A 57,671-nucleotide genomic window follows, 5' to 3' on the forward strand; every position below is an offset into this window, starting at 1 on the left:
TATGGCGAGGTATTTTTCGGGATAACGCTGCATCTGGGTTGGTTGCTTTGGTGCAGTACGGTACTGGTGTGTAAAAATTGTGCTGCTGCTGCAGAATCGGTTACTTTGGTGGCACTTCGTAGGGTCATTTCGGATTCAAATGGAGTTAAAATACTCTCGCGAATTCCTTGTTTTTTCCAAGAGGAAAAGCAATTAGATTCTTTGGCTATAGTACGCGCCAGCAGTAAAGCATCTAAGAGTGCTTGGTTTGCTCCTTGGCCTTTAAAAGGACTCATTGGGTGTGCTGCATCTCCAAGTAAGGTTATTGCACCAGCTGTATTCCATGCTTTAGGATCCAATGTTTCTCGATCATAAACAGGATAACCAGAAATACGCGAGGCTAAGGTTGCTGTTACAATCTGTGGGATGGGATCGTGCCATTGTGTTCGAACACGAGCTGCTTCTTGGAGTGCTTTAGGTCCTTGAGCGCTTAGGGCTTTGGCTTCTTTTTCGGAAATAGGAAAGCTAAGTTGCCACATCACAGAGTCTGCTGTGTAAGGCATAACATAGATTCTTTCTTTGCCATTGGCAGTTTGGAATACCGTAGCAGCATCCAGTAAAGGATTGGTTAGCGCTCCTAGAGCAGACAAAGGACAAATACCCAATACCACCATACAACCTAAATAACGCAAGGGAGTATCTTTGGCCCCAAATACAAAGTTACGCACGGTGCTGCGGATGCCATCTGCTCCTACTACAAGATCTGCTTGGGCATGCTTTGTTTTTCCGTCTACATCAAAAGACAGGTTCATAGTCCCAAATTTGTTGGGTTGGAGATCGGTTAATTGGTGTCCCCATTGCACAGTATCCAGGCTAGGTAGTTGTTCTAAAAGTGCGAATCGTAACGATTGTCTTGCAATATGGATGTTGGATCTTTTGGGAGCTGTTTTGGTTTTGTTAGGAATCCATTTTCTCATTCCCCATTCGCCAATGATTTTGCCAGAAGTGGTATGAATGACGTGTCTTGTGGAGATAATTCCTTGATCTAACGAAAAAATACCGAGCTCCTGTATTGCTTTGCTGGCTTGTTGCAGGGTTAGACCGTAGCCTTGAGATCTTGCGTCAAAGTTGCGATCACGCTCATAGAGTGTAAATGGGATTCCGCGGTGTAAACAAGCCACCGCAAGAGCCACCCCACCAATACCACCGCCTATAATTGCTAGTTTTGGATAGGTTGTAGTGTCTGCCATTATAGGCAACGCAGCGGCAACTAAACCCGAATTAGCGCAATTTAAACATGGGTACAAGTGGCCTTTAGGGTAAATTGGTGCAATGCCTTTTGGCTCTGTTTTTTCAAATTGCTCCAGTGCTATTTGGTAGTTTTTTTTTGCTTTGGCACTAATGCCTCGGCTTTTTTTGCCATTTCCTTGGCATTCTGGGCATATACGCCAGTTTGTAGCGGGTTTTTTAAAATGGTTCACGGATTGCTTTGGTTTTGGCTCTTTACTTTTTAAATTATATGAGGGAGTATCCAACTACAGACTGTAACGATATTTTTTGCAGTGGTTTTTTATCTCCAAGTGGTGTTAAAGGGCATAAAGAGACGTGTTTTAGGTTAAAAGTTGTTCAAAAAAACCACCAATTTGATTTTTGGTGTCTATAAAATGAATTTCTAAAATCCACTCTCTTTTATTTCCGTTTGCGTCTGCCAAAAATAGATCGTTTGGATTTTCGGGATGGATATAAAGGGTGTAATTTTCGGGATCGATGTTTTCGTGCGGAAAATGCCCGATGAGGTGGCCGCCGATAGAGCCGCCATAAACATAGCCGTATTTTTTGGCTAATTCTGTCAGGTAATGCCAATAGGCTGCACCAGTTAGTTCTTGGTGTTTGTCAAACCAATCTTTTGCTTCTTGCCAAGCTAAGGCAACGGCTGTTTTTAATTTATGTTTGTCTGGATTGTTTCCAATAACGTAGGTTCTTCCAAAATCTGCTTCCCAGCCTTCGAGAATGGGGCCAAAATCTACAAATAGAATATCGTCTTGTTGTAAAATTAGGTTAGGTGGGTTTTCGTCATAAGGAAGTAAGGTGTTCGCACCGCTTCGAACAATGCGTTTGTGCCAAAATTTTTTTATTCCGAAAAGCTGGTCTGCTAATTTAAAAATTTCGTCATTGAGTTCTTTTTCGGATTTTCCGGGTTGAATTAATTGCTCTTGCTCTATAGCAACAAAGAGTTGTTGTGCAATTTTTTCGGCATGAATCAATTGGGCTTTAGTATCCAACATTTTTTTGGGCTTTAGGTTGTGTGTAAAGAGAGAGGCAATATAGGCTTTTAATTTTGGGTATAATCGCCCATTAAACTCCCTCCACCACAGCAATACCAGTTTAAGGCATAGCGGTCATCGGCTTCTTTTTCGATGGCATCTATGGTGATGGTGCGGTTTTTTTTGGTAATGATTACTGTTACTGGTTTTTTCCAATCGGTGGTTTTTATAAATAGAGTATCGTTTTTTAAGGTTCCGGTTTTATTAAAGCGGCAACATGATTTTCCTTTTATCTCTTTGGATTGAACCGTAACGTTGTAGTGTTGTTGGTTTTTTAGATCTGTAATTTTAACTTCGATCCAATAAGCACCACCTTGTTTTTTGCCATATAAATATTTGCCTTCAAAATGGGTTGTTTTGGCAGTGGTTGTATTTGAGGTGTCTTTTTTAGGGACGGCTACAACATCTGTAGCTGGTATTTTGTGGTTGTTTGGGGTATTTTTCTGGCAAGAAAACACACAGAATGTGGCTAAAATAAAAATTAGAATTGATTTTGTCATTTTTATTTGGTGTTACAGTTTTTATTTGGGTAAATAGTGTCCATTTTTATAATGCGTATTGTTTGGATATAGCCGTCATAGTCTGCAGCAAAACCTTCTTGTAGTTTAGGGAGCTGGATGCCTTTTAGGCTACAATATACTTCTTTGTAGCTTGCTTGGTTTTTAGGACCTACTAATTTGGTATATTGAAGGTCCATTTTGCCAGAATTGTCTTCTATCCAATAATCTAAGGTGTCATTGCATGGCCTGAAAGAAGATACTTCAAAACCTATGGAAAGTTTGCCCTCTAGTAGGATGGCATTGGTGGTGTCTTGTGTTTTGCTGGTTTGGTCTTTTGGAGGTGTTTCTGGGCTGTTCTTTTTTTGGCAAGATAGGGTGCAAATTAACAGCAGTAATAGGGCTTTGTTTTTCATTGTTTTGGGGTGTTGGTTCTTGTTTTTGTAAAGGGGTTTAGCCGTAATTTATGGGTTCGAATGGGTTTTAATCCAATGGTGACAGCGAAATAAGGGTGTTTTTTTTGGACTGTCAAATATAGGAATAATATGGTGGTTTTGACGGATTTTAAAACAGAGGTTTTGTTTGCCATTAAAAAGATATTGTATAGTTAACTAGCCCCGATAGTAGTGAAAATCCTTTTGTTTTTTTGTTTTTAAAAAAACAAAAGATTGTAGCGGATAGCGGGAGGGGATACAATGGTGGAAATTGGTGTTTGTGCTCCAAAAAAAAAGACCTGCAAGTTGGCACTCGCAGGTCTTTAGGATTCTTTGTTTGTTTTGTAGTGGGGTTATTTTATCATTTCAAAACTACGTTTTACAAAAGCGGTTAGTGCTTCTCCTTTAAGTAGGTTTTGAGACAATTTGGCTAAGTCTAAGGCTTGTTTTACAAGGTGTTCTTGTGCTGCTTTATCTTCGGTTCCAAGGATGGTTGTTGCTAATGGCGAATTGGTATTTACCACTAGGTTGTACATCTCTGGCATGTTGCCCATCCCGAACATACCGCCACCGCCACCGGATTGGCTCATTTCTTTCATTCTACGCATAAATTCTGGTTGCGTGAGGATAAATGGTGCTGCTTGGCTGTCCATGGCTTCGAGTTGTACTGTATAGGTTTGTTTTGGAACAATGGTTTCTAAAACTGTTTTTAGTCCGGTTTGTTCTTCTTCGGATAATTTTGAAAGTGTAGTTTCGTCTTTCTTGATTAGGTTATCAATATGGTCTGAATCTACTCGTACAAAGGTGATGTCGCTGTTGTCTCCTTCAATTTTTTGAATCAAATGAGAGATAATTGGGGAGTCTAGCAACAATACTTTGTATCCTTTGGCTTGGGCGGTCTCAATGTATGCGTGTTGTGCTTCTTTGTTTCCGGCGTATAAAATAACCAGTTTGCCGTCTTTGTCGGTTTGGGTATCTTTTAGGTTTTCTTTTAATTCTTCGAGGGTGAAGTAGTTGTTGTCTACCGTTGGGTATAAAACAAAGGCGCCTGCTTTTTCGTAGAATTTATCCTCGGATAGCATGCCGTATTCTAGAACAATTTTGATATCGTTCCATTTTGCTTCAAAGTCGGCACGGTTTTCTGTAAATAACGATTTTAATTTATCTGCAACTTTACGGGTGATATAGTTCGAAATTTTCTTCACAGCACCATCTGCTTGCAATCCAGAACGAGAAACGTTCAAAGGAATGTCTGGAGAGTCTACTACTCCGCGTAGCATCATCAAGAATTCGGGCACAATTCCTTCGACGTTATCGGTAACGTAAACTTGGTTTTGGTACAACTGAATTTTGTCTTTTTGAATTTGTAAATCGCCGCTTAATTTAGGGAAATACAAAATACCAGTAAGGTTAAATGGGTAGTCCACATTTAAATGAATATGGAATAATGGTTCTTCAAATTGCATTGGATACAATTCGTGGTAGAAGGTTTTATAGTCTTCTTCTTTTAAATCCGTAGGTTGTTTGGTCCAAGCTGGATTAGGGTTGTTGATAAAGTTGTCTTTTTCAACAGTTTGGTTTACATAGTCTTCGGGAGCATCTTCTGGTTTAGGAAGTGTTTCTGTTTTGGTTCCAAATTTAATTGGAATAGGCATGAATTTGTTGTACTTATTTAAGAGTCCTGAAATTTTAGATTCTTCCAAAAATTCTAAGGAGTCTTCTGCAATGTGCAAGATGATTTCGGTACCGCGAGTTGTTTTGTCTGCTGGTTCCAAAGAAAATTCTGGGCTACCATCACAAATCCAGTGTGCTGCAGGCTCGTCTTTGTAGGATTTGGTAATAATTTCGACCTTAGAGGCCACCATAAATGCCGAGTAAAAACCAAGACCAAAGTGGCCTATAATTCCAGAGTCTTTGGCAGAGTCTTTGTATTTTTCTAAAAACTCTTCGGCTCCAGAGAATGCCAGTTGGTTGATGTACTTTTCGACCTCATCGGATGTCATTCCAATTCCTTGGTCAATTAGGTGCAGCTTTTTGCCCTCTTTATCTATTTTTACCTCAATAATTGGGTTACCATATTCTACGGTGGCTTCGCCAATATTGGTAAGGTGTTTTAATTTTAATGTTGCATCTGTCCCGTTAGAAATTAATTCACGTAAAAAAATCTCGTGATCACTGTATAAGAACTTTTTGATTAAAGGGAAGATGTTTTCTACTGAAACATTAATTTTTCCTGTTGTCATATTTAAAGTATTAGGGTTTTACAATCTGAAATCTCTACTTTCAAATAAGATACCATTTGTGTGCAAAGTGACAAATTGGCGCAATGTTAATTTTGTAACAAAAATATAGAATAGCGATAGGATATTAAGAAACGGCTATTGTATATTTGTGGTAGTTTAACACAAAAAAACGAAATCAAAATGAAAAAAATATTTTTTTTAAGCGTTATTGCCTTAGCACTTTTTTCTTGTAAACCAGCCTCTGTTGCCAACACGCAATTAAACAAAGGGTCTCAAGTGGGCTTAAAAGGTAGTTGGAGTATTGCAGCAGTAGAATACCCAGGGTCGGAGTATATTAAAGTAAATTCGTTTCAGATTGCAGACTCAAAGTGCTTTGTAGGAAGCACTTGGAAATTTATCTCGAACAACAATAAAGGCGAAATGGCTTTGAGTAGTTACGATTGTCCTGCATTTAGTTCTCCAATTACTTGGTATATTAACAAAGAGGGACAAATGATTTTAAAAATTTTGAACGCCGATGAAAAAGCCAAAAAAGTAAGAGATGGTTATATTTTGACTGTAGCAAACCAAACCGAAAATTCTTTTGAATTGGTAGACAAAATTAATGTTGGTGGAAAAATGACAGAAGTTATTTACAAATTTAGAAGATAAAAATTCAGAATACCGATTACATAAAACAATACAAAACAATAAAACAAAAATCATGAAAAAAATTTCTACACTTTCTTTAGCTTTAATAATGGCAATGGGTACGTTTTTTACAAGTTGCGATACGTTAAAGAATACCAATAACACACAAAGAGGTGCTGGTATAGGTGTTGCCGGAGGTGCTGTTTTAGGGGCAATTTTGGGTAACAATATTGGAAACGGTAATAACAGTGCTTTAGGAGCCGTTCTGGGCGGTGTTGTAGGTGGTGTTGCTGGAGGTGTTATTGGAAACAAAATGGACAAACAAGCCAGACAAATTGACCAAGCCATACCGGGTGCTGAGGTAGAAAGAGTTGGAGAAGGGATCAAATTAGTTTTGAACGAAAATGCGGTACGTTTTGATACGAGCAAATCTACTTTGACGCCAGCTGCAAAAGCAAATTTAGATAAATTAGTGCCTGTATTCAAAGAATATGCAGACACCAACATTACTATTTTTGGATATACAGACAGTTCTGGTCCGGCAGAGTATAATTTAAAACTATCTGGTGAAAGAGCTGCTTCGGTAAGAAATTACCTAGTTGCAAAAGGATTGGTTTTAGGAAGATTTACTGTAACAGGATTAGGAATTGCAGATCCAATTGCATCTAACGAAACTGCAGAAGGAAAAGCAAAAAACCGTCGTGTTGAATTTGCGATCACTGCCAACGAAAAAATGTTGCAAGATGCGCAGCAAGAATCTAGTAACTAATATATTAGTCTAGTTTTTAGACGCTTTAAAAGCTGTTTTATTTTAGTATAAAACAGCTTTTTTTTGTTTTAATTGTGATGCTTATTCTGGTAATTCCGACAAAGAAATCTATCTTTGTACCCTCAAATTTATATTATAAAAATGCTTCAAGTTAAAGATATCTCTTTTGGTTATAACGAAAAACCAGTGATAAAAAACATCCATTTTACGGTTGAAAAAGGACAGAATATTGCTGTGATAGGAGAGAGTGGTTGCGGAAAAAGTACGCTGCTAAAACTCATTTATGGCTTATACGATCTTGATGAAGGAGCCATTAGTTGGGGCGACAAAAAAGTAACTGGGCCTAAGTTTAATTTGGTGCCAGGCATGCCCTTTATAAAATATCTTGCCCAAGATTTTGACTTGATGCCTTATACTACTGTTGCAGAAAATGTAGGTAAATTTTTGTCCAATGGATTTAATGCTCTAAAAAAACTGCGCATTGAACAATTGTTAGAAATGGTGGAGATGACGGAGTTTGCTAATGTGCAGGCTAAAAATTTGAGCGGCGGGCAGCAACAGCGTGTGGCACTTGCTAGAGTGTTGGCCAATGAGCCCGAAGTTTTATTGCTGGATGAACCCTTTAGTCATATTGATAATTTTAGAAAAAATGCGTTGCGACGTAATTTGTTTGCATACCTAAAGACCAAAGGTATTACTTGTATTGTAGCCACGCACGATAGTACGGATGCGCTATCGTATGCCGATGAGACTATTGTGTTGCAAAATGGGGTATTGGTAGACAAGGCAAATTCGTTTAGTTTGTACAACAATCCTATAAATAAATATGTGGCTTCGTTGTTTGGAGAGGTCAATGAGCTTAAATTGTCTCAGTTAATGCCTATAGAGGGTCCGGACGAAACGGTTTTACTTTATCCTAACCAATTAAAGGTGGTCGATAATGGCTTGCTTAATGCGGTGGTCAAACAATCGTATTTTAAGGGAGGTTATTATTTGATTAAGGCGGTGTTTGATCGGAAGGTTATTTTTTTTGAGCACGATAGCCCTTTGCAGAATAATACGGTGGTGTCTTTGATGATTTCTTGATATTTGTGCGGTGTTCTAGCCCCGATAGTAGCGGCATCCTTTTTGGGGTAGTTGTTTTGTGAATAACAAAAACAACTACCCCAAAAAGATATAGCGGATAGCGGGAAACAGCTTCAAGAAGGGATTGTGGGTGCTGTTGCCAAAAAAAAACACCGTTTGTAAGGGATTGTTTTTAAAGTATGTTTAAATTTGGGATCTTATTTTAACTAAAAAAAATATAATGTATCATTCTAAAATAGCTGGATTGGGGTATTACGTACCCTCGAATGTGGTGACTAATGAGGATTTGTCCAAAATTATGGACACTAATGATGAGTGGATTCAGGAACGAACCGGAATTCAGGAACGAAGACATATTATAAGAGGGCAGGACACGACGACTTCGATGGGGGTCAAAGCAGCCAAAATTGCTATGGAACGCGCCGGAGTTGCTAAGGAGGCTATAGATTTTGTGGTTTTTGCTACGCTAAGCCCAGATTATTATTTTCCGGGACCTGGAGTTTTGGTACAACGGGATTTGGGTTTAAGAACGGTAGGGGCGCTGGATGTTAGAAACCAATGTTCGGGGTTTTTGTATGCCTTGTCTGTGGCGGACCAATATATTAAAACGGGTATGTACAAAAACATATTGGTGATTGGCTCGGAGGTGCATTCTACAGGTTTGGATATGACCTCTAGAGGCCGTGGGGTATCGGTGATTTTTGGAGATGGTGCAGGTGCAGCGGTGGTGAGTAGAGAAGAGGATTTGTCTAAAGGGATTCTTTCTACCCATTTACACGCTGAGGGACAACATGCCGAAGAATTGGCACTTATAGCCCCAGGAATGGGTGCAAGATGGGTGACGGATATTCTTGCGGACAACGATCCCAATGACGAGAGTTATTTTCCGTACATGAATGGGCAATTTGTGTTCAAAAATGCAGTAGCTCGTTTTGCGGAGGTGATTCACGAAGGCTTGGAAGCCAATGGTTTGCAGGTCTCGGATATTGATATGTTGGTTCCGCATCAAGCAAATTTGAGAATTTCGCAGTTTATCCAAAAGAAATTTGGTTTGCAGGATACCCAAGTGTTTAATAATATTCAAAAATACGGAAATACTACCGCAGCGTCCATCCCAATTGCGTTAACAGAAGCTTGGGAACAAGGCAAAATTAAATCTGGAGATACGGTGGTTTTGGCTGCCTTTGGAAGTGGATTTACGTGGGCTAGTGCTATTATTAAATGGTAGCATGGTTGCTAAACTAAACTAGTTGCTCTAAGTATATAAAAACCCGAAGTCTGTAAATTAAAGACTTCGGGTTTTGTTTTGGTGCCCCCAAAAGATGCTTTCGGGGCTATAATAATGGTGTAGATAGGCTGTTTGTAAATTTTTTAAAAGCTAAAAATATTTTTTAAGGTCAAATGGGTTAATTAGAATATCTTTGCATTTCTAAAATTATACTCATGACATTACCAGAAATTCTTACCCCTTCTATTAAAAAAGCAGTACATGCTTTATTTGACGTAGCTATTGACAAAGTTGAATTTCAAACTACCCGGAAAGAATTTGAAGGCGATATAACGATGGTTATTTTTCCTTTATTGAAACGCATTAAAGGCAACCCAGTAGAATTAGGAACCAAAATAGGAAATTATTTGGTCGAAAACCTTGATGCAGTGCATGGATTTAATGTTGTATCTGGATTCTTAAATATCGGGATCTCGGATGCGTACTATCTGGATTTCTTTAACCAAATTAGAACCGATGCCCACTATGGTTTTGTAACTCCCAATCCTGAGGACAAAGCAATAATGGTAGAATATTCTTCTCCCAATACCAACAAACCACTGCATTTAGGACATGTGCGCAACAACCTTTTGGGGTATTCTGTTGCTGAAATTCTGAAAGCATCCGGAAAAAAGGTGTACAAAACGCAAATTATCAACGATAGAGGTATTCATATTTGTAAATCCATGCTGGCTTGGCAAAAGTTTGGCCATGGCGCAACACCAGAAAGTACGGGTTTAAAAGGAGATAAACTAGTTGGGGATTATTATGTAGCTTTTGATAAAACCTATAAAGAAGAAATTGCGCAGTTACTGACCGAAGGCAAAACTGAAGAAGAGGCCAAAAAACATGCGTCAATCATTTTAGAAGCACAAGAAATGCTCCTGCAATGGGAAGCTGGCGATACTACCGTTAAAGCACTTTGGGAAAAAATGAACCAATGGGTGTATGACGGTTTTGCGATTACATACAAAAATTTAGGCGTTGACTTTGATAAATACTACTACGAAAGCAATACGTATTTGCTTGGAAAAGATGTGGTTAGTGTTGGTCTCGAAAAAGGAATCTTTGAAAAAGATCCAGACGGTTCTGTTTGGATTGATTTGACCGACGAAGGTTTGGATCGTAAGATTGTTTTGCGTTCAGACGGAACTGCAGTGTACATGACCCAAGATATTGGTACGGCAATCCAGCGTGTAAAAGACATGCCAGATGTAGGCGGAATGGTCTACACCGTGGGGAACGAACAAGATTACCATTTTAAAGTATTGTTTTTGATACTCAAAAAATTAGGTTTTGACTGGGCTGCAAATTTAGCCCACTTGTCTTATGGTATGGTAGATTTGCCTTCCGGCAAAATGAAAAGCCGCGAAGGAACCGTAGTAGATGCCGATGATTTGATGCACGAAATGACCACTACTGCCCAAAAAATAGCCGAAGATTTAGGCAAACTAGAGGGGTATTCAGACCCAGAAAAAGCCAAATTATATAACACCATTGGTTTGGGAGCTTTGAAGTATTATATCTTAAAGGTAGATCCCAAAAAACGTATTCTCTTTAATCCAGAAGAGTCCGTAGATTTTGCAGGAAATACTGGCCCATTTATTCAGTACACCTACGCAAGAATCCAATCGATTATACGCAAAGCCAATTTTGATTTTTCGGATACTTCGGCATTGGTTGCATTACACCCAAAAGAAAAAGAACTAGTAAAACAAATTGCATTATTCCCGGAGGCAATTCAAAACGCGGCCCAAAATCATAGTCCAGCTCTTTTGGCTAATTATACCTATGATTTGGTGAAAGAGTACAATTCATTTTACCAAGGGGTTTCTATTTTGGGAGAAGAAGAAAACAACAAAAAAGTATTTAGAGTACAGCTTTCCAAAAAAGTAGCCGATACCATTGCAGCCTCTTTTGGACTCTTAGGGATTCAGGTTCCGGAGCGAATGTAAAATCAGAACGGGCTGCTCCTTTGTGACTCAGAACCTTTGTGGCTTTCTAACTTTATATTATATTTGCAATTCCTAAAACAACAATTACATGTTTGATAATTTAAGCGATAAACTAGACAAAGCCTTTCATATACTTAAAGGGCACGGAAAAATAACCGAAGTAAACGTAGCCGAAACTTTAAAAGAGGTTAGACGCGCTTTGCTGGATGCCGATGTGAATTTTAAAATTGCCAAAGATTTTACCACTAGGGTAAAAGAAAAAGCAATTGGGCAAGACGTATTGACTACTTTGCAACCAGGGCAGTTATTGGTAAAACTTGTAAAAGACGAGCTTACAGAATTAATGGGAGGCGATGTTGCAGGGATTACTCTTTCCGGAACACCCACCGTTATATTAATGTCTGGTTTGCAAGGATCCGGAAAAACTACTTTTTCAGGAAAGTTAGCAAATTATCTTCAAACCAAAAAAAGTAAAAAACCCTTGTTGGTTGCCTGTGACATTTACCGGCCAGCGGCCATCCAACAATTGTATGTTGTAGGAGACGCAATAGGTGTAGAGGTGTACTCTGAACCAGAAAACAAAAATCCAGTAGAAATTGCTCAAAATGCCATCAAGCATGCCAAAGCAAACGGATTTAATGTAGTTATTGTGGATACTGCAGGACGTCTTGCAGTAGATCAAGAAATGATGGACGAAATTGCTCGTGTTCATAAAGCAATACAACCGCAAGAAACCTTATTTGTGGTGGATGCCATGACGGGTCAAGATGCCGTGAATACCGCAAAAGCCTTTAATGATATTTTAAATTTTGACGGAGTTGTTCTAACAAAATTAGATGGAGATACCCGTGGAGGAGCTGCGCTATCGATCAAATCGGTAGTCAATAAACCAATTAAGTTTGTTGGAACCGGCGAAAAAATGGACGCCCTAGACGTGTTCTATCCTGTACGTATGGCAGAGCGTATCTTGGGTATGGGAGATGTGGTGTCTTTGGTAGAAAGAGCTCAAGAACAATTTGATGAAGATGAGGCTAGAAAAATCCAAAAGAAAATTGCTAAAAATGAATTTGGATTTGATGATTTCTTATCTCAAATACAGCAAGTAAAAAAGATGGGAAACATGAAAGACTTGGTTGGGATGATTCCAGGCGCTTCTAAAGCCATGAAAGACGTAGAGATCGAAGACGATGCTTTTAAACACATAGAGGCAATAATTCATTCGATGACGCCATTAGAACGAACCAAGCCATCGGTGATTGATGTAAAAAGAAAAGCTAGGATTGCAAAAGGCTCTGGTGTAAAAGTAGAGCAAGTTAACCAACTCATGAAGCAATTTGATCAAATGAGTAAGATGATGAAAATGATGCAAGGACCAGGAGGCAAAAACTTAATGAAAATGATGGGAGGCATGAAAGGAATGCCCGGAGGGATGCCAAGATAAAAAATGTAAGGTTTAAGATTTCTAAAGAAATTTTGAACCTTAAATTTTTACAACAAATTATACTAACGTATTGTTTTGGTTTTAAAAGGGCCACTATTCTAGACCTTTTAAATACCTTAAAGCATTAAATTATACTACTATGCAACTACTAGACGGAAAAAAAACAGCAGAAGACATTAAGGCTGAAATTGCAATCGAAGTGCAAAAAATGATTACAAACGCAGAGAAGGTACCGCATCTTGCAGCAGTTATTGTAGGTAATGATGGAGCAAGCCTTACTTATGTAGGTAGCAAGGTAAAAGCATGCCAAAGAGTAGGTTTTGAATCTACTTTAGTCAAAATGCCTAGTACCACCTCAGAAACAGAGTTGCTAAAAAAAATAAAAGAACTAAACGAAGACAATGCCATTGATGGGTTTATTGTCCAGCTGCCCTTGCCAGTGCAAATTGATGAGCAAAAAGTACTGATGGCTATTGATCCAAGTAAGGATGTAGATGGGTTCCATCCGGAGAATTTTGGAAAAATGGCACTAGATATGACAACTTTTATCCCAGCAACCCCTTTTGGAATATTAGAATTATTAGAACGCTATGGTGTAGAGACACAAGGAAAGCATACCGTAGTGATTGGGCGGAGCCATATTGTGGGCCGTCCGATGAGTATTTTGATGGGTAGAAAAGGATTTCCTGGAAATTCTACCGTTACTTTGACTCATAGTTATACCAAAAACATTGCACAAATTACTACGCAAGCAGATATTATTATTACCGCACTTGGAGTGCCTAATTATCTTAAAGCAGAGATGGTCAAAGATGGCGCAGTGGTTATTGATGTAGGGATTACTAGGGTGAGTGATGATACCAAAGAAAAAGGATATAGAATTACCGGAGATGTAGATTTTGATAATGTGAGCAAAAAAGCCAGTTTTATAACACCAGTTCCAGGAGGAGTAGGGCCAATGACTATTGCCATGCTAATGAAAAACACCCTTTTGGCTCGAGAAATGAAACGAGATAAAAATTAAGGAAGAGGCTACTGCAATACTCCCAAATGTATTTTGAAATACTAATAAAACACCCCAAAAAGCAACGGTTATTTTGGGGTGTCTTTATTAAAAGCGAATAGGATGTATTGTAGCCAATACCAATAACTAGTTGCTGTGTAAAATATAAGGGATAGATTTAGGAAACAAATTCACTTTCAAAAAGTGCTGCAAAATGTTTCAAGATGCTAGCTTTTACTTTGGCTTCATCTACTTTTTCGACACCTAGTTCTACATGTAAAGAAGTAACTGCTTTACCTCTAATTCCGCAAGGGATAATATGGTCAAAATAGCCCAAATCGGTGTTTACATTTAAGGCAAATCCGTGCATGGTGACCCAACGGGAGGCGCGTACGCCCATGGCGCATATTTTGCGGGCAAAGGGGGTGCCAACTCCTAACCATACGCCTGTTTCTCCTGGACTACGGCCACATTCTAAACCGTACTCTTGTAGGGTCAAAATAATAGATTCTTCCAGAAAACGCAGGTATTTATGGATGTCTGTAAAAAAATTTTCAAGATCCAATATGGGATATCCCACAATTTGACCTGGACCATGGTAGGTGATGTCTCCACCGCGATTTATTTTATAAAAAGTAGCGCCTTTATCTGCCAATTGTTTTTCAGACAAAAGTAGGTTGCTAAAATCCCCACTCTTGCCCAGCGTGTAAACATGCGGATGGCTTACAAAAAGAAAGTAATTTGGGGTGGCTAACTCCAATTCTTCTCGTCGGTTTTGCATCTTTAAGGCTACAATGGCTTTGAACAATTCTTCTTGGTATTCCCAGGTTGTTTTGTAGTCTTTGGTTCCTAAATCTTGGAGTTGTATTTTGTTGTTCATGTGGTTCAAATTCTGCTTTAAAGCTTTAATGCCTATTCTCGGAAAGATTTTCTAGAGGAATGCTTTTCACAAAACGCTTTCGGTCTTGGGCTATTCCTCTGGCATCGATACGGTTTTTGTTTTTTTGTAAAAGGATAGGCAATAGAATAGGTGGATTTGTTTGAAAAATCACCTAACTTTTTTAAAAATTCATCTTCGGGATCTTCTTGTTTTTTTGGGCAAAGATACAAACTCTATACGGAATTGCTAAACTCTTGGGGATACTTAATTCTAGATACGAGGTATTGTAAACTAGCCCCGATTGGAAGCGGTATCCCACGCCTTTTTTTGGGCGTGGATAAAGCGGAAAGCGGGACAGAATTGGATAAGGTGTGCGGACTTAATGCTCCAGAATCTGCGCTGGCTTGGGTTGCTATTTTAGCAGAGGCTGTTTTTTTGTTATTTTAACACATAAAGACTATCTTTGTGCTCTTAAAAATCAGAGTAAAATGGCATTATCCGAACAAGAAATTATCCGTAGAGAAAAACTACAAAACTTACGAAACTTAGGGATTAACCCGTATCCTGCTAATCTTTTTGCTGTAGATCATACTTCCAAACAAATAAAGGAAAGCTTTGAAGAGGGCAAGAAGGTTGTTGTGGCTGGGCGTTTGATGAGTGTTAGAGACCAAGGTAAGGCCTGTTTTGCGGAACTGCAAGATAGCGAGGGACGTATTCAGTTGTACGTGAATCGGGATGTATTGTGTGTTGGAGAGGATAAAACGCTTTATAATCAGGTTTTTAAAAAATTAACGGATCTAGGGGATTTTATTGGTATTGAAGGAGAATTGTTTACCACCAAGGTAGGCGCTCAGTGTATTAGGGTGGATGGGTTTACTTTTTTGAGTAAAACGTTACGTCCGTTGCCGTTGCCAAAAGTGGACGAGGATGGAAAGGTACATGATGCTTTTAACGATGCCGAATTGCGTTATAGAATGCGCTACGTAGATTTGACGGTGAACCAAAACGTAAAGCAAACGTTTGTTAAAAGAACAAAATTGTTCAACGCCATGCGTGGTTTTTTTAACGATGCTGGATATCTTGAGGTCGAAACGCCTATTTTGCAATCCATTCCGGGTGGTGCAGCGGCGCGTCCGTTTATTACGCATCATAACTCTCTTGATATGCCGTTGTATATGCGTATAGCAAATGAGTTATATTTAAAAAGATTAATCGTAGGTGGATTTGATGGGGTGTATGAGTTTTCTAAAAATTTCCGTAACGAGGGAATGGATAGAACACACAATCCAGAATTTACTGCCATGGAAATATATGTAGCCTACAAGGACTACAACTGGATGATGGAGTTTACGGAGAACTTACTGGAACATTGCGCCATTGGTGTAAATGGTACTAGTGAAGCTACTTTTGGAGAACACAAAATCAACTTTAAAGCACCTTATGCTCGTGTGACCATGACGGATTCTATCCAGCATTTTACTGGTTTTGATATTTCTGGCAAAACCGAAGCAGAACTTTTTGAAGCTGCCAAAGCAATGGGAATTGAAGTAGATGCTACCATGGGGAAAGGGAAATTGATTGACGAAATTTTTGGCGCTAAATGCGAAGGAAATTATATTCAGCCTACATTTATCACGGACTATCCAAAGGAGATGTCTCCGCTTTGTAAAGAGCACCGGGATAATCCGGAATTAACGGAGCGTTTTGAATTAATGGTTTGTGGTAAAGAAGTAGCAAATGCTTATTCGGAACTAAATGACCCTATTGATCAAAGAGCTCGTTTTGAGGATCAAATGCGTTTGGCTGAAAAAGGGGATGACGAGGCCTCTGGAATTATTGATGAAGATTTTTTGAGAGCACTAGAATATGGTATGCCACCAACCTCTGGATTAGGGATTGGAATGGATCGTTTGATGATGTTTTTGACTAATAATGCTTCGATTCAAGAAGTATTGTTTTTTCCTCAAATGAGACCAGAGAAAAAACAAATCACGGTAGAGCTTGAAGCAGACGAGAAAACAATTGTAGCCATTCTAGAGGCCAATGACAACCAAATGGAGTTTGGATTGCTCAAAATAAAATCCGAATTAAGCGGTAAAAAATGGGATAAAGCCATGAAAAACCTTTCGGCACTTGGAATGACCGAAGTAGTTGTTGCAGATAATGGCAAGGCATGTAGATTGAAAGGCTAAACCATAATTGCTAAACACTAGCGTTATAAATAAAAACAAACCCGACAGCTGTATACGCTGTCGGGTTTGTTTTTTTAGACTAATTCAGGAATTGAAATAGTTAGTAACTCTTGTTTGTATAGGGGTAATAATTGGGTTTCGGTATTTGCAAATGGGGCATCAGTAAAGAGTGTTTCGTAGTAGTTAATTCCGTCTAAAAGATTGTTCTTGAAAGAGTTCCATTTTTTAATTTGCCCTGCGTTGATTGTTTCGGATACGGTTTGAATTTCGTTTTTTAAATAATCCAGGTACATTTTGAGTTCTTTAACAAACATATTGGGGCGGTTTGTATTGGTTACAACATTCGCATTTCCGTAAATGTGTTGCACCATTTGTGTCAAAGAAACTTCTTGGTCAAAATAAGCCATGTTAGGCCCCGGACAAATAACAACTCCTTGTTCTTGTCCTTTGATTTGTATGTCGTTTTCAAGATAGATGGCATTGGCTAAACCAACACAAAGACAGGATTTGTCTGTGATTTTATTTTTGGCGTTAGTATACATGGCGTCGCTTAAATTGGCTTTGTTATCTGCTAACTCTTGGAGTTTTATATCTTGGTATTTTTTGGAGGCGGTACAAATTCCTTCGGGGCCTAATTCTTTACTCAGAGCCAAAAACTTTTTGGGACAAGAGCTTCCTGCTTTGTTTTCTTGAATTCGTTTTTGTTTTAAGGCTTCGTTTGTGGTTCCTTTTAGGGTATTGAACGGAATTCCTAAAGGAGAAATAGGGCTGAGGTACAAATCTTCTTCGTTAGCTTTGGCTAGTAATTCGCGGGTATGGGGATCCACGGAGGTTGCTTCTGGAACCAATAAAAATGGAGAGCCCCAGCCAATAGAGTCTACTTGGTAATGAGAGAGCAAAAAGTCGTGTTCTGCGGCGGTTCCTACCCCTCCTTGAACGGTGATTTTTAATTCTAGTGGATTCTCTGGAACGGGTTTGCCTTTGGTAGTTAGGGCTTTTACCATTAGTTCGTGTGCGGAGGCTATTAATTGTTCTTTTTTGGCTTTAAATTCTTCTAGAATAGGTCCTAGCAAATGCCCTTCGGTGGCAAAGGCATGTCCTCCGCAATTTAATCCCGACTCAATCCGGTATTCAGAAACCCAAAGCCCTTTTTTGGCCAAAAAATTGCCTTGTATCATCGCAGATCTAAAGTCGCTCACTTTAAGGATTATTTTTTTGCTTAATTGGTTGTTGTTGTCCGGAAAAAAAACATCAAAATTCTCAAAATAACTGTACAATCTGGGGTTCATGCCTGCCGAAAGAACCACAGAGGAGGTCAAAGTACTGTTGGCAAAGCCACGTAATGAGGCGTGGGCATCATTGAATTCTGTAGGTAATTGCTCGTTTTTGTTAAAGTTGTCTTTATCTACCTTGGTCATGATGTTAACATCAATTGCTCCAGTGGTAAGGTGGTTGTCTATATAGTTTTTGAGCGCTTCTTTGCCTTCTTCAAGCTTGCCTTGTAGACCTTGTTTGACGGCAGATTTATTAGGTAACATGGCAATATAGTTTTCTAAGACAATTTTGCTTTCGGTTAACTCGGTTTTAAAAGCTTCAAATTTTTGCTTTACAATAGTGTCTACTAAATTAAGATACGAAGTGACCCGTTCTGCACGATAATCTTGCATTTTTTGGGTAATTTCGTGGTACGGAAGATGAAATTTAGAACTATAAAAAGCACTCATTTTTTCTATTAAATCATCATCAATAATAGAAATTACTGAAGAAATCCCATATTTAGCCACTCTAATCGGACTGTCAATGGTGTAAGCGAGTCCCATCACCGGAATGTGAAAGGTATGTACTGGTTTAGTAATGGTCATAGACATATTTTTTAAAAATAATAATCTACAAATATTGCTATTCTATCCCGTTAAAAACCTGATATTTATCATTGGGCTTTTTTTTTAACGAATAATTTAGAGCACATCATTTTTTTGTACCGAACTAAAAACCCGCTTGATGGTTTTTGTTTGAATTCTAAAATAAGTCAAAGCAAACCCTATTTTATGCCAAAAAAATACCGCAACAAAGCTATTTGTTGCGGTAAGTAGTATACACTAGCCAGGTGGCGTTTAATAATCGTTTTTATTTTTAAACCTAGGATCGTTTCTCTGGATAAACTCGGTTTTCCTTCTAGGGATTTCTTCCTTTGGTAAACTTGCTTCTTCTGTTTTGCTTGAAGGAGCTATAAGTGCATTGAGCTCTTTTATTTCGGCATCGGTCAAATCACGGTAACGCCCCACCGGAACATCTAGAGAAATGTTTATAATACGGATGCGTTTTAGCGCAGTAACCTCGTATCCAAGATATTCACACATTCTACGAATTTGGCGGTTTAAACCCTGAGTCAGAATAATTTTAAAAATATATTTACTGATTTGTTCTACTTTACATTTTCGGGTAACGGTATCTAGTATGGGCACGCCATTGCCCATCCGTTCTATAAAACGATCTGTAATGGGTTTGTTTACCGTTACGGTATATTCTTTTTCGTGGTTGTTTCTGGCCCGAAGTATTTTGTTCACAATATCGCCATCATTGGTCATAAAAATCAAGCCTTCACTGGCTTTGTCTAGCCTACCTATTGGGAAAATTCGTTTAGAATAATTGATGTAATCTACAATATTATTGCGCACCTCTAAATTAGTGGTGCATTCAATACCAATGGGTTTGTAAAAAGCAAGATACACCGATTTTTCGTTTTTTTCTCTAATTAAAGTACCATCAATACGCACTTCATCTTTAAAAGAAACTTTGGTTCCAAGCTCTGGTACCACACCGTTTATGGTTACCCTACCTTCTGCAATGATTTTGTCTGCTTCACGGCGGGAGCAATAGCCTGTTTCTCCTATAAATTTATTAAGACGTTTTAAATTTTCTTCCATACTACAAAAGTAATACTAAATTGTGTAATGGTGGAGAGGCTGGATTATTTAATTTGGGCGTTTTGGTAAAAGGAAATTTATTTTTTGGATATAAACGTGTTGGAGTCAAACAAAAAATGTGCAATTTTTGTATAAAGTGCCGCATCATGCATGCTGTGTCCGAGTCCATTTGTTTCTACCAAAACAGCTTCTTTCCAGTGTTGTGCTATTTTTTGCGCTTCTTTAAACAAAACAATGCTGTCTGAGATGTCATGTGCTATAAATCCTTTGGTTGTAATTTGAGAGGCAAAATACTTTCCAGAAAAATCCTTTAGGTTCAAATCAAAATGGGTTTTATAGTGCTTTTCGAGACCTTTGTAGATGGTAGTATTCAAGCCCAGCATCTGGATGTAATTGTGGAGAATAACTTTAAAATCACTCGGAGATCCTAAAATCACCATTTTTTGGATAGCGTTGTTTTGGTATGTAGCTTGGTAGTATAAGCAGGTTTTGGCGCCTAACGAATGCCCTATTATATATTGTGGTTGGTGTTTTTGGGCTACTATATTTATAAAAGAAGCATATTGAGGGATGTTAAATTCTTTTCCGCTAGAGAGTCCATGAGCGGGTCCATCTAGAGCAATAATGGTGCTGCCCGATTTTTTTAAATAAGGCAAAATGTTTTCCCAACGCGAAGCATTGCTTTCCCAGCCATGAACTAATAAAATAACGGTTTGGTTGCCACTCCAGATATAGGTTTGAAAATGGGCGTTGTGGTGGTAATGGGTAGTAGTTTCTGCTTCTTGCAAAATAGCAGGTAGCTTGTCTTTGGTAAATTTGCCTTCTCGTGGTTCGCTAAAAAGCGCATAAGCAAGTTGCACGGCTTTGTTTGGAGCGATATAGCTCAGTAGATTGATGTAGGCTCCAATAGATTTGGCAACAATTGTTTTAACTATTTTTTTCATAATAAAAAAGTCCCGATAGGGTAGGTATCGGGACTTAAATATAATTAAAATTTAGAAAACAATTTTTCCATTTTTTCTTTTTCTTCCTCAGCCAAGGTGCTGTCTACCAAAATTCTTCCAGAATGTTCGTCAGTGATGATTTTTTTTCTTGAAGCAATCTCTACTTGGGTTTGTGGTGGAATCGTAAAAAACGATCCTGCAGAAGCGCCTCTTTCAATAGATACTACTGCTAAACCATTACGAACACTGGTTCTTATTCTGGTATACGCTGCAAGTAATCTGTCTTCAATGGTGCTTTGAAACTCAAGTGATTTTTCGGTCAAGTATGCTTCTTCTTTAGCTGTTTCAGACAAGATGGCCTCTAACTCCGATTTTTTATGCTTTAAGTGGTTGGATTTTGTTTCTAATCTTTCTTTAGATTGAGAAATAACTTCTTTTTTGTGTTCAATCGAAGCCTTCATTTCTTTGATTTGCTTTTCGGCTAATTGAATTTCAAGTTCTTGAAATTCTACTTCTTTGGTTAAAGAGTTAAATTCTCGGTTGTTACGAACGGTTTCTTGTTGTTTCGTATATTTTTTGATGGCTTCTTTGTGCTCATCAATTGCATTCTTTTTTGACTTGATTAGGTCTTCAATTACTTCAAGTTCTCCTTTCAATTTCTCCGAACGAGTGCTTAAACCAGCAACTTCATCTTCTAGATCTTCCACCTCAAGAGGAAGTTCCCCTCTTACATTTCTAATTTCGTCAATTCTAGAGTCAATCAATTGTAAATCGTAGATTGCTCTTAACTTGTCCTCAACACTTAATTCTTTCGTATTCGCCATATTCTATAAGTACTTAACTGGATTTGTATTTTCTTCAGATAAAATGATTGCAAAATTAAGGATTTTTTTCCGAAGAAAATCAACAATATAATTTTTTGTATAGCGTTCGCTCTCAAAATGTCCAATATCTGCCAAAAGTAAGCTATTTTCGGCTTCGTAAAACTGATGGTATTTTAAATCTGCAGTCAAAAAAGCATCGGCTCCAGCCAAAATTGCATTTTTTATGGCATAACTTCCGGATCCACCCAATACGGCAACTTTTTGTATTTTGGTATCTCTAAGGACAGAATGACGAATGCCCTCGGCGCCCATTTTGTCTTTAACTAACCGCAAAAAATCTATTTCGGTCATGGGTGCTTCAAATTCGGCTAGCATTCCGAGGCCAATATTTTGATGGGTGTTTTTTAAATCATAAACTTCGTAGGCTACTTCTTCGTAAATGTGGTTGGTAAATAGTGCTTTTAAAATTTTGGATTCTAAATGTTTTTCAAAGGTAACTTCTATCTTTATCTCTTGGGCTTCTATTAGTTCCAAACGGTTTCCGATTACAGGGTTGCTGTTTTCGCCTCCTTTGTAGGTACTAGTGCCTGTGGAGGTAAAGCTGCAGTTTTCGTAATTTCCGATTTGTCCAGCACCAGCCTCAAAGAGCGCTTCTCTTACTTTAAGGACATTTTCGGCAATGGTATAGGTGACTAATTTACGGATGTACTGTTGTTTTGGGATTAAAATTTTGGCATTTTTGAGGCCAAGGGCGTCGCAAAATATTTTGTTAACTCCTTCGGGATGGTTGTCTAGGGCAGTATGAACAGCATAAATGGCAATGTCATTGCGTATGGCCTTGGCAATGGCTCGGGCTACATAATTTTGTCCAATTATTTTTTTTAGTCCTGAGAACAAAATAGGATGAAAACAAACGATCAGGTTGCAATCCTTTACAATAGCTTCCTCAATTACACTCTCTAAGGCATCATGACAAACCAAAACTCCCGTGGCTGGCACATCTGGATTCCCTACTAATAACCCTACGTTGTCAAAATCTTCGGCATAGGCCAATGGAGCCATTTGCTCAAGAACGGTAAGTATTTCTTTTATTTTCATGGTTGCTTTTTTGTGACAAACAAATTAACGAATAAACAAATCAATTTTAAAATAAAAAAATTACTTTCGTGAAATGAAGCTACTCCGACAACTACTTTTTCCGTTTGCCATTATATATGGTTGGATCACCCGTATTCGTAATTTTTGTTTTGATACCGGGATTTTAAAATCCTATTCTTTTGATTTGCCAGTGATTGCTGTAGGTAATTTGAGTGTTGGTGGAACCGGAAAAACGCCTCAAATTGAGTATCTAATCCGATTGCTTCAACAGGATTATCGTGTGGCTACTCTAAGCCGGGGTTACAAACGCGAATCCAAAGGTTTTGTGCTTGCGGATGCAGATGCAAATGCCAGAATACTTGGCGATGAGCCCTTTCAATACTATCAAAAATTTAAAAAAATTCAGGTAGCGGTAGATGCCAATCGCAAAAACGGCATAGAGCAATTGCTATTGCAAAAGCCAAAACCACAGGTGATTTTGTTAGATGATGCCTACCAGCACCGCAAGGTAAAAGCGGGTTTTTATGTGTTGCTTACCTCTTATGGAGAGTTGTATTCAGAGGACAGGATGTTGCCTACTGGAAATCTAAGAGAGTATGCCAGTGGTGCCAAACGAGCCCATGTGGTTGTGGTCACTAAATGTCCGGTAGGGCTTTCTGAGCAAGAGCAAAATTCTATAAGAGATAAATTAAAGCTAACCAAAGAACAGGCTTTGTTTTTTAGCACCATTGCATACCAAGATAGTTTGTGTTCTGAAAAAACAACTCTAATGGTGCAGGATATCATCCAAGAAGACAAAGTGCTTGTAGCCGGAATTGCTAAGCCAGAGCCCTTTTTTGCGCACCTACAAACGGCAAATTCGGTGCAAATTCGGTATCCAGACCACCATCATTTTACTACAAAAGACATTTTAGAGATTAAAAAACAATCTCAAAATAAAATACTAATTACGACCGAGAAAGATTTTATGAGGCTAAAAGATAGTGTTCTAAAGGAGCAATTGTATTATTTGCCCATTAGTAGCGCATTTTTAAATAATGAAGAAGCGTTTAGAGCAAAAATAAAAAATTATGTAGCGACCAATGTAACAAAGCCAGCCTAGATGCCAAATGGATAATGCGGTATTTGTTATTATAAACAGAGTAGTTTTTTAAAAAAAGATAGCCTAATTTGGGTAATACATACTTGCGCCACGATCAAACGTTTTTCGCTGTTTTTGAGATTGCAGAATGCATCAAGTTTTAAACACGAGAGACTATTTCGGTTAGAGGTGTTTTTAAATAAAGGACCCCGTATTAAGAGAGATTTTGCAAAATAATGCTATAAAAATCTTCGGGAGTAAATGGTTTGGTAACCACATCATTCATCCCAAAAGAAAGCAGCATTTCTCTATTTTCGTCTAGAGATATTGCCGTAACAGCAATAATCGGGGTGATGGTATTGAATTTTCGGATTTCCTTGGTGGCAACAGTGCCATTAATCCCTGGCAAATGCACATCCATGAGTACCAAATCATAGGCATGACGTTTTAGGTGTTCCATGGCCTCCTCGCCGTTATCAATTATCACTGAATGAACCCCTTTGTTTTTGAGCATTGTTTTGGTGATCATTTGGTTGATTTTGTTGTCTTCCACAATGAGAATTTTTTTATTTTGTAAAGCACTATAATCCGTTGCTTTGGTTTGTTGGGTACTATAATTTTTGTTTTCTTCAATATCCAATTCCAAATCAAACGAAAAGGCAGATCCTGTCCCTAGGGTGCTTTTTAAATGCATTTTTCCGCCCAAAATAGTCACTAGTTTTTTTACAATGGTCAACCCCAGGCCTGTGCCGCCATACTTTCGGTTTATTTCTGTGGATCCTTGCGTGAAACTCTCAAATACGGTTTCTAGTTTGTTTTCCGGAATTCCTATTCCGGTGTCTGTTATCACAAAAGATAAAAAAGCTTTTTGCGGACTCAATTGTTTTACTTTGGCAGTAACAAACACCTCTCCATCTTGGGTAAATTTGAGTGCATTGTTTATTAAATTCATGAATATTTGCGAAATTTTCATCGGATCTCCTCTCAAAATTTCTGGAATTTCTGGATCCATACTAAGCGCAAAGTGGTTGTTGTTTTTTTGGGCCAACTCTTTCAAAGAGTTTTGAATATCTTCGAGGAGTTTTTTGAGATTAAAACTAATGTTTTCCACTTCGGTTTTATTGGCCTCAATTTTGTTTATTTCTAATATTTCGTTGATAAATGTGGCTAAATAGTTTGCAGAAAATTTCAGAGAAGAAAGATAGTGCAGTTGGGATTTTTTAGGATTTTCTTCTAACAACAAATGCGTTAATCCATTAATGGCATTCAAGGGAGTGCGCAATTCATGGCTTACTGTAGAGAGAAATTCAGATCGGGCCTCGGAGGCTTTTTCTATTTTTTCTTTGGCAAGGAGCAGCTCGTTATTTTTTTCTTTGAGCAACAAGTTGGATTTGTTTCGGATGATATTATTTTTGTACAAAGACAGGCTTAACAAAGACAAGATAGCAATCAAGGCTACTGCTAATATATTGATGAGTTTAGAGAATTTACTAGTTCTTTCTTTCTCAGCATTTTGTTTGTTTAATTGTGCCACGCTTTTTAGGCGTTGTTCTTTTTTAAAATTTTCATAATCATCGATTTCTAATTTTTGATTGTTTAAAATTTCAAAATTTTCTTTTAGATTTAAGTAGAGTTTCAAATACGCAAAAGCCTTGTTTTTTTCGAGCATTCTTTCGTGAATAGTACTCAGGGCTAACAGTATGTTGAGGCGTTGTTCTAAATTTTGACCACTACTATTTAACTCATAGGCTTTCTTGAAATAGCTTAGGGCAAAATTAAATCGTTTGTTGGCCGCCTCAATGAGACCCATTTGGTAGTAGGCTTCGGTTTTGGTTTCCAAGTTTTTGGAGGTAGTAGGCTCAGAAATTACGGTGTTAAAAAAAACAGTGCTTTTTTCGAGAGCTCCTTTTGCTTTATAAATAATTGCTTGCTGCAGCGTAATGGCACGATTATAAGTAGTTATATTTAGTTTTTTGGCAATAGATAAGCTTTTTTTAAAGCAGGTTTCTGCAACATCATAATTTTGTTGCTTCATTTTGACCAACCCTAAATAATAATAGACGATGGAGTAGGTGCTTGAGATGGGTAGGTTTTTGAACAAATAAATACTTTGATTAAAAAAATCGGCTGCATCGTTGTTTTTTTTTAAATCATAATATATTTTGCCTAATTGAAATATTTGTACCGCTTTGTGGTAAGAATCTTGTTTGGACTCGCTATAATTAATTGCTTTTTGGGTATAATCAATCGCATTTTTGTAATGGTTTTTTGCAATGCTAGATTGCGCTAAACCTGTATAAAAAGAGAGGCTATCTAAGGGCTCTTTTTTTTGTGCATGCATCAAGATGCTGAAAAACAGGATAAAAGCCCAAAAATAATTCATAGTACTCTATTTTGTCCTGGTTAACAGAATTAAGTCAATTAGTCGGGAACAATAACCAATTTCGTTATCGTACCAACCCACTACTTTAACCATTTTGTCAATTACAGAGGTTAGTTGGGCATCAAAAACACAAGAATTTTTATTACCTATAATATCTACAGAAACAATAGGATCTTCGGTATAGTCCAAAATTCCTTTTAGACTAGTTTGCGAAGCGTTTTTAAAAGCAGCGTTAATCTCGGCAATAGTTACCGCCCGTTTTACATTAAAAGTAATGTCCGTAAGAGAACCATCGGGCACTGGCACTCGTATGCCACAGCCACCAATTTTGCCGTCTAAATCTGGAAAAATTTTGGTCAATGCCTTAGCAGCTCCAGTGGTTGTTGGCACAATAGATTGGCTCGCACCACGCGCTCTACGTAAGTCTTTATGCGGTTGGTCATGCAAACTTTGGTCCGTAGTGTAGGAGTGAATAGTAGTGATGTAGGCTTGTTCAATACCGCAGAGTTCTTGTATTATCTTAATCATCGGAGCCGCATTGTTGGTAGTACAGCTCGCATTAGAAAGAATGGTTTCTGAACCGTCCAAAATAGCGTCATTAACCCCCAATACAACCGTTTTGATAGCATCTGTTTCAGAGGGAGCAGATAAAATCACTTTTTTTGCTCCAGCAATAAGGTGGTTGCGGAGCGCCTCATGGGTTTTATGCTTGCCAGTTGCTTCAATAACATAGTCAATACGGAGTTTTTTCCAGTCTAGATCCAGAATATTCTTTTCGTGCAAAAAAACAAAATGCTGCTCCTCAATACAAAACCCTTGCGAGTCCGTGTGTACCGTATGCGGCAAAACCCCATGTATGCTATCGTATTTTAATAAATGTGCCATGGTTTTGGTATCCGCAATATCATTTATGGCAACAACTTCTATGGTGGGATGGTTCAATAAAAGACGAAATAAATTTCGACCAATTCTTCCAAAGCCATTTATGGCAACTCTTGTTTTCAATTTTTTAAAATTAATCAGTTATTTGGATTAAATAGGGATGCTTATTTTATAAAATATGTTTTTGTGCTTTGTACGAAGAGCGCACAAGCGGTCCGCTTTCCACGTGTCTAAAACCTAACTCCAATCCAAATTTTTCGTAAATAGCAAATTGTTCTGGAGTTATAAACTCTTTAACGGGCAAATGTTTTTTACTTGGTTGTAAGTATTGGCCTATAGTCACAACATCCACATTAGCCTCACGCAGGTCTCTCAAGGTCTGAAAAACCTCTTCCTCAAGCTCTCCCAACCCCAACATAATTCCGGATTTAGTACGGCGGATGCCTTTTTCTTTCAAATAACGCAATACCTCCAAACTACGGTCGTATTTAGCCTGAATACGCACTTCTCTAGTAAGCCTTCTAACCGTTTCCACATTATGAGAAACCACCTCTGGATTGGCCTGCACAATACGATCAATATTTCTTTCAATTCCTTGAAAATCAGGTATTAAAGTCTCCAAGGTAGTAGTAGGGTTCATTCTACGGATGGCTTTTACGGTTTCAATCCATATAATAGACCCACCATCTTTTAAATCATCCCTATCCACGCTCGTAATTACAGCATGTTTAATGTTCATTATTTTGATAGAACGAGCCACTTTTTCTGGTTCATCCCATTCCACCGTCTCAGGTCTTCCTGTTTTCACCCCGCAAAACCCGCAAGAACGAGTACACGTATTTCCTAAAATCATAAAAGTAGCCGTTCCTTCGCCCCAGCATTCGCCCATATTGGGGCAACTCCCCGAAGTACAAATGGTATTTAAGCTATATTTGTCCACAAGACCTCTGAGTTCCGTATATTTTTTTCCGATAGGCAACTTTACCTTCAACCATTTTGGTTTGGTTATTGTTTTTTCCGTTTGATCCGCTGTTGCCACGGCTAAATTATTTTCTAAAACAGTTTTCATAAAATTCATTTTTCAATATACAAAGATACATAATGTGTACCTAAAACACACAATTTGACCCGCCAAGGTTTCAGATAGTTTTTTGTTTTTAGGAGCAATTTCCAGCTATCCGCTCTATCTTTTATACCCCAAAACCGCTCTTTACAGCGGTTTTGGGGCACAAAAGGATGCCGCTACTATCTGGGCTAGGGCATTATCTACAAAACAAACAACCCAAAACAATAGCTAAAAGCCATAAAATAGTTGCAAAACCCACCCATTTAGTGGAGCTGCACCGTAATGGGCAAATTATAAGCAGTACGCACCGCCTTAGATCCCACCATAGCTGGAGACCATTTCATTTTCATGGCTTTCAAAACTCGGATAGCCTCTTTGTCCAGGCCATACCCCGGATTATTCATAACCTGAATCGCAGTCATAGAACCATCCTTTTCTATCACAAAAGACACATAGATCCGTATGTTATGCGTGCCATAAATTTCAGGACTCACAAATTGATGCGCTATAAAACGATAAAATGCCTCTATACCACCCGGAAATTCTGGTAACTTGTCCAACACCGCACCCGATACCAACGTGTTTCCATAGTCCGTAGGAGCAGTAACGGCAGCCGTACCTCCAGAATCTAGAGACCCTAGAGTTGGGGCCCCGGTGGCATCGGTAGCCGTTGGAGCCATTGCCAGAACCTCTTTATTAAGGGCGCTATCTGGAGTAGCCAAATCTGCCTTAACAATAGTAGGGTTGGCAAGTAATTTTGGAGCAGCTACATCAGGTACTTTTGCTACTGCAGCTTTTACTGCAGGCATTTGAGGCGGTGTAGTAGCTAGAGTTATTGGCGTAATTTGAATAATTTTTTCTATAGGATCCAGTACGGTTTCTATAATAAGAGCAGGATGGTTATAAAACAGTCCAATTGCTTTGGGAGCGCCAATTAAGGTAGCGCACAACAACACCCCTATACCGAGTGCAAAAAAAGAAGTCTTTGCATTCTCCTTGCGCAATACATACGCCCCGTATTCTTTGTTTTTGTTTTCAAAAACCAGATCGATCCAGTTGGTTTCGTAAATGCTTGATTTAGACATAATTTAAAGATTTAAAGGTTAGGTAGTTCTTAAATCATAAGCAAATAAGTATTTAAAGCATAACGAAAACCCTAAAAGGATTATTGTTCCAATTTAGTTAATTAGCTTCAATACAAAGAGTCTAAATCACAATAATTTTAAATAAATCTAATAAAGCGAAGTTTTTTTTACAGAAAAACAAAAAGCACTACTAGCGTTTGCTTTGGATAATCTCTGCCAGTAATTTTTTGGCACGCAGCAATTTTATCTTCACATTGCTTAAAGGTTCGTTAATAGTAGTGGCAATTTCTTGGTAGCTCATTTCCTGAAAGTACCGCAATTGTATTACCTCTTGGTAATGCGGCTGCAGTTCTTTAATACATTGTAATAAACGCGAAAGATTTTGTTGCGTAATCAGTTCGTCTTCAGCAGATGGCGTGGTATCTGCAATATTGTAGGCTTTTTGGTCCTCTCGGTTTGTGATTTCAACAAATAGATTGGTCTTTTTTTTGCGCATTACATCAATATGCACGTTTTTGGCAATAGTAATTAACCAAGTATTGAATTGAAATGCAGTGTTGTACGTGCCGATTTTATCAAAGGCTTTAGAGAACGTTTCAATAGTAATATCCTCGGCAGTGGTTTGGTTTTCGGTACGCTTGAGCATAAAGGCATATACCTGATTCCAATACTGATTCAATAGAAAGGTAAAGGCAACTTGATCTCCTTTTTTGGCTTTTTCTATTTGTTTGGCTACTTCCAATGGGTTGGTTTTGAGAAGATATTTAGTATAAAAACATGTAATTGGGTAACAATAAGCACCAGTTCTACCACCGGAAACCAATATTTTAAATCTTTTTCGTCTAATTTTAAACTAGTGTAGCCCACCACAGTCCAGGCGCAAAAATACCGAATTAAAATTAGGCCCAATACTAGCATCCACTGAAACTCAAAAGCCAACAATACCACAGCAGTTATCAGAAATAAAAGTTGGGAGCCATAAAATAGCCCAAGCTTAAATTGGTCTCGTTTTTTGTAATGGTTTGCTGTAGTAATATGGCGTCTTTTTTGGGTTATCCAAGCCTTATAATTTGTTTTGGGTTTTGAATAGGTAAAGCTTTCTTTGGTATAAACAAGGGCAGTATTTTTGGCATTGGCAGCCTCATTTATAAATAAATCATCATCACCAGACCTTACTTGGATGTGGCTAATAAACCCATTTACATCAAAAAAAACCTCTTTTTTATAGGCAAGGTTTCTTCCAACGCCCATATAAGGACTACCAACTTTTGCCCACGAAAAATATTGCAGTGCTGTTAGCAGGGTTTCAAAACGAATTATTTTATTCAAAAAAGAGTTGGCCACTTTTTCGTAACCACCATATCCCAGAACAATGGTTTTTTGCATCGTAAATTGGGCACTCATTGCAGTTATCCAATCTTTAGAATTAGGATAGCAATCCGCATCCGTAAAAAGCAAATAGTCTTTTTTGGCGGCTTTTATTCCTAAGGTTAAGGCATATTTTTTATTACCCCAAAAGGCTTCGTTATTGGCTACTTTTACCAACCGAATATTTGGATATTGCTTTTCTAATTCTTCAAAAACATCCAAAGTATGGTCACTAGAGGCATCATCTATCAAAACAATTTCAAAATCAGGATAATCTTGTTGTGCCAAAAGCGGAATAAATTGTGCCACATTTTCCTCTTCATTTTTAGCACATACCACCACCGAAATGGGAAGTTTTTTGGGTACCGTATGTTGTTTTTTTGCAAAAGCAAATTTGCCAAAAATAGCGGCATAATAAACTAATTGTATAACAACAATACAAATAAAGAAGTATAGGATGGATATAAGCATTAGCGTTCAATAAATTTTCAAATAATCTGCAAAGATAGGCATACCAACAGTAAAATTAAACCATGCATTTAGAATTAATACTAAAATAATACCCAAATTAGGCTCTAAAGTATTCTGGAAACTTGTATCCGACTTTATTGAAGCTTCTTTCTTACATTTTTAATTTTTTTTTCTGAAAAAAAACATACCTAAGCCATTCTAGAAACAAGACAGCCAGAAGTGGTTTTATAACCATATTTGGATCTAGATGATATTGACTTCGGCCTCGATAGCAATACCAAAAGTGTCCAAAATAGTTTGTTGTATTGTTTTGGATACCTCTAAAATTTCTTGACCTGTTGCTTGCCCATAATTCACTAAAACAAGAGCTTGATTTTTGTGTATTCCGGCGTCGCCAAAACGTTTGCCTTTAAAACCTGCTTGCTCAATGAGCCATCCTGCAGGAACTTTTACTTGGGTTGCAGATATTTCAAAAAATTTCATCTCCGGAAATTTAGCCAAAATAGGTTGGAACGCAGTTTTAGAAAGAATAGGGTTTTTAAAAAAACTACCACTGTTTCCTAATTCTTTTGGATCCGGCAACTTGCTTTTTCGGATTGCAATTACGGCATTACTGATGTCTTTTAAACTAGGGTTTGTAATGTTTTTTTGCGCCAATTGGTTGGTAATATCTCCATAAGAGGTATTGATCTGGTGGTTTTTTTTGGTCAATTTAAAAACCACCGATGTAATGATATACTGGTCTTTAGCGGTATTTTTAAAAATGCTTTCACGGTAGCCAAAATGGCATTGCTCTTTAGTGAAGGTGACTTCTTCTTGGTTTTGGATGGCAATAGCCGTACAGGATACAAAACAATCTTTGATTTCGGTGCCATAAGCGCCAATGTTTTGCACAGGCGTGGTACCTACGTTTCCAGGAATAAGGGACATATTCTCTAATCCGCCAAAATCTTGGTTGATGGTCCAGAGCACAAATTCATGCCAGTTTTCTCCAGCCTGACTCTCTACCCAAACATACGCGTCATTCTGTTGGATTATTTTTTTGCCTTTTAAATCCACATGCACCACCAAAGCATCAATATCTTTGGTTAACAACATATTGCTACCTCCGCCAAGTATAAATTTAGGAACCAAGTGGGTTTTTGCCAAAAGCGTTTTTAATTCCATAACAGAGTGTACGGCAACAAACTCTTTGGCCTTGGCTTCAATGCCAAAAGTATTGTAGTTTTTTAAAGAAAAGTCATGCTGGATTTCCATAAAATAAGGTGCTTTGTATTAGTGTAAACAGGCCTCAAAAGTAAGAATTAAAATTTAGTTGGATACGTTTTTAACCAAATATGCATCATAAATAAGGGCAGGATGTATGCAGCCATCCGTGGGTCTCCTTTCTGGAAATTACGAACTAGTTTGCGGCCATCCAAGTGGTTAAAATAAGGCATTTCAAAGAGTTCGCTTGCAGCAAAAGAGCTTAATTCTTGTTTAAAAACAGCACTTTTTATTAAATAATCTCCCCATGGTGCGCTCAGTCCTATTTTTTTAAAATTCAAAATTTCTGAAGGTAAGCGTTCTTGCATGGCCGTTTTTAGAATGTATTTGCCTTTTTTGCCCCTAAAAAACCATTGGTCATCCAAGCTTCCGAGTCCGGTGATTAGTCGTTGGTCTAAAAATGGTTCTCTACATTCTATCCCAGCCCCCATAGTAGTGCGGTCATTTCTGTCTAATAAAGAGTTGAGGTAGGTGTGTTGGTCAAAGTATAAGGCTTGACGTCTTAAATTGTTAGGATATACTTCTTTGGCCTCTTGATAAATATGGTTTCTGTACTGGTTTTGAGGTGCTCTAAGTAAGCCAAATTGTTTTGCAATATCTGGTGGATAGATGTTACAACCATTATAAAGTACCAAACCAGCATGAGTTGGTATTTGCGCATAGCGGATTAGTTTTTCGTAACGTGCTTTTTGGGCAAAAAGACCAAAGCTACCCATCTTGGCAATTATACCAAGTAAGGAAGGATATTGCAAGGGTTTATAGCGCACATAACCTCCCATTAGTTCATCGGCACCTTCGCCGGAGAGCAATACTTTTACCTTGCTTTTGGCTTTTTGTGCAATGGTCAAAAGGTGCGGTTCATTCAGGTGCATGATTGGTTCGTCTTGAAAATAGGTAGCGTTTAAAAGTTGCTCGTATAACTGGTAGTCTTCTAATTGTATGGTCTCAAAAGGATATTCTAGTTGGTCCGATAGCATTTTTGCCAAATGAGATTCGTTGTGTTGCTTCTCTTTAAAGCCAATATTAAAGGTGCTAATATTTTTAAAATTTTGCGCCTTTAGAGAAGCCAAAATAGAAGAAGAATCCAGGCCTCCACTGAGCAAAACTCCTACAGGAGCATCACTAACCATGCGGAGTTTTACGGAGGCATCTAAGGTGGAGGTAAACCAGTCTACTGGATTTTGGATGGTAGCTTGGTTTTGGATTTCGTGTTTTAAATCCCACCATTTTTGGACCACAACTTTTTGGTTTGGATAAATGTGGATATGGTGGCCAGGAAGTACTTTTTTTACGTTTTGATACAAGGTGTTTTCGCCGGCAACAAAACGGTTAAAAACATATTCTTCTAGAGAGTCTTGTGCTATTTTTAGAGGTACACCTGCTGCAAATAAGGCTTTTTGCTCTGAGGCAAAATACAGCGTTTGGTTGTAAAAGCTATAATATAATGGTTTGACTCCCATTCGGTCTCGGGCCAGAACCAATTTTTTTTGTTCGGTATCCCAAATTGCAAACGCAAACATACCGTTGAGGCGGGGTAGCATTTCTAGCCCATACAATTGGTAGAGAAGCAAGAGCACCTCTGTATCTGAGCTGGTTTTTAATACAAACCCTTTGTTTTTTAATTCGGGATAAAAATCTTTAAAATTATATATTTCGCCATTATATACCATTATATAACGTTGGTTCTGGGAAACAAAAGGCTGTTTGGCTGCAGCCGAAAGATCCAAAATAGACAAACGTCTGTGGCCTAGTCCAAGATTGTTTTCGATAAAAACCCCCTTGTCATCAGGTCCCCTGTGTTCTAGCGCATCCCGCATTTTGGTAACACAACTAAGGGACACTTTTTTTTGGGATTGAAGATGTAATATTCCGTTTATTCCGCACATGGTTGTTGGTCTTGATGGCTCCAAAGGAGCTCGTGGTATTTTTGGGCGATTAGTGCCATATTGATTTGGTAATTGGCCTGTTGTTGTACTAAATTTAAATTAAAATCGAGAGCCTTGCTACGGTATTCGGGTTGCTTATAGGTATTCAAAATAGTTTCGGCAAGGGTTTGGTAATCTCCAACGGCAACCAAAGACCCGTTTTGATTGTGGGTGATCCATTGCTGATTGCCGGCAATATCCGACACAATTGGGTAGCAGTGGGTAGCCATGGCCTCAAATAAAGAAGCCGAAACTCCTTCGGTATTTGGCATGCTGAGGTAGTAATTTGCTTTTTGTAAATGTTGGGGTAACTCCGTGTACAACACGCTGCCTAAAAAGCGTACTTTTTGCTGGAGTTGCAGTCTAGAGGTTTGTTTTTTTAAATCGCTCATGCAGCTGCCATCTCCCAGAATGGTGAGCTCAAAATCAACGCCTTTTTGGTCTAATATTGCAAAGGCTTTCAGAATAACTTCGTGCCCATACTCTGGGGTTAAAGAACGCGTTACTATAGCATGTATTTTTTGGGTCGCCAATGCAGTATTAGGTTTAAAGCGTTTTAGATCAATCCCTTTGGGCAGAACCAGTACTTTTTGCATGTTTGCACCAGCGGCCAGCATAGCAGGAGTCATCACGGATCCCCAAGCGTGTATCAAATGGGCTTTCTGGAAGGTGTATTGCTGCATTATTTTTTTTATAGGATAGCTCAAAGAGCCAATAGGCCACAAGTCTGTGATGCCTTGTTGGGCTATCACAATACAATTGGCACCCGAGAGTGCTGCCAGAAAACCATAACTTGTGGTGCGTTCGGCAACCACTAGATCTGGCTGTACGGATCGTACTATTTTTCGGATTTTAAAAATAGCGGTCACAAATTCGAAACCTCGCAACCAGCGGTTTTTAAAGCTATTTGAGGGTGTTTGGAGCTCCCAACTCTGGATCTCAAAACCGCCAAATTCTTGGAGTCCTTTTTGCCAAGTAATTGCATCAGCGCGATAGGTTTCGCCCAAAAAAAGTATTTTTCTTTTTTGCATGTTCCTAGATTATACCTCTTGATCTGCAGTTACAGCACGGTTAAGAAATTCATTTAAGGGTTGTAATAAAATTAATTTTTTACATTTATTGGCTGCAAAATCCTTTTGGGTTATTTCGGTAAAATCAAATTCTTGGAGTACTTCAAAGCTTTTTAGTTTGAGTAAATCCAGGGCTGGATGGTCTTTATCATAGCCTCTTGGCGGATTTTTAAGGGTGCTTTTGTCTGTTCTGGAGAAGCTTCCAAATTCTTTTTGGAAGGTTTGGTCTTGGATGATAGTTTCTAAATCTTCATAAAAAAAAGCAATCTCTTTTCTGATTTTTTTTAAATCTTCGGGCAAAGGAGCATAAAAACCGCCTGCAATAAAACTAGCTCCTCGTTCTATATGGACGTAATATCCTGCTCTGTTTTTGCCTTTGGCTCCAGAGGACAACCAAATGCCCAAATGGGATTTATAGGGAGATTTGTCTTTAGAGAAACGAATGTCTCTATTAATCCTAAAAGTGCAATTTTTTACTTCCAGCATCTCAAGAGAAGGGTCTAGTGGCTTCATGATATCTAAAAAGGCAGCAACCAACTGTTGGTAATCTTTTTTAAAGACATCGTATCTTTTTTTATTGGCAGCAAACCAATCTCGGTTGTTATTGGCGTTTAAATCGTCTAGAAACTGTACACTTTCTTTAGTGAGCATGGTAGTTTTTTTTTAATTTTTAGTACTTTGCATTCCCTCAGAATGCCATCTTAAAAACCCGCCGTCTAATTCATAAATAGTAGTAAACCCGAGTTCTTTGAGTTTGCTAGATGCTTCTTTGCTTCGGCGACCACTTTTGCAATATACAAAAACGGCTTTGGTTGGATCCAATTGTTTGCTCTGGGCTTCAAATTGAGTACCCAACCAATCGATGTTTTGGGCTTTGAGCAAGTGGCCTTGTTGGAATTCTTCGGGGGTACGTACGTCCAAAATTTGAGCGTTGGCTGTGTTTTCTATTTTTTCAGAAAAAGCTTCGGGAGATACAACATGTAGTTGTTGTGAGTAGGGTTTTTGACAACCAAGAAGCATAAAACTGCTTATAAAAAAGAGTAGAATATATTTTTTCATCCGTAAAATGGGTTTTAATTATTAAAGGTAGTTTTTTTTTAAACGCATAACAAGTTTAGTATTTTTTCATAAAATTCTTCTTTATTAACGGGTTTGATGATAGTGGCGTCAAATCCCAAAGCAACAGCTGTTTTGGAACCGATGTAGGTATCACTAGTTAGCGCCATTATGGGTTTGGATTGGTTTGGGTTGTTGCTTTTTTTGATATCCTTGGACAATTCAATCCCGGAATAGTCAAAAATTTGAATATCGGTAACAATCAGGTCTACCACATGTTGGTTTAAATACGCAGTGATTTGTGGCGCTCTCTCAAAAACAGCGGCTTTAAACCCTACGTTTTCAATTAATTTTTTGACAACCCGAAGCGTTAAAGCATCGTCATCAACAACTGCAATAGTAATGGATTGGTCTTTAAATTTGTTTTTTAATTGGGTTTGATAGGATTCTAATTCAGGTTTTAGAGGCTCCAAAAGCAGGTAGAATGTCATTTGGGTACCCACATTTAAGGTGCTTTTGGCAGTTATTTTTCCATCAAAAAGCGTTACAATGTCTTTGCATAGGCTAAGGCCTAGACCTGCGCCATAATTGCGCTGTGATTTGTTGTTGCTGCTTTGGTAAAATTTGTCAAAAATACTGCCAATATCTTGTTCTGAGATTCCAATTCCGGTATCTGTAATAGCAACCTCTAGGCGGTATTTGTTTTGGTGCGTACTAATTTTGGTATTTACGGTAATGGTGCCTTGGTTAGTAAACTTGATGGCATTGACAATAAGGTTGTAAAACAACTGGTGTATTTTTACATTATCTGCCCACACAGCTATATTGGTACTGGGATCTAAATTAGACACCAGTGTAATGTTTTTGGCTTCTGATAAAGATTGCAGAGAGTCTACAAGGGGTTGGATCTCTTGTTGAATATTCATTTTAGAAGGATACGCTTTGAGTTGGTTGTTTTCGTTTTTCAAAAATTCTAAAATCTGACTCACGGTCATTTGGAGTGAACTTGAAGCAAAATCAAGCGAATGGATGACAGGAGTTAATTCTGGGTTTGAATTTTGTTTTTTTAATTTCTTTGAAAAATTAGAAATAATACTCAACGGAGCTCTCATTTCATGGCTTAACATGCCTATTAGCTGGTTTTTGTTGTTTAAGTTTTTTTCGGTAACTTGTTTGGCGGCATACAAATTAGATTCTCTGACGTAGGCATATATAGTGTAAAGCAACAACAGTATGGTTGCCAGACTCATAAGCAATAGTAAGTTTAAAATAGTGCTTTCTTTTTTGTCAAGCTCGTTTTGGTATTTTTGATAGCTTGTTAAATATTTTATTTTAGAGTCTTCTTGAGATGATTTAGTATAAAACAGTAAGATTTCTTGGCTCTTTTGTACAATTTTTTTGTTTATTTCTAGCAATTCATAATCTTTTGCTTTCAATAAGTTATAGGTATTTTTAATGCTATTAAGGTTACGGATGTAGTATTGCTCCGTTAGTTGGAACGAGTTGCGCAATTGTTCCTCAAAAGAACCCGATTTTTCTTGGTTATTAAACACCATTTTAATAACCGATTGGGTCTCTTCTTTATTGGTGTCTAGTTTTCCTTTTAAGGCATTGCCAATACGTCCAAAAAGGCTTTTTTTATTGGTTTGGCTAACTTTTTTAACGGTATCATAGGTGATGGAACTCAGTACTTTGTTGTAATCGTATTTTTGGATAGAAAAAGTAACTTTAGCATTTTGAGTGCCTATATTTTTTTTGCTATTAATCAACGAGTCCAATTGTGTTTGTAGTGTGGCTACAGCTTTTTCGGTACCTTTTTTGCGATTAATCACTTTAGAAAACCCAGAGTCTGTTTTGGATAATATACTTAATTGTCCTAAATAAAATGCCATTGAATCTAGTGCTACTTTGTAGTTTTTTAGATTATCGGCCTGATGCGACAGCAAGTATTCGTTAAAATTATTTGTTGCCTTGAGGTAGTGTTTTGTAGCTTGGTTAGAATACAACAAAGACAAGTTGGGCTGCAGGGCGTCTTCTAGGTTATGTGCTATGGTTTGTTTGTCTTGGTTTTGGTTACTCCAGGTTTTATACAAGAGTATTTGGGTCAAAAGGATCGAAAAAAAGAGCGCAATGAGTACGGCTTTTCTAATAGTAATTTTTTTCATTAGGGTATTTATTTAACAAAAATGGATCTATACTATAGCTATAATGCTAAGATAAAGGAAACATTTGATACGATTGCTGTGTTGATTTTACAATTGCTTCGGTTCTCTCTGGATGGGTGTCGGAGATAAAAAGTTGTCCAAAAGTATCTCTATTTACCATCTCAATGATTTTTGAAACCCTGTTTTCATCTAATTTATCAAAAATATCATCCAATAACAACAAGGGTTTAACGCCACTTTGTTTTTTCAGAAATTCAAATTGGGCTAATTTTAAGGCAATCAAAAAAGATTTTTGTTGGCCTTGGGAGCCAAATTTTTTGATCAAATGGCCGTCAATTTTAAATAATAAATCATCTTTATGGGTTCCAACACTGGTATATTGTAAAGCCCGGTCTTTGGCAGTATTTTCTTCAAATAGAGTCAAAAGATCTTTGCTAAACAAATGGCTTTCGTAAACTATTTGCACTTCTTCTTCGGTTCCGGCAATGGCAAAATGGTGTTGGTTAAAGATAGGCAGAAACTCGGCCAAAAAGGCGTTTCTTTTTTCAAAAATATAACTACCATAGGCCTCTAATTGTTCGTTATATATGGCTAGAGTATCTTTTTCAAAAACATGGTTTAAGGCAAAGTATTTTAATAATGCATTGCGTTGGCTCATTACTTTTTGGTACTGAATGAGTTTTTGCAAATACTCCGGATTGGATTGAGAGATAACACTATCCATAAATTTTCGGCGGGTTTCACTCCCTTCTACAATTAAATCGCGGTCTGCGGGCGAAATAATCACTAACGGAATAAAACCAATATGATCCGAGAATTTGTCATACACCTTGGCATTGCGTTTTAATACTTTTTTTTGGCCTTTTTTAAGACTACAAACTAGGTGTTCGGTGCGGTCGTTTTTGATAAATTCAGCATCAATCACAAAAAAATCTTCTCCGTGTTTTATATTCTGTACTGCTAACGGATTAAAATAACTTTTGCCGTAGGCTAAATGATAAATGGCATCCAGAACATTGGTTTTTCCAATTCCGTTCTTGCCTACAAAACAAGTAATCCTACCTTTAAACTCAAAAGAGGCTTCTGCAAAATTTTTATAATTGAATAAGGAAATTTTTTTTAAATACATGTTAGGGCTTACTGGGTATAGTAAATTAGGTTCTTTGGATGTGCGTTTTTAAGCGGGTGCAAATTATTGAAAAATATCTAGAACAAGCCGTTTTTGTACTCTAATCAGTTGTTAATTTTTTTTTGGCTACAAAATAGTAGCTGTGATTTTAAAATAGTTTTTGTAATTAAAACATAAAAAGCGTCTTTTTTTGTGTGGGTTTGAATAAAAATTTTATTTTTGCGGTTCACTAAATATAAATTTAAATGGCTACTTACAGTAAAAGAGGATATAAGACCCCAAAAGAAAAAGAAGTAAAAGATACCGTTGAAGACGTAAATGTTGAAGCAAATGACAGTACTACTGAAGAAGTTTTTTCAAAATTAGACGAAACCGCCTCTAAAACCGAAGACTGGGTAGCTAGAAACCAAAAAATAATCATTGGTTTTGTTGGAGCCGTTGCCTTAATTACGGTAGGATATTTAGTTTATCAAAAATTTATTGCAGAACCAAAACAAGTAGATGCAGCAAACGAAATGTTTGTGGCACAGCAAAATTTTCAGCAAGCAACCGATGGTGTAGCTAGTGATTCATTATACAAATTGTCTTTAAACGGATCCGAAGGTAAGTTTGGTTTTGTGAAAATTGCAGAAGAGTACTCGGGTACCGATGCCGGAAACCTAGCAAATTACTACGCTGGAATTGCGTATTTAAATATTGGTAAATATACGGAGGCTATAGACTATTTAAAAAAGTTTGACTCCGAGGATATTGTTTTAAAAGCATTAGCCAAAGGTGCCATTGGAGATGCATACGCTCAAAAAAACGAGCCAAAAGAAGCTTTAGAGTATTATTTAAAAGCGGTTGAGGTAAACAAAAATGATTTCACTACGCCACGATTTTTGTTAAAAGCAGGAAAAACAGCCCTTGCATTAGGTGAAAAAGAAGCAGCGTTAAAGTATTTTACAGACATCAAAGAGAATTTTGATGCTGCCCCCGAAGCTACCAAAGTAGATGCTTTGATAGGTTTAGCACAATAATTGCATTTGCGATCTAAAATCTAAATATAAAATTATGGCTACTTTAAATAAAAATTTATCAGTGTACGACAAAAACACGCTCCCAAAGGCCAAAGATTTTCGTTTTGGAGTGGTAGTTTCGGAATGGAATGAAACCATAACCGAGGGGCTCTATAAAGGAGCTTATGATGCTTTTTTGGATAACCAGGTACAAGATTCTAATATTATTCGTTGGAATGTTCCGGGTAGTTTTGAGCTTATTTATGGTTGCAAAAAAATGTTGCAAACCCAAAATGTAGACGCCATTATTGCTATAGGATGTGTTATACAAGGAGAAACCAAGCATTTTGATTTTGTTTGCGAGGGTGTTACACAAGGCATAAAGGATCTCAATGTGCAAACCGATGTGCCTGTTATTTTTTGCGTACTTACAGATAACACCATGCAGCAATCCATAGACAGAAGCGGTGGTATACATGGCAACAAAGGTACCGAAGCAGCTATTGCAGCAATTAAAATGGCTTTTATACGGCAACAAGCCTCTTTAACACACGAATATAAAAAACCAAACTTATTGTCTTCGGGTCAATTACAATTAGAAGATTTGCCCTTAAAAATCGAAGATTAAAAATAAATAAATATGTTACAAACTAACCTATACTGTTCTACAAATGGTATAGGTTTTTTGGTTTTATTTATGATACTATATAGGGTTAAAGCCCGTATAAAATGGTTAAATTTGTGTTCGCTACAGGCCAACTAATTAATTTTTTTTAAAACATCAAATACATTTTTTAATGTCAAGTATCATTCAATTACTTCCGGATCATGTTGCAAATCAAATTGCTGCTGGAGAGGTTGTTCAAAGACCCGCTTCAGTGGTAAAAGAATTGCTAGAAAATGCAGTAGATGCAAATGCTACGGATATTAAGTTGATTATAAAAGATGCCGGAAAAGCATTAATTCAAGTCATTGATAACGGCAAAGGAATGAGTGTTACGGATGCTCGTTTGTGCTTTGAACGTCATGCAACCTCAAAAATAAGACTGGCAGAAGATTTATTTTCGTTAAATACAAAAGGATTCCGAGGCGAAGCATTAGCATCCATTGCAGCAATTGCACATGTGGAGATGAAAACCAAACAAGAGCCCGACGAATTAGGGACCCAAATAATAATAGAAGGCAGTAAAGTAATCTCGCAAGAAGTTGCTGTTTTGCCAAGAGGAACCTCCTTTGCTGTAAAGAATTTATTTTTTAATATACCCGCAAGACGTAATTTTTTAAAATCCGATACGGTAGAGTACCGGCACATAATGGACGAGTTTCATAGAGTAGCGCTGGCACATCCTACTATTGGTTTTGCTTTTTACCACAATGGTAGCGAAATGTTTAACCTTCCGGCCTCTAGCTTAAGACAACGAATTGTAGCTGTTTTTGCCGGAAAAACCAATGAAAAACTCGTTCCAGTTCAAGAAGAAACGGATATTATGAGCATTCAAGGATTTGTAGGAAAGCCAGAATTTGCTAAAAAAAGTAGGGGAGAACAATTTTTTTTTGTGAACGATCGTTTTATAAAAAGCGGCTATTTGCACCATGCGGTAATGGCTGCCTATGATGGGGTTCTGAAAGAAGGTGCACAGCCCAGTTATTTTTTGTATCTAAAAGTCCCTGCAAATACCATTGATATAAACATTCATCCTACCAAAACTGAAATAAAATTTGATGATGAGCATGCTTTGTATGCCATATTGAGAGCGTCTATCAAGCATAGTTTGGGTCAGTTTAATGTGGCGCCAGTTCTAGATTTTGATAGAGATGCCAATTTAGATACGCCTTATAGTTACAAAGATTTAAAGGGAGAAACACCTACCATACAAATAGACCGCAGTTTCAATCCATTTCGGGAGGATAGCCCTAACAAGCATTATGCAGGAGGTTCTGGAGCGGGATCGTATTCTAAAAATGCCCCAGCAGCTGCCAGTTGGGAGAGCTTGTATGTAGGTTTAGAATCGGATGGGGCTACAGAGAATGCGCTTCATGAAATGTCATTTGAGAGCGAAGCCGTAACAGGTTCTTTGTTTAATGACCAAGAGGTAGAGCAATCGGTGCATAATGCCTATCAAATTCATAAAAAATATATTGTATCGCCTATAAAATCAGGAATGGTTATTGTGGACCAACAGCGGGCCCATCAGCGGGTTTTGTATGAGCAATTTTTGACCAACATGACCCTGCAGCAAGCCTCAAGCCAGCAATTGCTGTTTCCGTTGGAGTTGTATTTTTCAGCCATAGAAATGGAACTTATCCAAGAGCTAAAGTTATCTCTGATAAATACCGGTTTTGTGTTTGAGCAAACAGCAGCAGATCATGTGGTGATTTCTGGAACCCCCGTAAATGTTACCGAAAGTGAAGTTTCGTTGGTTTTAGAACAGCTATTAAGTGATCTGCAAGATGGCATACCCGAGAGTAGTTTTAGTCAGAATGATACCATAGCAAAATCTATGGCAAAGAGTTTGGCTGTAAAAACAGGAACAGCACTGACTATCAAAGAACAAGAAAATTTAGTAAACGGGCTTTTTGCTTGCAAAGACCCTAATGTTTCCCCATTTCAAAAACCCACTTTCATCACCATGCGTGTGGAAGATATAGATAAAAAATTTGCACTATGATACAGGTAACCGAAACCGTAAAACAAATAATTATAATTAATGTATTGTTCTTTTTAGGAACGTTACTGGTAGGAGATGCAGCCTACAAAATTCTAGCCATGTATTTTCCTGAAAATGGATTTTTTCAGTTTTGGCAACCCATAACCCACATGTTCATGCACGGGGGATTTATGCATATTTTCTTTAATATGTTTGCACTTTATTCTTTTGGTTCTGCATTAGAGAGTATATGGGGAGGCAAAAAGTTTTTGTTTTTTTATATATCCTGTGGCTTAGGAGCCGCAGTATTACATACGGCTATTAATTATTATTATTTTAACCAAGGTTTGGATGCCTTGGTTGCAAGTGGTTTTTATAAAGCAGATATTTTGCAACTTTTAGACCAAGGAAAAATTAATACCCAATGGCAAGAGTTACTAACGGTTTCTGAATTTCAAAATTTCACGAGTGCGTATTTGGGTACTGTAGTAGGTGCTTCTGGAGCAATTTATGGTGTAATTGTGGCCTTTGCTTTCTTGTTCCCAAATGCGGAGTTGGCTTTGTTATTTATTCCGGTGCCTATTAAGGCAAAATATTTTGTACCAGGATTGGTTTTAATAGATTTGTATTTAGGTATGTCAGGGCAGTCTATCTTTGGTAATGGAGGTCCTGGAATAGCGCATTTTGCACATGTGGGTGGCGCTTTGTTTGGTTTTTTGATTATGTGGTATTGGAAAAAAAACCAATTCAACAGCAACAGATGGCACTAAAGAGCTATTTTGGAACACGATAAAGGTATAAACAAGAAAGTAAAGGATGACTATTTTAGACGATTTAAAATTACAATACAAACTAGGAGGAATTACCCACCGATTGATCTACTGGAACGTAGGTTGTTTCTTAATTTCACTAGTATTTTTTTACCAGTTTTCAGCAGGAAATTTTAATTTTCCGAACTGGATAGCGCTACACACGGCAGCTCCAGATTTTTTGATTTTTCCGTGGACTTTTCTGACCTATGCCTTCTTTCATGATGGTTTTTGGCATTTGCTTTTTAATATGGTAATTCTAAATTTTGCCAGTTCGTTGTTTCTTACTTTTTTTACACAAAAGCAACTTTTAGGATTGTATGTACTTGGAGCTATATTTGCAGGAATTATTTTTGTAGGAGCATATTTTTTTTTAAATTTAACTGCATCTATTGTTGGGGCATCTGCAGCAATTATGGCTGTTTTAGTGGCCATCACGTCTTACCAACCATTGTTGGGAGTGCAGTTGTTAGTTTTTGGTAAGGTTAAGCTATGGCAGCTAACCGCCGTGGTTTTAATAATAGATTTAATGCAATTTAGATTAGATAATACCGGAGGGCATCTATCCCATTTGGCAGGTGCTTTTTTTGGGTGGTTGTTTATCCAATTGCTCCAAAATGGAACCGATTTGAGTAAGATTGTAACTGCGGTGCTTGCTTTTTTTGCCAATCCATTCCAAAGATCTTCGGCAGCTCCTTTTAAAAAAGTGCACAAAAATTATACCCAGACGGTAAAACAAAAACCAATTTCTAGAATTGTTACCAAAGATAAAACACAGCAACAAATAGATGAAATACTAGACAAAATTAGTCAATCGGGTTACGATAGTTTATCTAAAGAAGAAAAAGAATTTTTATTTAAAACAGGAAAATAAAAATGCATTGGCAATGTTTGATTTAAAAATAACCCACGGAATAATTACACTATGAAAAACCTTTCTTGGTTCAATAGAGGCATGTATCTCTTGAATGTGGCACTCATATCGGTTACCTTTATAGCCTATGTGCTGCCTTTTTTGGCGCCTAAATTGTTTCCTGTTTTGTCGGTTCTGACACTTTTTATTCCTTTGTTTTTTATACTTAATGCCTTGTTTTTTGTCTATTGGATGCTTCAGTTCAAAAAAAGAATGATTTTATCTGGCTTGGTTCTTTTGATGGGAATTACCTTTATTAATAAATTTTATAAGTTTTCGGCAAAAGAATATCCTGAGAGCGAGAAGAATTTTATAGTAATGAGTTATAATGTTCGTTTGTTTAACCTGTTTAAATGGTTGGATAAAGAAGAAGTACCCGAAACTATTCTGGATTTTATAAATGAAAAAAACCCCGATATTTTGTGCATACAAGAGTATTCTAACTCTGCCAATATGGATTTAAAGGTGTACCGCCACAAATATATTTTGATGCAAGGGAATAAAATAAAAACCGGGCAGGCAATTTTTTCTAAATTTCCAATTATAAGCCAAGGAAACATTGTTTTTCCTAATTCGAACAACAACGTTATTTATGCCGATATAAAAAAAGGAAAAGACATTATCCGAGTGTATAATATGCATTTGCAGTCTATAAAAATATCTCCCGATGTAGATGAAATATCCGAAAATATTGAGGTAATTAATACTGGAAAATCACAAATGATGTTTTTTAGAATCAGCAAAGCTTTTAAACAGCAACAACAACAAGCTGCTATTTTTAAAGAACATAAAAAAAACTGTAGCTATCCCGTTATTATTTGTGGAGACATGAACAATAGCGCCTATTCGTATGTGTATCGGGATGTTAAAGGCGGTTTGAATGATGCTTTTGAACAAGCAGGGCTTGGTTTTGGAAAAACCTATAGATTTAAATACTACCCCGCCAGAATTGATTATATATTTGCAGATCCTATCATGAAGGTAAAACGATTTGAAACATTTTCGGATTTTGAAAATTCAGACCATTATCCTATCATGGCGCAACTCTCCATGGATTAATTTCGGGGAACCATTATAGAGATTGTTCTTGTAGGTAGTCTATAGTGAATTTACCTTCATTAAACAATAAATCAAGAATGCTTAAGTTGTTGATAAAACCGTGTTTATCGTCAAAAACTTGTTTGTAAGCCGCAAAGCAGGAAGTGTCTTTTTTGCCGTTAACTAAATGACGATGGTCTATAAAAAGTCCAGAATCGACTTCGTGCTGGTATGCTGTGGTGGTATCATAGGCTATCTTTTGGCGCAAGCTACATGCCATAAAGTCTAAAGTTTGGTAGTTTAAATCCAATAAAAAGCGGTGTTTTTTTTCAAAAATCATACGCAAATCATCTTCAAAGTACTCAAAAAAAGGCGCATTTCGATACGCGGCTTCTAGAGATTTAAAATGCTGTTTTTGCCAGTCAAAATCCGTGTCAATTTGTATGTCTTTTGTTTTTTGAGGACCTAATTTAGCGTGTTTTATAGGTATGTTTAGCAATTGTATGCCGTTGGGACTGTAAATATACGCTCGGTTTCGGTTGGTTTGTTTCTGGAAATTATCCTCGGTTTCAAAGACAAGTTGTTTTGCTTGTGTTAGGGCTACAAAATGACTAATTGAAGGAAAGTAGGTAGGGTGTAATAAGGTATTCATTTATATTAAAATTAGGATGGCATTCTATAAAATCAAAAAGCCATAAAGTAACTCTAAAAAAGCTACTTTATGACTTTGGATTGGGTAGTATGTAATTATACTTTGTTTTCTTTTCTTTTTTTCCAAAAATATTCTCCAATAAAAAATACGGCTAATGCAATCAAGAAATATTTAAAGTAAGATTGTGGTTGGCCTTCGCCGCTTACTGTAGTGAAAACCCTGTTCCAACGGATCTTGTTGATGCCTTTTGCATTGCTATCCCAGCTTAGCCATATAAAGATTGGTTTTCCTACAATGTGATCTTCGGGTACAAAACCCCAATAACGGCTATCTTCAGAATTATGGCGGTTGTCTCCCATCATCCAATAGTAGTTTTGTTTAAAAGTATAGTCTTTTATAACTACTCCGTTGAGCAAAATTTCGTCCCCAATCAGTTTTAGATCGTTTTTTTCGCCCGCTTCATTTTGTTCATAATCGGTAATTATTCGGTGATAAAAGGGTAGTGTTTTGGTGTTAATGGCAACACGGGCTCCTTTTTTAGGAATATATATAGGTCCAAAATTGTCTTGACTCCATTGGTTATTATGCGGAAATATAGCAGAATTTGCGGTAGTGGCAATTTGCCTTTCTACGGCTGTGATGCCTGGAACATTTTTTAATCTAGCAGCTCCAGCGGCCGTTAGTGCACTAAATAATAAGGTGTCTCTTCGTTCTTGATTTTTAAAATAAACAGGATCTGTAATGTCAAGATCTTTTAGTAGATATTCAAAATCAATAGTGGTTTTGCCATCCAATGCTACAGCGTAGGAGAATTGTGGCTTGGCTCTTTCAGGCAATTGCAATATATTTCCGTCGATGTAAACAATCCCTTCCTTGATAGACAAACTATCTCCAGGTACTCCAACACATCGTTTGACATAATTGGATTTTTTATCTACCGGTTTTATTACGCCAGGCTTTCCTTTGGGTTCAAAAAAGTAATGCACCGTATCTACAGGCCAATTAAACACCACAATATCGGAGCGTTTGATGGTTTCTATAGCAGGCAACCTCAAGTATGGGACTTGTGGCCATGTTAAATACGATTTGTTTTTGGTAAGCGGTATAGAGTCATGCACCATAGGTAGGGCCACTGGAGTCATTGGAACTCGGGCACCATAATTTACTTTACTTACAAACAGAAAGTCTCCTACGAGTAACGATTTTTCAAGAGATGAAGTTGGTATAGTAAAGGGTTGTATAAGATAGGTGTGTACTAATGTGGCTACAATAATTGCAAATAATAAGGATCCAACAGTGTCTGTAGCCTTGTTTTTAGGTTCTAAATTGTTGTCTGAATTGTAGTTTAGTGGTTGGGTATAGTTCACATAATACAAATACAAACCACAGCTAATTACGGCCAAAAAACGGTCTAATGTAGATCTTTTACCAAAAACACTTAAGGTTGCTATCCAGAGTACTGGAAAAAGGATAAGATTAATAATAGGGATAAAAAGCAATAAAGTCCACCAGATAGGTTTGCCTATTATTTTCATCAAAACAATAGCATTATAGACCGGAATTGCAGCTTCCCAGCGTTTTCTTCCTGCGGCTTCGTACATTTTCCAGGTGCCCAAAAAGTGTACAATTTGCATCAGCAAAAAACATACAAACCATTGGTATAGTGTCATAATTTATGAGTTTAAGTTAGGGCTTTGTTATTTTAGTTCCAACACGTCTTTCATGCTAAAAACGCCTTTTTTTCCTACAATCCATTCTGCAGCAATTACCGCTCCTAATGCAAATCCTTCTCTGTTGTGTGCGGTATGTTTTATTTCGATGCTATCTACTTCGGAGGAATAATTTACGGTATGCGTACCTGGAACTGTGGTGATTCGTTTGGCTTCAATATGGATTTCATGGGTTTGGGCTTGTTCCAAAGTCCAGTTGGTGTAGTGGCTGTTTTCAATAATTCCTTTTGCTAAGGAAATTGCAGTTCCGCTTGGTGCATCTAGTTTTTGTATATGATGTATTTCTTCCATGGTTGCCTTATAGCTGTCTAGTTTGGCCATCATTTTTGCTAGATAGGCATTGAGTTCAAAAAATATATTCACTCCAAGGCTAAAATTAGAGCTCGAAATAAAAGCACCGTCTTCTTTTTGGCATAGCTGTACCATTTCGTCATACTGTTCTAACCATCCGGTGGTTCCAGATATAACAGGAACTTTATGGGTAAAACAAGTTGTAATGTTGCTCACTGCCGCAGATGGAATACTAAAATCTATAGCTACATCAGCTCTATCAAGTCCATCAAAGCTAGTATCTTGGTCTTTTTTTAGTACAATTTCGTGGCCTCTTTCTAGCGCAATGCGTTCAATTACTTGCCCCATTTTTCCGTATCCTAAAAGCGCAATTTTCATTTTTTATTTTTTTATAATTTGTTTTAAAAAAAGTTCTGAGTTGTTTAAAAACAGTAGTTAAGAGTTAGTCCTACGTTTGTCTTAAATGTTACATCATTAGAATATAAAACCGGTTTGACCGATAGGTTTTGATCTACATTAAATTGTAATAAAGCCGCATCTACATTGGCATCTATGATGTTCAAAACATAAAAACCTACCGTTATTAATGCGGATAAATCTCTGTTACGTTGGTAAAATTTTTGTGCCGCAATTAGTCTACTATCGTCAAGATTAGAAAACGCATCGTCTTTATAACCCTCTAACCTGCGTTTGTAAGCGTCTCTGTACTGGTTGTGTTTTTTATTACTATCCAGATAGAAATAAAGGCTAGTACCCATGGCGCCATATACTAGGGGTATTTTCCAATACTTTTTGTTATAAGCTTGTCCTAATCCTGGAAGTATTGCAGAATAAAAAGCTGCTTTGGCAGGAGTTAAAGGATCAATGGAGCGGCTGGTTGTTTTTAGGGTGTCTTTAATAATCAGGGGTAGTGCTTGGTTATTTTGCGCCTTAATTTGGTTGCAAACCAACCACAAAAATCCTATGTAAATTAACTTATTCACCTACTTTTTTATTAGTGCCAATATTCTATTGAAGTCCTCTTCGGATTGAAAAGGAATGGTGATTTTACCTTTACCGTTTCCGGCTACCTTCACCTCTACAAGATTGCCAAAATAGCTATTAAATGCTTTTTTTTGGGTTTCTTCAATTTCAAATGGAGCTGCTTTTGGAGCTGTAGTAGCTGCTTTTGGTTTTAAACTTTCTTGGTAGCTTTTTACCAATGCTTCGGTATCGCGTACCGAAAGGTTTTTGCTTACAATCTGGTGGTAAATATCGGTTTGTTTGTCTAGATCTTCCACGTTAATGATGGCGCGTCCATGCCCCATACTAATGAATCCATCCCGAATACCAGTTTGGATAATGGGGTCTAGTTTTAGCAAACGGATATAATTTGCGATTGTGGAGCGTTTTTTACCTACACGATCGCTTACTTGTTCTTGAGTTAATTGTATTTCGTCCATTAATCTCTGGTAAGAAAGCGCAATTTCTATAGGATCTAAATCATGGCGTTGGATGTTTTCCACAAGAGCCATCACCAAAGACTCGTTGTCATTAGCAATCCGTATGTAAGCCGGAACAGAGGTTAATCCTACTAGGGTAGAGGCGCGCAAACGACGCTCTCCTGAAATTAATTGAAATTTATTATAATCTAATTTACGAACCGTTATGGGTTGAATAACCCCAAGTTCTTTAATAGATATGGCTAATTCTCTTAAAGATTCTTCGTTAAAATTACTACGAGGCTGAAACGGATTTATCTCAATAGCATCAATATCAAGCTCAATTATATTTCCTACAACTTTTTCAGCATTTTTATCATTAACAGATTGAATGTCGTTTTCTGGGTCTTTTAATAATGCTGATAATCCTCTACCTAATGCTTGTTTTTTTAGTGCTTTTGCCATAAAACTATTTACTGTTTTTCTTTATAATTTCTTGCGCTAGGTGCAAATAATTAATTGCTCCTTTGCTGGTTGCGTCATAGTTAATGATGCTTTCTCCAAAACTGGGTGCTTCACTAAGTTTAACATTACGCTGGATGATAGTTTCAAAAACCATATCGTTAAAATGTTTTTGAACCTCCTCAACCACTTGGTTAGACAGACGCAATCTGGAGTCATACATTGTCAATAACAACCCTTCAATTTCAAGATCTGGATTGTGTATTTTTTGAATACTTTTGATAGTATTTAATAATTTACCCAAACCTTCTAATGCAAAATATTCACATTGGATAGGAATGATTACAGAATCTGCTGCTGTTAATGCATTTAGGGTTAATAATCCTAAAGATGGTGCGCAGTCAATAAGGATGTAGTCATAGTTGTCTTTTACGCTTTCGAGAGCTTGTTTGAGCATGTACTCTCTGTTTTCCTTATCTACCAGTTCAATTTCTATGGCAACAAGGTCAATGTGCGCAGGAATAACATCTACGTTAGGAGCTGTACACTTAATGGTGGCTTCTGTTGGAGTATTACTGTGTTCTAAAATTTGGTAGGTGCCTATCTCTACGCTCTCTACATCAATGCCTAGCCCAGAACTAGCGTTAGCCTGAGGATCCGCATCAATAATTAGTACTTTTTTTTCTAAAACGCCTAGAGAAGCTGCAAGATTTACGGATGTAGTAGTCTTTCCAACGCCTCCTTTTTGATTAGCAATCGCAATGATTTTGCCCATGTGTTTTTATAAATTTTGAACCGTAAAAATACAATTAATTATGGTTTCTAAAAATCTATTTTGTTAACATTTCATAAACATTGCTCTATTGGCTCTGGCGGTACAATTTTGCCCCTATGCAATGGCTTGTTTAGTAGGATGTTTTTGAGCGAGTCTGTTTAAAATATAATTTGGATAGTCTTTAAAATTAGAATGCTAATTGTGTTTTTTTTTTTGGAAACTTCGTATTGAAATTGAATTAAAAATAAGGGGCTAAAAGGAAGTTTTTTTTGGGTAAAAAAAAAGTCTTTTCAAATAAATGAAAAGACTTTTGTCGGGGTGGCAGGATTCGAACCTGCGGCCTCCTGCTCCCAAAGCAGGCGCGATAACCGAGCTACGCTACACCCCGTAATTCGAGTGCAAATATAAAACTTTTTTTTAGTTAAGCAACAATAAATTGAAAATAGAATGTAATTATTTTCAAATAGCTAAAATTGATGTTTTTATGGCATAGATTTTTTATTAAAAAACTACATTTGTATCTTCAAACAGAAATAAAAAACAAGATTTATGTCACATACTATCGAAAAAATTAAATGCCTTATCATAGGTTCTGGGCCAGCAGGATATACTGCTGCAATTTATGCTGCAAGAGCAAATATGAATCCTGTTTTGTACCAAGGTATGCAACCTGGTGGACAGCTAACAACTACTAACGAAGTCGAAAACTGGCCTGGTAATCCAATAGGAATCACGGGTCCCGAAATGATGGTGCAGTTGCAAGAGCAGGCACAACGTTTTGGTACTGATGTACGGGATGGTTGGGCTACCAAAGTAGATTTTAGTGGCGGTGTTCATAAAGTGTGGATAAATGACACTATCGAATTGCATTGCGAAACGGTAATCATTTCGACGGGAGCTTCGGCTAAATATTTAGGACTGGCTTCTGAGCAGCACTATTTGCAAATGGGTGGTGGTGTTTCTGCTTGTGCAGTTTGCGATGGTTTCTTTTATAGAAATCAAGAAGTTGTCATTGTAGGTGCTGGAGATTCTGCTTGCGAAGAAGCACATTATTTATCTAAGCTGTGCAAAAAAGTAACCATGCTGGTACGTAGCGAAAAATTTAGAGCTTCTAAGATCATGGAAGAGCGTGTTCGAAAAACAGAAAACATTACCATTTTATTAAACCACGATACAGTAGAGGTTTTAGGAGATGAGCAAGTGGTTACAGGAGTAAAAGTTTTAAATAAAACCACCGAAGAGACTTATGAGATTCCAGTAACAGGTTTCTTTGTGGCTATTGGACACAAACCCAACACAGATATTTTTAAAGACTACATTACTTTAGACGAGACGGGATATATTGTTGGTCAACCAGGAACTTCTAAAACAAATGTTGCAGGTGTTTTTGTTGCAGGTGATGCTGCAGATCACGTGTACCGTCAAGCAATTACTGCTGCGGGTACAGGTTGTATGGCAGCTCTAGATGCCGAAAGATATTTGGCAGCAAAAGAATAATGTTTTAGAATTGTAATTAAATACATAAGCCCGTTTACCTAAAGTAAACGGGCTTATGTATTAAAAATGGGTTTTATTTTTTCTTGAACAATTTTACTTCGTCAGTAAATTTACCTAAATCAATTTTGGCATTACCATAAAGCGCAATTTCGGATTTATCCGAAGCTTGAATTACAATACTTTTGGTAGCATGTACCGATCCAGTAGAATAGCTCTCTGTAGTTAAGGCAATGTTTTTGACTACTAGTTTTTCGGCAACCAGTTGTGCATTATGATCCAATCTAAGGGTAGCGTTTGTGGCATCTCCTTCTATTTTCGCTTCGGCTTTTTGATACAAATCACAGGTTAAATCCGTTGTTGCTATTAATGCTTTTAGGGCGCTATCTTTGCTAAGTACAAGTCGGGCCTTACTGGCTTTTAGATTGAGCTCTACCTTTGATTTATCATCCGTTTCCAAAACAAAATCCGTTACTTTGGCATTCATAAATACTTTGGCATTATCTAAAGACGTTACTTTAAGACTATCTACAATAATTTCTTGAATTGCATTTATCTCCGTATCATTTTTGGCTAATATAGAGCGAAGTTTATTGGTATAGGTGATTTTAACAACCATTTTTTTGTACCGACTAGCTTCTTTATTGGTGGAAACACGTAGCGCTTTTTCATTAGATTCTATAACAAAAAGATCGTGCAGGTTATCATCTGCTTCAATCTCTAAGGCAGCATTTTCTCCTTTTTCTAAATGCACTTCAATATTATCACTTATTTCGAGAACACTAAAACTTGAAATATCTTTCTGCTCCGTAGTTACTTTTTTAGAGCCTTTTATCTTCTCTTTTTTTTGGGCTACAGCAATGCTGGTAAATAGCGTTAGTAGGAGTAGTGTAGTAATTTTTTTCATTTTAAATAGAATTATTATTTTTACAAATATAAAAAAAATCATCCGTTTTTAAGAGATGATTTAGATATTAAACGCCTATCTAGCCTTGACTAGAGGCTCTGTTTTTGCATTACAGCCCACTATAAATTGGCCTCAAGAGGTTTTATTATAACTACAAACCAGAAGCAACTAATAGTGCGCTTAGAGTAAGTAACAAATAGGCTACCAGGATTGTAATAATTTTAAGCATATTTATTTTGTTTTAATTCGAATACCATTTTCGTTGATTTGCAATTCTTGAACGTTATTTTGAGAAGCCCTAAGAGGATCCTTTGTTATCAAAATACCATTTTTATTAATACGGATAGCATGGTGGTTTTGGTCGTTGGCCCTCAAGTCTTCCTGGTCTTCGCTAAATTCTTCAAAGTCCTCTGGATTGCTCTCTTCAGGACAGTTCACGCATTTTGCCCCAGATCTAAATACTTTATAAATAGCAGTGTCCAAATCAGAGTTTCCATCCATAAAAGCACCATCAAAATCGGCATAATTATACGTACTGGCATCTAACTGAAACACGACTCCAACGGGCAAGAACAACGTGATTTCAATTTCTTGATCTCTAAATTTATTTTTCAAATCCGTAACCAAATAATTATCCAAGAGCAATTGGTTTTTTTGTATTTGGTAGCGGTATTGAATTTCTTTGGCTCTTTCTTTGGCCTCAATTAAAGAGCTGCCTTTGGCTTCTTTTTCAATTTGAATATAGGGCGTTTTTTCTTGCGTTTCTTCTATCCTAAACCGTACTTGGTTAGAATAAATTACCTTACGGTTAGCAGAGTCCAGAGTTATTTTAAAACTCTTTTGAGTAGCCACATCTTTGGCATAATAGGCATTATGTTGGAACTTTATACGCAACGTATCGGTAGGCAGCATCACTAGTTCTTCTTTGTGCACCAACCTACCATCAATGGCAAAAGCAGCAGCTTGTTTTATGCCAATAGACACCGCCAAAGCAAGCGCTATAATCCAAAGCGCCAATAAGGTATATTTGGGTATATTACCAATAGATTTGGTAGTAGGCGACAACAATTTAAAACCCAAAATTGTCAGAAAAAAGAACGGAATTCCAACCGCAAAAAACATAAGCAAACCAAAAGACCACACCGGATAATCCGTAAAGTTACCAGCCTCAATAAAACCAGACCACGGCAAGCTCAAAAAACCAGAAGATCCCAACGTAAAGCAACCAATAAGCAACAACAATAACATAGCAATTCCGGAAATAACCAACAACACCCCCAAAAACTTGGCAAACCCCTTAAAAACAGCCAACAAAACAGTGCTCAAATTATCGCCTATTTTAGAAACACTGGTTTTAATCTGGTTGCCATATTTATCATAGTCCACATTTTTCAACCTTTCTGAAACCGTCTCAAAATCCTCCCGCACCTTTTTTTCAATATTCAAGATCGTCACCGGTTCTCCAGTCATTTCGAGTTTTTCAGACGTAGTTACCGCCTCAGGCACAATCACCCACAAAATAATGTACGCCACCACACCAGTGCCAGCACCCCAAACCAACAAAACAAGAATAAGCCTGATCCAAACCGTCTCAATTCCAAGATAGTGCCCCAAGCCAGCAGCAACTCCACCAAGCATTCCCTTATCCTTATCTCTGTAGAGTTTTTTGGAGCTTCGGTGGGCATGGTTCCCAAAAGCGTGTTGCGAGGTGGTTTCGTCTTCAATAATATAATCTTCCGGTTGGCCCATCACCGCAATCACCGCATCCACATCCTTTAAGCCCACCACTCGTTTGTCCTCTTTTTGTTTTTCGGTCAACAATTCAGACACCCGCATTTCAATATCCTTAATAACCTCGTCTTGTCCCGCAGAATGAGATAAAGAACGCTTAATGGCGTCAAAATAACGCGTTAATTTTAAGTACGCATCTTCATCGATATGAAAAAACATTCCGCCTAAGTTTATATTTACAGTCTTATTCATAATAACTATTTTTGGTTGGTGATTAAGTTAACAGCATCCGACAATTCCATCCAAGTACCGTTCAATTCATTTAAAAAAGTTTGTCCTATTTCCGTAAGACCATAATATTTTCTTGGCGGTCCAGAACTAGATTCTTCCCACCGATAACTAAGCAAACCATCGTTTTTCAATCGCGTAAGCAAAGGATAAATAGTACCCTCCACCACCAGCAACTTCGCTTTTTTTAACGTGTCCAATATCTCGGAGGTATACGCATCCTTTTCCTTCAAAACGGATAAGATACAAAATTCGAGAACACCCTTACGCATCTGAGCCTTTGTGTTTTCAATATTCATAATTTCATTTTTTATATTTTTAGATTCTCATTCTATTTTGAGCATAAAGCATTTATTTAGGAGCTATTTCCTGCTGTCCGCTATATCTTTTCCTGGCTAAAGAAGCCAGAAAAAGGATGCCGCTACCATCAGGGCTAGAACACTACTTAATAAAAGCAACCGTTATCGGATACTTAAATCGAACTCCATCAGAAGTCTTTACAGCAGCATAAAGCAGCAAGAAAAATTCCAGTATCTTTAAGCAAGCCAACAACAACACCGCCACCAAACCAATAGTGATCCAAGTTATATTCTGGCTCAAGTCCAAATTAGAAACCGAAAAAACATCCTGCCTCATAACCACCTCCAAGGGTATGTTATTAAAAACAAACCCCAACACCACCACAACCATTACGGCCAGCAGCACCAAAGAATACAACAGCACACTCAACTGAAAATTCAGCAGATTTTTACCATTATAATCCACAAATTCGGATTCCTTTTTTTTAGAAGCCCACATTATAATAATTGGAAAAATAAAATTTCCAAACGGAAAAAAATATTGAGTAAAAGCACTCAAATGGATACTAGCAGCGGTGTTTTTTTCGGAATTTGTTTTCATTTTTAGATAGATAATTTTAATTGCAGATAGAAAAGTTACAACATACATCAGGCTCTTGCCTAGTAATTTCTTATGCAAATATATGTCCAAAAGACAGTACTTTGTATCACACAGTACTATATGTTAACATAAATTTAACTTTTAAATTTATTATGTACGCATAGTATTTTGTTGTATATTAGCAAAAAAATACAACCAAAATGAATCTCACTACCACCAAACTAAATAGGTTTTTATTTTTCAAATTGCCATCCGCCTTTTTGTGTGGGGTGAGAGTCAAAGAAATCCGAGAGGATAAATGTGTAGTATCTGTAAAACACCGTTGGATCAATCAAAACCCCTTCAATTCGATGTATTTTGCCGTCCAAGCCATGGCCGCAGAACTAACAACGGGAGCTTTAGTAATCTACCAAATTCAAAAAAGCGGTCAAAAAATATCCATGCTAGTGGCCAACAACAAAGCCAGTTTTAGCAAAAAAGCCACCGGCAGAATCACCTTTGAATGCCAAGATGGGCATCTAATTGCCAAAGCAATCCAAGAAACCATTGCCACCGGAGCAGGGCAGACCTTCTGGATGAAATCCATAGGCGTTAATGAGCAAGGAGTTGTAGTCTCAGAAATGGATTTTGAATGGAGTGTACGCATAAAATAAAAAGTGCCGCAAAATAGCCGCCTTAATATCTGAAAACAACAAACCCAATACAAGTACTGGGTTTCTTTAATTTTTTTTATTTGTTTACGCTAGGAAGACTGCCCGAAAGGGCGGTCTTTTTAATTTACTTGCTTTCTTTAGCACAGCATTTTTTAGTTTTTTTGCGGGTAGTTGCTTCACAGGTTTTTCCTTCGGCTTTGCATTTGGCTTGACACTTAGAGATTTCTTCGGCAGTCATGGTTTTTTTGCAACAGCTCATTTCTTGTTTGGTGCTGCATTTGGCTTTTTTTGTAGCTTCTTGCGCATTGGTTTGGATAGTAAATACAAGTATTGCAGCTAGAGTGATTATTTTTTTCATCTTCAAATGGGTTTTAAATTCAATACTTCAAATATATAAAAAGAATACTTTCAATGAGCCATTATCAAACAGAATAAAATAATAAACCAACCCTAAAGAACCAGATTGCAACTACGACAGAGCTAAAATCACCCCAAAGGATCGCATTTTTGTTCGGGGACTG

52 protein-coding genes and 1 tRNA gene (1 of these 53 only partly in view) are annotated in these 57,671 nt (G+C 37.5%); 17 read left to right on the forward strand and 36 right to left on the reverse strand.

From position 1 onward, the window contains the following. The 5 genes from LB076_RS05735 to htpG all read right to left on the reverse strand — a co-directional run. On the reverse strand, nt 1-1,460 hold the 5' portion of the coding sequence (locus LB076_RS05735) for an FAD-dependent oxidoreductase (RefSeq protein ID WP_066334227.1). 1 nt of this gene lie to the left of the window's left edge; 1,460 of the gene's 1,461 nt are visible here — the first part of the coding sequence; its start codon is at nt 1,458-1,460; its stop codon straddles the left edge of the window (only 2 of its three bases are visible, at nt 1-2). 129 nt (nt 1,461-1,589) lie between these two features. Next, nucleotides 1,590-2,264: a M24 family metallopeptidase gene (locus tag LB076_RS05740; protein WP_066333857.1), complete on the reverse strand. Its 675-nt coding sequence runs from the start codon at nt 2,262-2,264 to the stop codon at nt 1,590-1,592. Nucleotides 2,265-2,311: 47 nt separating this feature from the next. Further along, nucleotides 2,312-2,803, reverse strand: coding sequence for a hypothetical protein (locus tag LB076_RS05745; RefSeq protein ID WP_066333855.1), 492 nt, complete (start codon nt 2,801-2,803; stop codon nt 2,312-2,314). Between the two features lie 2 nt (nt 2,804-2,805). Next, nucleotides 2,806-3,216 (reverse strand): hypothetical protein, encoded by a 411-nt coding sequence (locus tag LB076_RS05750; protein ID WP_066333852.1) that lies wholly within the window; start codon nt 3,214-3,216, stop codon nt 2,806-2,808. A 371-nt stretch (nt 3,217-3,587) separates the two neighbouring features. Further along, complete coding sequence (gene htpG, locus LB076_RS05755) at nt 3,588-5,477, reverse strand: molecular chaperone HtpG (RefSeq protein ID WP_066333850.1); 1,890 nt, start codon at nt 5,475-5,477, stop codon at nt 3,588-3,590. 180 nt (nt 5,478-5,657) lie between these two features. Here htpG and LB076_RS05760 point away from each other — a divergent pair, with 180 nt between their 5' ends. The 7 genes from LB076_RS05760 (at nt 5,658) to LB076_RS05790 (ending at nt 13,649) form a co-directional block, all read left to right on the forward strand. After that, a complete protein-coding gene (locus LB076_RS05760; protein WP_066333848.1) occupies nt 5,658-6,128 on the forward strand; it encodes a lipocalin family protein in 471 nt (156 codons plus the stop codon). Between the two features lie 52 nt (nt 6,129-6,180). Continuing rightward, complete coding sequence (locus tag LB076_RS05765; RefSeq protein ID WP_066333846.1) at nt 6,181-6,876, forward strand: YiaD family glycine zipper/OmpA-like lipoprotein; 696 nt, start codon at nt 6,181-6,183, stop codon at nt 6,874-6,876. A gap of 141 nt (nt 6,877-7,017) precedes the next feature. Next, nucleotides 7,018-7,962 (forward strand): ABC transporter ATP-binding protein, encoded by a 945-nt coding sequence (locus LB076_RS05770; protein WP_066333845.1) that lies wholly within the window; start codon nt 7,018-7,020, stop codon nt 7,960-7,962. Between the two features lie 220 nt (nt 7,963-8,182). Next, nucleotides 8,183-9,190 carry a 3-oxoacyl-ACP synthase III family protein gene (locus LB076_RS05775; RefSeq protein ID WP_066333842.1) on the forward strand — a complete coding sequence of 336 codons (1,008 nt, stop codon included), beginning with the start codon at nt 8,183-8,185 and terminating at the stop codon, nt 9,188-9,190. Nucleotides 9,191-9,405: 215 nt separating this feature from the next. Continuing rightward, nucleotides 9,406-11,184: an arginine--tRNA ligase gene (argS, locus tag LB076_RS05780; RefSeq protein WP_066333839.1), complete on the forward strand. Its 1,779-nt coding sequence runs from the start codon at nt 9,406-9,408 to the stop codon at nt 11,182-11,184. An 88-nt stretch (nt 11,185-11,272) separates the two neighbouring features. Then, nucleotides 11,273-12,625, forward strand: a complete 1,353-nt coding sequence (ffh, locus tag LB076_RS05785) for a signal recognition particle protein (RefSeq protein WP_066333836.1) — start codon at nt 11,273-11,275, stop codon at nt 12,623-12,625. A 139-nt stretch (nt 12,626-12,764) separates the two neighbouring features. Further along, complete coding sequence (locus LB076_RS05790) at nt 12,765-13,649, forward strand: bifunctional 5,10-methylenetetrahydrofolate dehydrogenase/5,10-methenyltetrahydrofolate cyclohydrolase (protein ID WP_066333833.1); 885 nt, start codon at nt 12,765-12,767, stop codon at nt 13,647-13,649. 157 nt (nt 13,650-13,806) lie between these two features. On the opposite strand, the gene lipB is transcribed toward LB076_RS05790, so the two are convergent. Further along, the gene (gene lipB / locus LB076_RS05795; protein ID WP_066333831.1) at nt 13,807-14,508 is read right to left on the reverse strand and encodes a lipoyl(octanoyl) transferase LipB; all 702 of its coding nucleotides are present in this window, start codon (nt 14,506-14,508) and stop codon (nt 13,807-13,809) included. Between the two features lie 488 nt (nt 14,509-14,996). Between lipB and lysS the strand changes: the two genes are divergently transcribed. Next, nucleotides 14,997-16,700: a lysine--tRNA ligase gene (lysS, locus tag LB076_RS05805; RefSeq protein ID WP_066333821.1), complete on the forward strand. Its 1,704-nt coding sequence runs from the start codon at nt 14,997-14,999 to the stop codon at nt 16,698-16,700. Between the two features lie 74 nt (nt 16,701-16,774). Here lysS and LB076_RS05810 read toward each other — a convergent pair whose 3' ends face one another. From LB076_RS05810 to LB076_RS05830, 5 genes are all read right to left on the reverse strand, one after another. Continuing rightward, nucleotides 16,775-18,562 carry a hypothetical protein gene (locus LB076_RS05810; RefSeq protein WP_066333818.1) on the reverse strand — a complete coding sequence of 596 codons (1,788 nt, stop codon included), beginning with the start codon at nt 18,560-18,562 and terminating at the stop codon, nt 16,775-16,777. 252 nt (nt 18,563-18,814) lie between these two features. After that, nucleotides 18,815-19,627: a 23S rRNA pseudouridine(2604) synthase RluF gene (rluF, locus tag LB076_RS05815; RefSeq protein WP_066333816.1), complete on the reverse strand. Its 813-nt coding sequence runs from the start codon at nt 19,625-19,627 to the stop codon at nt 18,815-18,817. A gap of 77 nt (nt 19,628-19,704) precedes the next feature. Further along, on the reverse strand, nt 19,705-20,571 hold the full coding sequence (locus LB076_RS05820; RefSeq protein WP_066333814.1) for an alpha/beta hydrolase: 867 nt from the start codon (nt 20,569-20,571) through the stop codon (nt 19,705-19,707). Between the two features lie 44 nt (nt 20,572-20,615). Beyond that, nucleotides 20,616-21,395: a zinc ribbon domain-containing protein gene (locus LB076_RS05825; RefSeq protein WP_066333813.1), complete on the reverse strand. Its 780-nt coding sequence runs from the start codon at nt 21,393-21,395 to the stop codon at nt 20,616-20,618. A 3-nt stretch (nt 21,396-21,398) separates the two neighbouring features. Further along, complete coding sequence (locus tag LB076_RS05830) at nt 21,399-22,493, reverse strand: Nif3-like dinuclear metal center hexameric protein (protein ID WP_066333812.1); 1,095 nt, start codon at nt 22,491-22,493, stop codon at nt 21,399-21,401. Between the two features lie 73 nt (nt 22,494-22,566). Here LB076_RS05830 and lpxK point away from each other — a divergent pair, with 73 nt between their 5' ends. Continuing rightward, entirely contained in the window at nt 22,567-23,595 is a 1,029-nt protein-coding gene (gene lpxK / locus LB076_RS05835; protein ID WP_066333810.1) for a tetraacyldisaccharide 4'-kinase, read from the forward strand. Between the two features lie 193 nt (nt 23,596-23,788). Here the strand turns inward: lpxK and LB076_RS05840 are convergent, their stop codons facing one another. The 13 genes from LB076_RS05840 to recF all read right to left on the reverse strand — a co-directional run bounded on the left by LB076_RS05840 (nt 23,789) and on the right by recF (nt 39,440). After that, nucleotides 23,789-25,957, reverse strand: a complete 2,169-nt coding sequence (locus LB076_RS05840; protein WP_066333802.1) for a tetratricopeptide repeat-containing hybrid sensor histidine kinase/response regulator — start codon at nt 25,955-25,957, stop codon at nt 23,789-23,791. 6 nt (nt 25,958-25,963) lie between these two features. Next, a complete protein-coding gene (gene gap, locus LB076_RS05845) occupies nt 25,964-26,962 on the reverse strand; it encodes a type I glyceraldehyde-3-phosphate dehydrogenase (RefSeq protein ID WP_066333657.1) in 999 nt (332 codons plus the stop codon). Between the two features lie 46 nt (nt 26,963-27,008). Continuing rightward, nucleotides 27,009-27,908 (reverse strand): lipoyl synthase, encoded by a 900-nt coding sequence (gene lipA, locus LB076_RS05850; RefSeq protein ID WP_066333664.1) that lies wholly within the window; start codon nt 27,906-27,908, stop codon nt 27,009-27,011. 260 nt (nt 27,909-28,168) lie between these two features. Then, nucleotides 28,169-28,990, reverse strand: a complete 822-nt coding sequence (locus LB076_RS05855; RefSeq protein WP_066333800.1) for an energy transducer TonB — start codon at nt 28,988-28,990, stop codon at nt 28,169-28,171. Nucleotides 28,991-29,180: 190 nt separating this feature from the next. Further along, nucleotides 29,181-29,732: an RNA polymerase sigma factor gene (locus LB076_RS05860; protein WP_066333793.1), complete on the reverse strand. Its 552-nt coding sequence runs from the start codon at nt 29,730-29,732 to the stop codon at nt 29,181-29,183. Then, a complete protein-coding gene (locus LB076_RS05865) occupies nt 29,723-30,829 on the reverse strand; it encodes a glycosyltransferase (protein WP_066333791.1) in 1,107 nt (368 codons plus the stop codon). Before LB076_RS05865 ends, LB076_RS05860 begins: the two co-directional genes overlap by 10 nt. Before the next feature lie 243 nt (nt 30,830-31,072). Next, complete coding sequence (gene murB / locus LB076_RS05870) at nt 31,073-32,086, reverse strand: UDP-N-acetylmuramate dehydrogenase (RefSeq protein WP_066333790.1); 1,014 nt, start codon at nt 32,084-32,086, stop codon at nt 31,073-31,075. A 47-nt stretch (nt 32,087-32,133) separates the two neighbouring features. Then, a complete protein-coding gene (gene asnB, locus LB076_RS05875; RefSeq protein WP_176699277.1) occupies nt 32,134-34,005 on the reverse strand; it encodes an asparagine synthase (glutamine-hydrolyzing) in 1,872 nt (623 codons plus the stop codon). Next, complete coding sequence (locus tag LB076_RS05880) at nt 33,969-35,051, reverse strand: glycosyltransferase (RefSeq protein WP_066333785.1); 1,083 nt, start codon at nt 35,049-35,051, stop codon at nt 33,969-33,971. Before LB076_RS05880 ends, asnB begins: the two co-directional genes overlap by 37 nt. Nucleotides 35,052-35,060: 9 nt before the next feature. Beyond that, on the reverse strand, nt 35,061-35,741 hold the full coding sequence (locus LB076_RS05885; RefSeq protein WP_066333780.1) for a DUF2461 domain-containing protein: 681 nt from the start codon (nt 35,739-35,741) through the stop codon (nt 35,061-35,063). A 12-nt stretch (nt 35,742-35,753) separates the two neighbouring features. After that, entirely contained in the window at nt 35,754-36,149 is a 396-nt protein-coding gene (locus tag LB076_RS05890) for a rhodanese-like domain-containing protein (RefSeq protein WP_066333775.1), read from the reverse strand. Between the two features lie 38 nt (nt 36,150-36,187). Next, complete coding sequence (locus tag LB076_RS05895) at nt 36,188-38,311, reverse strand: hybrid sensor histidine kinase/response regulator (protein ID WP_066333773.1); 2,124 nt, start codon at nt 38,309-38,311, stop codon at nt 36,188-36,190. 46 nt (nt 38,312-38,357) lie between these two features. Further along, entirely contained in the window at nt 38,358-39,440 is a 1,083-nt protein-coding gene (gene recF, locus LB076_RS05900; protein WP_066333771.1) for a DNA replication/repair protein RecF, read from the reverse strand. A gap of 245 nt (nt 39,441-39,685) precedes the next feature. On the opposite strand from recF, the gene LB076_RS05905 reads away from it, so the two are divergent. The 6 genes from LB076_RS05905 (at nt 39,686) to LB076_RS05930 (ending at nt 45,867) form a co-directional block, all read left to right on the forward strand. Further along, on the forward strand, nt 39,686-40,459 hold the full coding sequence (locus tag LB076_RS05905) for a tetratricopeptide repeat protein (RefSeq protein WP_066333769.1): 774 nt from the start codon (nt 39,686-39,688) through the stop codon (nt 40,457-40,459). Between the two features lie 34 nt (nt 40,460-40,493). Beyond that, entirely contained in the window at nt 40,494-41,066 is a 573-nt protein-coding gene (gene ribH, locus LB076_RS05910; protein ID WP_066333765.1) for a 6,7-dimethyl-8-ribityllumazine synthase, read from the forward strand. Between the two features lie 169 nt (nt 41,067-41,235). Continuing rightward, on the forward strand, nt 41,236-43,107 hold the full coding sequence (mutL, locus tag LB076_RS05915; RefSeq protein ID WP_066333764.1) for a DNA mismatch repair endonuclease MutL: 1,872 nt from the start codon (nt 41,236-41,238) through the stop codon (nt 43,105-43,107). Next, nucleotides 43,104-43,856 carry a rhomboid family intramembrane serine protease gene (locus tag LB076_RS05920; RefSeq protein WP_066333762.1) on the forward strand — a complete coding sequence of 251 codons (753 nt, stop codon included), beginning with the start codon at nt 43,104-43,106 and terminating at the stop codon, nt 43,854-43,856. The genes mutL and LB076_RS05920 overlap by 4 nt, the downstream gene beginning before the upstream one ends. 46 nt (nt 43,857-43,902) lie before the next feature. Then, nucleotides 43,903-44,769, forward strand: a complete 867-nt coding sequence (locus LB076_RS05925) for a rhomboid family intramembrane serine protease (protein ID WP_066333760.1) — start codon at nt 43,903-43,905, stop codon at nt 44,767-44,769. A 51-nt stretch (nt 44,770-44,820) separates the two neighbouring features. After that, nucleotides 44,821-45,867, forward strand: coding sequence for an endonuclease/exonuclease/phosphatase family protein (locus tag LB076_RS05930; protein ID WP_066333758.1), 1,047 nt, complete (start codon nt 44,821-44,823; stop codon nt 45,865-45,867). Between the two features lie 13 nt (nt 45,868-45,880). On the opposite strand, the gene LB076_RS05935 is transcribed toward LB076_RS05930, so the two are convergent. The 7 genes from LB076_RS05935 to LB076_RS05965 all read right to left on the reverse strand — a co-directional run bounded on the left by LB076_RS05935 (nt 45,881) and on the right by LB076_RS05965 (nt 51,565). Next, entirely contained in the window at nt 45,881-46,498 is a 618-nt protein-coding gene (locus tag LB076_RS05935) for a WbqC family protein (protein WP_066333756.1), read from the reverse strand. A 95-nt stretch (nt 46,499-46,593) separates the two neighbouring features. Then, nucleotides 46,594-48,168 carry a signal peptidase I gene (gene lepB / locus LB076_RS05940; protein WP_066333754.1) on the reverse strand — a complete coding sequence of 525 codons (1,575 nt, stop codon included), beginning with the start codon at nt 48,166-48,168 and terminating at the stop codon, nt 46,594-46,596. Nucleotides 48,169-48,195: 27 nt separating this feature from the next. Beyond that, nucleotides 48,196-48,897, reverse strand: a complete 702-nt coding sequence (gene dapB, locus LB076_RS05945) for a 4-hydroxy-tetrahydrodipicolinate reductase (RefSeq protein ID WP_066333752.1) — start codon at nt 48,895-48,897, stop codon at nt 48,196-48,198. Nucleotides 48,898-48,941: 44 nt separating this feature from the next. Further along, nucleotides 48,942-49,502: a DUF5683 domain-containing protein gene (locus tag LB076_RS05950; protein ID WP_066333744.1), complete on the reverse strand. Its 561-nt coding sequence runs from the start codon at nt 49,500-49,502 to the stop codon at nt 48,942-48,944. Continuing rightward, nucleotides 49,503-50,405 (reverse strand): ParB/RepB/Spo0J family partition protein, encoded by a 903-nt coding sequence (locus LB076_RS05955; RefSeq protein WP_066333741.1) that lies wholly within the window; start codon nt 50,403-50,405, stop codon nt 49,503-49,505. Nucleotides 50,406-50,409: 4 nt separating this feature from the next. Next, on the reverse strand, nt 50,410-51,177 hold the full coding sequence (locus tag LB076_RS05960) for a ParA family protein (RefSeq protein WP_066333738.1): 768 nt from the start codon (nt 51,175-51,177) through the stop codon (nt 50,410-50,412). Nucleotides 51,178-51,490: 313 nt separating this feature from the next. Beyond that, nucleotides 51,491-51,565 (reverse strand) — tRNA-Pro (locus LB076_RS05965). Nucleotides 51,566-51,726: 161 nt separating this feature from the next. Between LB076_RS05965 and trxB the strand changes: the two genes are divergently transcribed. Continuing rightward, nucleotides 51,727-52,674 (forward strand): thioredoxin-disulfide reductase, encoded by a 948-nt coding sequence (gene trxB / locus LB076_RS05970; RefSeq protein WP_066333735.1) that lies wholly within the window; start codon nt 51,727-51,729, stop codon nt 52,672-52,674. Nucleotides 52,675-52,747: 73 nt separating this feature from the next. On the opposite strand, the gene LB076_RS05975 is transcribed toward trxB, so the two are convergent. The 4 genes from LB076_RS05975 to LB076_RS05990 all read right to left on the reverse strand — a co-directional run bounded on the left by LB076_RS05975 (nt 52,748) and on the right by LB076_RS05990 (nt 56,497). Further along, nucleotides 52,748-53,578 carry a GIN domain-containing protein gene (locus LB076_RS05975; RefSeq protein WP_066333731.1) on the reverse strand — a complete coding sequence of 277 codons (831 nt, stop codon included), beginning with the start codon at nt 53,576-53,578 and terminating at the stop codon, nt 52,748-52,750. Between the two features lie 231 nt (nt 53,579-53,809). Continuing rightward, the gene (locus LB076_RS05980) at nt 53,810-55,561 is read right to left on the reverse strand and encodes a PspC domain-containing protein (protein WP_066333728.1); all 1,752 of its coding nucleotides are present in this window, start codon (nt 55,559-55,561) and stop codon (nt 53,810-53,812) included. Between the two features lie 5 nt (nt 55,562-55,566). After that, nucleotides 55,567-55,896 (reverse strand): PadR family transcriptional regulator, encoded by a 330-nt coding sequence (locus tag LB076_RS05985; protein ID WP_066333724.1) that lies wholly within the window; start codon nt 55,894-55,896, stop codon nt 55,567-55,569. Between the two features lie 142 nt (nt 55,897-56,038). Further along, a complete protein-coding gene (locus LB076_RS05990) occupies nt 56,039-56,497 on the reverse strand; it encodes a DUF4870 domain-containing protein (RefSeq protein WP_066334226.1) in 459 nt (152 codons plus the stop codon). A gap of 200 nt (nt 56,498-56,697) precedes the next feature. Here LB076_RS05990 and LB076_RS05995 point away from each other — a divergent pair, with 200 nt between their 5' ends. Then, on the forward strand, nt 56,698-57,150 hold the full coding sequence (locus LB076_RS05995; protein WP_066333721.1) for a DUF4442 domain-containing protein: 453 nt from the start codon (nt 56,698-56,700) through the stop codon (nt 57,148-57,150). A 124-nt stretch (nt 57,151-57,274) separates the two neighbouring features. Here the strand turns inward: LB076_RS05995 and LB076_RS06000 are convergent, their stop codons facing one another. After that, the gene (locus LB076_RS06000) at nt 57,275-57,508 is read right to left on the reverse strand and encodes a hypothetical protein (RefSeq protein WP_066333718.1); all 234 of its coding nucleotides are present in this window, start codon (nt 57,506-57,508) and stop codon (nt 57,275-57,277) included. Nucleotides 57,509-57,671: the final 163 nt, after the last annotated feature.

Source organism: Flavobacterium crassostreae (genome assembly GCF_001831475.1).
GTDB classification, from domain to species: Bacteria; Bacteroidota; Bacteroidia; order Flavobacteriales; family Flavobacteriaceae; genus Flavobacterium; species Flavobacterium crassostreae.

Coding starts and splice junctions, on each gene's coding strand:
- LB076_RS05830 (WP_066333812.1), bottom strand. CDS start 22,493: ATGAAAATAAAAGAAATACTTACCGTTCTTGAGCAAATGGCTCCATTG.
- LB076_RS05955 (WP_066333741.1), bottom strand. CDS start 50,405: ATGGCAAAAGCACTAAAAAAACAAGCATTAGGTAGAGGATTATCAGCA.
- LB076_RS05820 (WP_066333814.1), bottom strand. CDS start 20,571: ATGAAAAAAATAGTTAAAACAATTGTTGCCAAATCTATTGGAGCCTAC.
- recF (WP_066333771.1), bottom strand. CDS start 39,440: ATGTATTTAAAAAAAATTTCCTTATTCAATTATAAAAATTTTGCAGAA.
- LB076_RS05930 (WP_066333758.1), top strand. CDS start 44,821: ATGAAAAACCTTTCTTGGTTCAATAGAGGCATGTATCTCTTGAATGTG.
- LB076_RS05880 (WP_066333785.1), bottom strand. CDS start 35,051: ATGCAAAAAAGAAAAATACTTTTTTTGGGCGAAACCTATCGCGCTGAT.
- lipA (WP_066333664.1), bottom strand. CDS start 27,908: ATGAAAACTGTTTTAGAAAATAATTTAGCCGTGGCAACAGCGGATCAA.
- LB076_RS05855 (WP_066333800.1), bottom strand. CDS start 28,990: ATGTCTAAATCAAGCATTTACGAAACCAACTGGATCGATCTGGTTTTT.
- LB076_RS05825 (WP_066333813.1), bottom strand. CDS start 21,395: ATGGCGAATACGAAAGAATTAAGTGTTGAGGACAAGTTAAGAGCAATC.
- LB076_RS05740 (WP_066333857.1), bottom strand. CDS start 2,264: ATGTTGGATACTAAAGCCCAATTGATTCATGCCGAAAAAATTGCACAA.
- LB076_RS05890 (WP_066333775.1), bottom strand. CDS start 36,149: ATGAAAAAATATATTCTACTCTTTTTTATAAGCAGTTTTATGCTTCTT.
- LB076_RS05770 (WP_066333845.1), top strand. CDS start 7,018: ATGCTTCAAGTTAAAGATATCTCTTTTGGTTATAACGAAAAACCAGTG.
- LB076_RS05990 (WP_066334226.1), bottom strand. CDS start 56,497: ATGAAAACAAATTCCGAAAAAAACACCGCTGCTAGTATCCATTTGAGT.
- LB076_RS05985 (WP_066333724.1), bottom strand. CDS start 55,896: ATGAATATTGAAAACACAAAGGCTCAGATGCGTAAGGGTGTTCTCGAA.
- LB076_RS05810 (WP_066333818.1), bottom strand. CDS start 18,562: ATGACCATTACTAAACCAGTACATACCTTTCACATTCCGGTGATGGGA.
- LB076_RS05980 (WP_066333728.1), bottom strand. CDS start 55,561: ATGAATAAGACTGTAAATATAAACTTAGGCGGAATGTTTTTTCATATC.
- rluF (WP_066333816.1), bottom strand. CDS start 19,627: ATGGAAGAAAATTTAAAACGTCTTAATAAATTTATAGGAGAAACAGGC.
- LB076_RS05840 (WP_066333802.1), bottom strand. CDS start 25,957: ATGAATTATTTTTGGGCTTTTATCCTGTTTTTCAGCATCTTGATGCAT.
- ffh (WP_066333836.1), top strand. CDS start 11,273: ATGTTTGATAATTTAAGCGATAAACTAGACAAAGCCTTTCATATACTT.
- argS (WP_066333839.1), top strand. CDS start 9,406: ATGACATTACCAGAAATTCTTACCCCTTCTATTAAAAAAGCAGTACAT.
- LB076_RS05885 (WP_066333780.1), bottom strand. CDS start 35,741: ATGCTCACTAAAGAAAGTGTACAGTTTCTAGACGATTTAAACGCCAAT.
- LB076_RS05905 (WP_066333769.1), top strand. CDS start 39,686: ATGGCTACTTACAGTAAAAGAGGATATAAGACCCCAAAAGAAAAAGAA.
- murB (WP_066333790.1), bottom strand. CDS start 32,086: ATGGAAATCCAGCATGACTTTTCTTTAAAAAACTACAATACTTTTGGC.
- LB076_RS05920 (WP_066333762.1), top strand. CDS start 43,104: ATGATACAGGTAACCGAAACCGTAAAACAAATAATTATAATTAATGTA.
- LB076_RS05745 (WP_066333855.1), bottom strand. CDS start 2,803: ATGACAAAATCAATTCTAATTTTTATTTTAGCCACATTCTGTGTGTTT.
- LB076_RS05975 (WP_066333731.1), bottom strand. CDS start 53,578: ATGAAAAAAATTACTACACTACTCCTACTAACGCTATTTACCAGCATT.
- LB076_RS05775 (WP_066333842.1), top strand. CDS start 8,183: ATGTATCATTCTAAAATAGCTGGATTGGGGTATTACGTACCCTCGAAT.
- mutL (WP_066333764.1), top strand. CDS start 41,236: ATGTCAAGTATCATTCAATTACTTCCGGATCATGTTGCAAATCAAATT.
- LB076_RS05760 (WP_066333848.1), top strand. CDS start 5,658: ATGAAAAAAATATTTTTTTTAAGCGTTATTGCCTTAGCACTTTTTTCT.
- htpG (WP_066333850.1), bottom strand. CDS start 5,477: ATGACAACAGGAAAAATTAATGTTTCAGTAGAAAACATCTTCCCTTTA.
- trxB (WP_066333735.1), top strand. CDS start 51,727: ATGTCACATACTATCGAAAAAATTAAATGCCTTATCATAGGTTCTGGG.
- LB076_RS05765 (WP_066333846.1), top strand. CDS start 6,181: ATGAAAAAAATTTCTACACTTTCTTTAGCTTTAATAATGGCAATGGGT.
- LB076_RS05935 (WP_066333756.1), bottom strand. CDS start 46,498: ATGAATACCTTATTACACCCTACCTACTTTCCTTCAATTAGTCATTTT.
- LB076_RS05895 (WP_066333773.1), bottom strand. CDS start 38,311: ATGAAAAAAATTACTATTAGAAAAGCCGTACTCATTGCGCTCTTTTTT.
- ribH (WP_066333765.1), top strand. CDS start 40,494: ATGGCTACTTTAAATAAAAATTTATCAGTGTACGACAAAAACACGCTC.
- LB076_RS05790 (WP_066333833.1), top strand. CDS start 12,765: ATGCAACTACTAGACGGAAAAAAAACAGCAGAAGACATTAAGGCTGAA.
- lysS (WP_066333821.1), top strand. CDS start 14,997: ATGGCATTATCCGAACAAGAAATTATCCGTAGAGAAAAACTACAAAAC.
- LB076_RS05995 (WP_066333721.1), top strand. CDS start 56,698: ATGAATCTCACTACCACCAAACTAAATAGGTTTTTATTTTTCAAATTG.
- LB076_RS05865 (WP_066333791.1), bottom strand. CDS start 30,829: ATGCTTATATCCATCCTATACTTCTTTATTTGTATTGTTGTTATACAA.
- lepB (WP_066333754.1), bottom strand. CDS start 48,168: ATGACACTATACCAATGGTTTGTATGTTTTTTGCTGATGCAAATTGTA.
- lipB (WP_066333831.1), bottom strand. CDS start 14,508: ATGAACAACAAAATACAACTCCAAGATTTAGGAACCAAAGACTACAAA.
- LB076_RS05925 (WP_066333760.1), top strand. CDS start 43,903: ATGACTATTTTAGACGATTTAAAATTACAATACAAACTAGGAGGAATT.
- LB076_RS06000 (WP_066333718.1), bottom strand. CDS start 57,508: ATGAAAAAAATAATCACTCTAGCTGCAATACTTGTATTTACTATCCAA.
- dapB (WP_066333752.1), bottom strand. CDS start 48,897: ATGAAAATTGCGCTTTTAGGATACGGAAAAATGGGGCAAGTAATTGAA.
- LB076_RS05960 (WP_066333738.1), bottom strand. CDS start 51,177: ATGGGCAAAATCATTGCGATTGCTAATCAAAAAGGAGGCGTTGGAAAG.
- lpxK (WP_066333810.1), top strand. CDS start 22,567: ATGAAGCTACTCCGACAACTACTTTTTCCGTTTGCCATTATATATGGT.
- LB076_RS05750 (WP_066333852.1), bottom strand. CDS start 3,216: ATGAAAAACAAAGCCCTATTACTGCTGTTAATTTGCACCCTATCTTGC.